We start from the raw sequence: 56,042 nt of genomic DNA, 5'->3' as shown, positions 1-56,042 counted from the left end.
GTGCCGGTGCACTCGACGGCATTCCGTCCCACCGACGCCGCTGCGCTGGCGGCCAACCCGTTCCGTGTGTTCACGTCGCTGCTGCGCCTGGAGCTGATCGAAGACGACGCGCTGCGCGCGCAGGCTGCCGCGATCCTGGCACGCCGCCGCATCTTCACCGACGACGCGCTCGCGCTGATCGAACAGGCCGAGCACGACGGTGGACTGTCGGCCGCCGATGCCGAACGCTTCGTCGCGCAGGCGCTGGAAACGTTCCGCTGGCACGGCGACGCCACCGTGGCGCTGGATACTTACCACGCCCTGCAGGAGGCACACCGCCTGATCGCCGACGTGGTCAGCTTCCGCGGCCCGCACATCAACCACCTCACGCCGCGTACGCTGGATATCGACGCTGCGCAGGCGGCGATGATCGAACGCGGCATGGCCGCCAAGGCGGTGATCGAAGGACCGCCGCCGCGCGCCTGCCCGATCCTGCTGCGGCAGACCAGCTTCAAGGCGCTGGAGGAACCGGTGCACTTCCCGGATGGCGAAGGCGGCCGCGCTGGCAGCCACACCGCGCGTTTCGGCGAGATCGAGCAGCGCGGGCTGGCCCTCACCCACAAGGGCCGCGCGCTGTATGACCAGCTGCTCGCGCAGGCCCGCGAAGCCGATGCGGCAGGCAGCACGGGCGCTGACTACGGCCAGCGCCTGCAGGCCGTGTTCGTCGGCTTCCCGGACGACCATGCCACGTTGCGTGCCGAGGGTCTGGGCTTCTATCGGTACCAGCTCACCGACGCTGGCCGCGCGGCGCCGGGACGTGTCGCCGACCTGCCGGCCGAGCAGCTGATCGCCGAAGGCCTGGCCACCGCCGATCCGATCATCTATGAGGACTTCCTGCCGGTCAGCGCAGCGGGCATCTTCCAGTCCAACCTGGGCGGCGGCGAACAACGCGCCTATGCCGCACACGCGAACCGCAGTGCGTTTGAAGAAGCGCTGGGCGCGCGCGTGCATGACGAATTCGCGTTGTACCAGCAGCTGCAGGACGACTCGCTCGCGTCATTGCGGGCGTGACCGTCTCAACGCGATGGGTGCCGGATCACAGGGCAGGCATGGCGTTCGTCAGCTGACAGGGAATGGCCCATTGCCCGCGCAGTGCACGGCACGCGCTTCCAGGTAACGCGCGTCAGGCGCTGCGGGGCACAAACGGCAGGGGCCATGTATGAAACTGGCGCAGCTCTTTCAGCACCGTTTTCGCATCGGGGGTCGGTTCGTCCAGGGCAAACGCAACGCCTACCGGCCCCAGCGGGTCTTTGCCGCAGACCGGCCACATCCGCGCGTCGGGGCCGCTGATCGCCTGACGTGCCCCCCGCTGCCAGTGCAGGCACTCATCCACCACGGTCGCGGCGACATAGTGCTTTTCCGCCGTGTGGATGCGTTCCAGGCAGTACTTGGAAAATGTAGTGAAGCCGTAGGTCCCGTCCATCACCATCCCGTTGTCGGCCATCGCGCGCCGCAGCCCTTTGAGTGAGTCCACATATTCCTGCAGCTGCGGTCTCAGCGGGTGGGCGGGTGCATCCGGAGCGCGCGCGCTGCCCTGTCCGCGCTCTGCTGCCAGCGCAGCGCCCAGCCGCGTGTCGTCGGCGAGTGCAAGGCTGGTCGCGCGCAGGAAGACCGCGGTTTCCTTCTGATCCAGGCCACGGATAAAGGTCAGGCCGGCGTCGATCAACTGCGGTGCACCGAACTCCGCGCAGCGCCGACGCAGGCTGGCGACCAGGTCATTGCCGGTCTCGCTCGGTGCCAGCCTCAGCAAGCGTGGCACCGAGGCAACGTGTGAGGTTGCATCTGCATTGGTCACTGTCGCCGGCACGGTGGCCAAGGGAAGTGCGTTGCCGGCTGCACGGGATGACACGGTAGCGAACGCGGAGTGCGCGGAGGGAATGCAGGGAAAGGGAATGTCCATGACTGCAGCACATCCCATCCTGCGCTGCTCTGCTTTCAGCGTGCGCTCACCGTGTCGGCGCGCAGGGCATCACGCCTTCATCGTGCCGGTATCCAGCCAGCGCTGGTGCCAGCTGAGTGCTTCCGGCAACAGATGCGGGGTGTGCTTGCCGTAGCTGTCCCGGTTGGCACGGTCGACGTAATCCTGCAGCTGCGCACGGAAATCCGGATGCGCACAGCGGTCGATCACCACCTGCGCGCGCTTGCGCGGCGGCAGGCCACGCAGGTCGGCCAGGCCCTGTTCGGTCACGATCACCGACACATCGTGCTCGGTGTGGTCGACATGGCTGACCATCGGCACGATGGCCGAAATGGTGCCGTTCTTCGCCGTGGACGGACTGAGGAACGCCGACAGGAAGCCATTGCGCGCGAAGTCACCGGAGCCGCCGATGCCGTTCATGATCCGCGAGCCCATCACGTGGGTGGAGTTGACGTTGCCGTACAGGTCGGCCTCGATCATGCCGTTCATGCCGATGCAGCCCAGCCGTCGTACCAGTTCGGGATGGTTGGATATTTCCTGCGTGCGCATGATGATGCGCTCGCGGTAGAAATCGATGTGCTCTTTGAACGTTTCGTTGGCCTGCGGGCTCAGCGCGAAACCGGTGCACGATGCATGGCTCAGCACGCCATCGCGCAGCAGGTCGAGCATGCCGTCCTGGATGACTTCGGTGAACGCGGTGAGGTCACGGAAACCACTCTTGGCCAGGCCCGCCAGCACCGCATTGGGAATGTTGCCCACGCCGCTCTGCAGCGGCAGCAGGTTGGGCGGCAGGCGGCCCTTGCTGATCTCGTGCTTCAGGAAGTCGATCAGGTATTCGGCGATCTGTTCGCTGGCCGCATCGATCGGGCTGAACGGACTGTTGCGGTCCGGTCCGTTGGTGCGCACCACGGCGACGATCTTGTCCGGGTCGCAGCGCAACGCGGTTTCGCCGATGCGGTCGTTGGCGTGCACCAGTGGAATCGGTTTGCGATGCGGCGGCAGCGCGGTGCCGTAGTAGATGTCATGCATGCCATCCACGCCCGCCGGCTGCCATTCGTTGACCTCGACGATCACCTTCTTCGCCAGGTCCAGCCAGGTCTTGTTGTTGCCGACCGACGTGGAGGGCACCAGCGATCCGTCCTCGCGGATGGCCGACACTTCGATCACGGCGGTATCGATGTCACCGTAGAAACCGAACCACACGTGCTGGGCGACATGGCTGAGATGGATGTCGATGTAATCCAGCTTGCCTTCATTGATCTGGTTGCGCGCGTACGGGTCACTCTGGAATGGCATGCGCATGGCGATGCCATCGGCCTTGGCCAGTGCGCCGTCCAGCTCCGGGGCGGTGGAGGCACCGGTCATCAGGCTGATCTGGAACGGCAGGCCCTGGGCATGTACCGCTTCGATGCGGCGGGCCAGCTCGACGGGGACGGCCTTGGGATAGCCGGAGCCGGTGAAGCCGCTCATGGCCACGGTTTCACCGGGTTGGATAAGCGCGGCTGCGGCCTCGGCGGAGACCACGCGGTCACGGAGACGCGCGTTGGCGATGCGATCTACAGACATGACGACGATGTTTCGTGGGGGAAAGTCCGATTATCGGCCAAACCCAACCGTATGGGGCCTGCGACCTTGGTGGGATGGCGCTGCGGCACCTGAACGCTTCTGTACCTGCCAGTATCGTTTTGCAGTGCAGCGTGCAAGTTGCTTTTGCAACCGGCACGATGGACCTGCATCCCGACGTGGGGGAGGGAGCAGAGCCCGCTGGCAGTTCGCTGCAAGCGGGCTTTTTTACGTCTGCAGGTTACACCTGAATAGGCGTCGGCGCTTCGGCTGCGGTATCCGACAGGCTGATGTCTGCGCCGACCGATGCGCGGGGTCGATGCACCCTGCCGATACGCCCGTCCGATGCCCGCCGGTCGATGCCACCGACCGCTGCGCGCTCGCCGGAACGTGCTGGTCGATGCGCCTGACCCATGCGCGCCGGTCGATGCTTACTGGTAGAGCCGACTTTAGTCGGCTGCCGTACGCGACCAGCCGACTGAAGTCGGCTCTACCCGTCGCCGTACGCGACCAGCCGACTGAAGTCGGCTCTACAATCATGCGATGACCCAGATCGTCGCGCCGCTCCCCGATGCCCTTCTGCCCCTGGTTGATCGCGCCATGGCGCGGCTGGTAACCGCACAGGGCGCCCCGATTCCCGCAGACCTGACCGCGTTCCTGCGCCAGCTCGCCGTCACCAGCGATTTCGCCATCGACACGCTGTGCCGTCAGCCCGCGCTGCTCGCCCACCTGGCGCAGCCCGATTGCCCGCCGCTGCCGCTGCCTGTCCTGGATCCGGCGCAGCCGGGCGAGTGGCCCGGCCTGCTGCGGCGCTACCGCGCGGCGATGTCCACGCGTCTGGTGTGGCGGGACCTCGCCGGGCTGGATACGGTCGAGCAGACGCTCGCGGGCGCCACGCTGTTGGCCGAGCACTGCCTGCAACGGGCGCTGGAGGCGCTGGAACAGGAGTTCGCCACCCGCCACGGTGTAGTGCGCGATGAAGACGGCCAGGCCCAACGCCTGGTGGTCTTCGGCTTGGGCAAACTCGGCGGCGGCGAGCTCAACTTCAGCTCCGACGTGGATCTGGTCTACGCCTTCACGCAGCGGGGCGAATCCGATGGTGCGCGTCCCCTCGCAGCAGAAGAGTATTTCGCGCGGCTCGGCCAACGCCTGGCCAAGCTGTTGGACGACACCACCGCCGATGGCTTCAGCCACCGCGTGGACCTGCGCCTGCGCCCGTTCGGCCGGGCCGGGCGGGTGGCGCTGTCCTTCCCTGCGATGGACCAGTACTTCCAACGCGAGGGCCGCGACTGGGAGCGGTACGCCTGGCTGAAGGCGCGCGCGGTGGCCGGTGACATCGCCGCCGGCGAAGACTGGCTGACGTCGCTGCGGCCGTTCGTCTACCGCCGTTACCTGGATTTCACCGCACTGGACGGCCTGCGTGACATGAAGGCCGCAATCACCGCCGAAGTGGCGCGCCGTGACATGCACGACGACATCAAGCGCGGCGCAGGCGGTATCCGCGAGATCGAGTTCCTGTGCCAGGCGCTGCAGTTGATCCGCGCCGGCCGCGAGCCGGTGCTGCGCGAGCGTCGGCTGCTGCATGCGCTCGCTGCCTTGATCGATGCCGGGCAGATCGCCGCCGATGATGGCGCGGCCCTGCGCGAGGCCTATCTGTTCCTGCGTCGCCTGGAGAACCGCCTGCAGATGCTGCGCGACGCGCAGACGCACGTGCTGCCGGCCGATCCGTTGGAGCGGCTGCGCATCGCCGTTGGACTGGGCTACCCGGACTTCGACAGCCTGCGCGATGCGCTGGCCGTGCAGCAGGCACGCGTCAGCACCGAATTCGCGGCGTTGCTGGCACCGCGCAAAGGCAAGGCGGCCCCGGACGCCGTCGCCAGCTACTGGCGGGGACTGCCCGAGCACGGCGACGCGCAACTGCTGGTCGATGCGGGCTTCATCGATGCCAACGGGGCAGACCAGATGCTGCGCGACTTCGCGCAATCATCCGGTGTGAAATCGCTGTCCGACGGCGCCCGTACGCGTTTGGATCGCGTGCTGCCCGCCTTGCTGCATTCCGCGACACGTTCACCGCAACCCGATGCGGCGTTGAAGCGCGTGCTTGGGCTGCTGCAGGCGATCCTGCGGCGTACCAGTTACCTGGCGCTGCTGGATGAGCAGCCCAGTTCGATGGCGCGGCTGGTGGATGTGCTGTCACGCAGCGCATTGTTGGCCGAGCGGCTGGAAGCGTACCCCCTGCTGCTGGATGAGCTGCTGGATGTACGCGTGTCCGGACCCTTGCCGACCTTTGAAGAGATACAGGCCGAGTGCGCGCAGGTGCGCAAGGTGGAAGATCCCGAATCGGCGCTGCGTTGGCTCAATGAGCTTCGCTTGGCGTTGAGTTTCCGCATGGCGATGGCCAGTCTGGATGGTCGCCAGGGTGCGGTGGATACCACGCGGCAACTGGCCGAACTGGCGCAGGTCGTGGTCGATACCGTGCTGCAGCTCGCGCAGGCGGACATGCGGGCGGCGCACGGCGATATTGCCGGTGGCCGCTTCGCGATCATTGGCTACGGCAGCTTGGGCGGTCTGGAACTCGGCTTCGGTTCGGATCTGGACCTGGTGTTCCTGCACGACCATCCGGCCGATGTGGAAACCAGCGACGGCGCCCGCCCGCTGGAACCCGGTCGCTGGTATGCACGGCTGGCGCAGAAAGTGATGGCGCTGCTGGGCGCAGTCACGGCCGCAGGACGCCTGTACGACATCGACGTGCGGCTGCGTCCGGACGGTGGAAAGGGCGCGCTGGTGTCATCGCTGGCGAGTTACCGTGAGTACCAGCGTGAGCGCGCGTGGACCTGGGAACATCAGGCCTTGGTGCGTGCACGCGGCGTGGCCGGCGATGCCGAGCTGCTGGCTGCGTTTGAAGCGGTGCGCGCTCAGACCGTGGGTCGCCCGCGTGATCGTGCGGCCTTGCACGCCGACATCGTCAAGATGCGCCAGCGCATGCGCGCCGAACTGGATCGTAGCGACGCCGCGCGCATGGACCTGAAGCAGGGTGCCGGTGGCGTGGTTGATCTGGAGTTCCTGTTGCAGGCGGGTGTGCTGGGTCAGGCAGCCGACCATCCCACGCTGCTGCAGCCACGCGATACCAGCGGACTGATCGATGCACTCGCCGCCGCCGGATGGTTGCCGGCAGACCGCGCCGCCGGCCTGCAGACCGCGCATGCCACGCTGCTGGAGCTGGGCCTGGCCTGCACCCTCGATCGCCGCCCCCGCACCGCACCGCCCAGCGACGCACTGGACGAAGCCCGCGCCCTCATCCGCCACGCCTGCGACGCAGCGGACCTGCCATTCGACGCGCCCACAGCGCGGTAACCCGTCAGGAATAACCGGTCAGGAATAACCCGTCATGAATAACCCGTCATGGTAGAGCCGACTTCAGTCGGCTTCGCTTCTGCCTTCGCTCGGGTAGAGCCGACTTCAGTCGGCTTCGCTTCGGGCTTTGCTCTGGTAGAGCCGACTTCAGTCGGCTTCGCTCACCGCAGCCGACTAAAGTCGGCTCTACCAGACACAGCAGCCGACTAAAGTCGGCTCTACCACACCCAACAGCCCGCCACATCTGGGCTACGGCACGCAGTTCACCGCGCCGGGGCCATCTTCCACAGCAGCGCGCGGAACGGGGCCAGCAGGCAGACGCCGATCGCCAGCTTCACCGCCAGATCGCCCAGCGCCCAGCTCACCCACGGCAGCGTGGACCCGGCGAAGGCGATGCTCCAGAAAATCGCGGTATCCACCGTCGCACTGCAGGTGGTGGCCACCATCGGGGCCCGCCACCAGCTGCCGCGGCGCAATCGGTCGAAGACGGTGATGTCCAGCAGCTGCGCCACGATGAAGGCGGAACACGAGGCCACGGCGATGCGCGGCGTCGCCACCCAGAACGACAGCACCACCGCCAGCGCGAAACCGGCCCACGCCACCCGGCGGGCAGGGCCCGGGCCGAAGCGGCGGTTGATCAGGTTGCTCACCAGGAACGCGACCGGATAGCTGAACGCACCCCAGGTCAGCCAGTCGTTGATCGGGTACTGCACCAGCACGTTCGAGCCCAGCACCACCGCGCCCATGGCCAACACCGCCAGCAGCAGGGCGCGGACGGTCATCGGAGCAAAAGCAGGGGCGGGACGCACGGACATGGCGAGCTAGGAGGCAGAAAGGAAGGCGCGCATTATCCGCCCCCGGGCAGCGCGCTGCCAGCAGCGCCTGAACAGCGTAGTCAGGGCGCCGGTAACGCGTCGCGGTCGGCGTCTTGGGGGTAGAGCCGACTTCAGTCGGCTGCGGTGGGAAGCCGGCTGAAGCCGGCTCTACCGCTGGTTTGGGAAGCCGACTGAAGTCGGCTCTACCATGACTCTGGCAAGCCGGCTGAAGCCGGCTCTACCGTTGCCCCGGGATGCCGGCTCTACCGCCCTTGCGTCACCACGTGCCGGTGAGGTTGTCCGCGGCGGCGTACTCGGTGGGGACGTACGCCAGCGTCTTCCCGCCGCCATCGGTCACGTTCCAGCCCGCTCCGGCGGGTGTCGGCACGAAGGCCACGGTCTCGCCGACGGCGAAGGCTGCACCGGGGTTGTCCTGCCGCGCCGGCCATTGCAGCGTGGCGGTCTGCTCTGCGTTGCCCGGCACCTGCAGCTGCACTTTGCAGCCCTGCGCGTCAGTGGTGACTTCTTTGACTTCCATCGGCGGCAGCGGCTTGGCCGGCACGCGTTTGCGGGCGCTGCGTTGCTCGCTGGCCTTGAACGGCGCCTTCGACAATTCCACCAACCCCACCGACGCAGCCAGCGGGATCGACAGCGTCAGCACCATCGACACCAGCACGCCGGCCTCGCTGCTGTTGAGGTCCCCGCCGCCGGCGTGGGCGCGTGGAGTGAATACGGTGGTGGCCGCAAGCAGCAAGGCCAGGGCGGGTGTGGCGAAGGTACGGGACATGCGTGTCTCCAGGTACGAAAAGGGTCAGGGCGCGACCGGGGCAGCGCCTGCCACGGCGACATGCGGTATCGAAAGGTCCTGTTGCAACTGCCGTCGCACGCGCAGGAAGTCGAACACGGATTCCACCGTCACCACCGAGTAATTTCCCGACACCCGCTCACCGGCGGGATGGTCGGTCGTGGTGGCATTGGCCACGAACAAGCGCGCGCCCAACCGCTTGCCCAAGCCGATGTGCAGCACGCTGGGCCGGTAGTCGTGGGTCTTCAGCCAGTCCTGCGCCTGCGTGCGATCCTGCAGCGGGGCGGTACCGTCGGCGCTCGCCATCGCTACCGCAAGTACCTCCAGCACCCAGCCGTTGGAGTTCTGGAACTCGGTACGGAACGGATAGGCTACCGCGTTGTAGCGCGGCTCGTGCAGCGCATGCGCGGTGCGGGCGGGCGGCTGCAGCAGCGCTTTCAACCGCGCGCGCAGGGGCGCATCGGGGATGCCGATGCGCAGGTCGGTGTGGCCGCCGGTTTCGCCGATGAAGTTGGCCAGCCCTTCGCGGTACAGCTGCGAACGGTCGGTCTTGCAGCGGTTGAGCAGATGCACCGCGCGCCAGCGTCCATCGGCTTCGCGCAGCAGGAAGGCCAGATGGCTGTGGCGCAGGCCGTAGCGGCTCAGGTCCTGGCCACCGCGTGCGGCGACCACGATGTCGACGTCCGGCAGCGCTTCCAGTTGCTCGGCCGTGGTCCATGCCATGTCGAACATCGCCGCTTCGGCGGCCGGGCTGGGGTAACGCTCGCGGCAGGTGCCGCTGTCGGCCCAGGCAGACGTCGGGGCAAGGAGCAGCAGCAGGGCGAGGTAAAAAGCGAGACGTTCCATGTGCCGCCGATGATAGACGGTCACCGGGACAGCGGGGCGGCCACGCCCAGTCGCCGTTTCACCTCGGCGGCCACGCGCGTGGTCTCGCGCAGCGGCGCGATAGGGCCGTGTGACCAGTCCAGCCAGCGCGGCTGCAGCCGGCCACGTTCCTGCAAGGCACGGTGGAAGCGGGCCAGGCGGCCCTGCACTACATCACCCAGCGCCACCATCACCGGCAGCCGCGTGGCGCAGGCTTCAGACAACAGGTTCACCGAATCCGGCGATGCCACCACCCGGTCGGCCCAGCCCAGCAGGCCAGCGTACGGGTTCACGCCATCGCCGCCATCGCCCCAGATCACGTGGGGCACATCGGCGAAGGTCGCGCGCAGCGCATCGGACAGTGCCGGCGGCGTGCGGCGCGACGTCGTGGCCAGCAGGCTGCCGCCCTCGCTGCGCAGCTGCGACACTACCTGCTCGAACACCGTGCGCATGGCGTCCTCGGTCCAGGCCGCATGCGCCGTCGGCCCCCCCACCAGCAAGGCCGTACGTGGCCCGGGCAGGCTGCCGAAATCAGCGAACGCTGCCCGCCCCAACGACAGCCAGTCGTCGTCGACCGGGTTGAGGCTGCCGAGCAGGGTCAGCACATTGCTGCCGCGCAGGGCGTCATGCTCGGGCACGACCACCAGGTCCCAATGGCGCGCAGTGATGCGCGGGTCCAGGATCTGCACGACCTGGCTGCCGCGTGCGCGCAGCACCCGCAGGGCACCGGCGGCCTGGCGCCCACAGCCGATCGCCAACGCGGGAGGTGTCTCAGTCAGCGCTGCGAAGGCCGTTCCATAGCCCTGCGCGTCACCGGGCAGGCGGCGTGGCGCCAGCCAGCGCCACGGTGCGCGTGGCGCGAGTGTCAGCGGCTGATGGGTGCCCAGACGCAAGGCACCGGCCAGTGCCACGGCCTGGCGGACATTGCCGGCGCGGCCATCGGTAATCGTCGAGGGCGCACTCGATCGTTGCACGATTGGCATTAATTCGTTTCAACCCTGCTGGGTGTTGCAACAGACGCGACACTCTACACTGCCTCGCATGGACCCGGCCGTTGCGGCATTGCCACCGCAGCCCGGCCCGCGATCCGCTGCGGCGGATCTCCCACCACTCCCAGGAGGATGCATGTCGCACGAACTCGACGCCGTCGCACTCGATCAGTTGTTCCGCACTGCCCGCACCGCCAACAGCTTCCACGACACGCCGGTGGACGAAGCCACGCTGCGTGCGCTGTACGACCTGGTGAAGTTCGGGCCGACCTCGGCCAACTCCAGCCCGGCGCGGTTCGTGTTCGTCACCTCCAAGGAAGGCAAGGCCAAGCTGGCGCCCGCGCTGTCCGAAGGCAACCTCGCCAAGACGATGGCCGCGCCGGTCACGGTGATCATCGCGCATGACCTCGACTTCCACGACAAGCTGCCTTATCTGTTCCCGCATGCCGATGCGAAGAGCTGGTTCGACGGCCCGCAGGAAAACCGCCAGAAGCCCGCACTGCTCAATGGCAGCCTGCAGGGCGCCTACCTGATCCTGGCCGCGCGCGCGCTGGGTCTGGATGCTGGCCCGATGACCGGCTTCGATCCGGCCAAGGTCGACGACGCATTCTTCGCGGGTACCTCGCTGCGCAGCAACTTCCTGGTCAACCTGGGCCATGGCGATGACGCGGCCCTGTTCCCGCGTTCGCCGCGCCTGTCCTTCGACGAAGCCGCTCGCATCGTCTGAACCGCTTTTATGTTTGAATCGACCCGTCCCGCGCGGTCGGGTCGATGTTTGCAGTCCATTCCCTTACCGAAATCGAGAGAGAGTCCGAACATGACCAAGACCCATAAGCTGCTGCTGCCGCTCGCCCTGACCCTGGCGATCGCGGCCTGCTCCAAGCCGGCTGAAGAAGCGGCTGCGCCGGCTGCTCCGGCCGCCGATGCCACCGCACCGGCCGCTGCTGCGCCGACCACCACCCCGGCCACCGACGCCGCTGCTGCTGCCCCGGCCGAAGCCGTGCAGATCGCATCGGGCACCTACAAGCTCGACCCGACCCACACCGACGTGCTGGCGCAGTGGAGCCACTTCGGTTTCTCCCACCCGACCGCCCACTTCGGCAATGCCGAAGGCACGCTGGTGTATGACGCGGCCGACGTGACCAAGTCCACCGTGGAAGTGAAGCTGCCGCTGACCGGCCTGAACAGCTTCACCGCGAAGTTCGACGAGCACCTGAAGAGCGCCGATTTCTTCGACGCCGGCAAGTTCCCGGCCGCCACCTTCAAGAGCACCAAGGTGGAAGCCGCAGGCACCAACAAGCTGACCGTCACCGGTGACCTGACCATCAAGGACCAGACCAAGCCGGTCACCCTGGACGTCACCATCAATGGCGGCGGCGAGCACCCGATGGCCAAGGTGCCGGCGGCTGGTTTCGATGCCACCACGACCATCAAGCGCAGCGATTTCGGCGTCGGCGCATATGCCCCGAACGTCAGCGACGAGGTCAAGATCCGCATCACGACCGAAGCCACCGGCGAAAAGCCGGCTGCCTGATCCACGGCAGGCTGCATGAAAAAACCCGCCGGTGACGGCGGGTTTTTTTTTGCGTCGTCGTCGATACGTACTTGAAGACGTTGCGCGCTGCTTGGCGTCGATGCGTACTTGGGAAAAATTGGCGCGCTGCTTGGTAGCGCCGAGCCATGCTCGGCGGAGACCTTGGCCGCGCGTGAACCGCGAACTGCGCCGCTGCGCTCGCCGAGCATGGCTCGGCGCTACCGCGATGGCGCGTCATCCGTCGCGATGGTGCGTCGTCCGTGGGGTCAGGTCAGGCGCGTCTGCAGCCAGCGGTCGGTCACCGCGATCGGCGTCAGGCGTGGGGTGATCTTCAGGTCGAGCGCGCGCACGAAATCCTGCGCGGCGCGGCCGTACGCCTGGCGGGCCACCAGTGCGGCCTGCTTGGTGCTGGCCTGCTGCGTGCGCAGCTTCACCAGATGCACCGAAGGGCGACCGGGCGGTGAGAACTTCTGGTCGCGGCGCAGGATGTCCGCCACCAGGTTCATATCCGTATCGGCTTTCAGCGCCGCGTGCTTGGTCTGCAGCAGGGACATCAACAGCGGGCGCAGGCTGGTGGACTCGCCGTGGGGGGCCAGCAGAGAATCGAAGGCAGCATCGTCGGCCTGCAGGCGCTCGAGCGCCGCGGCGAGGGTAGGAACAGAGAGGTCGGTCATGGCGCGATTATCGCGCCAATCGGGGTGGCGTGGCGGGGGAGCAGCGTGCGAGGTGCGGGACGCCGTGGTGCTGTTGGTGGCGCTGGCGCTTGCGATTGCGCTGGTGCTGTTGTTGCTGCTCCGGCTCCGGCTCCCGGCTCTGGCTCCCGGCTCTGGCTCTGGCTGTCGCCTCTGCTCTGCTCTCGCTCTCGCTCTCGCTCTTGCTCTCGCTCTCGCTCTTGCTNTCTACCTTTGGCTGGCACCGTCATCGTCCGCGATGGGCAGCCGACTGAAGTCGGCTCTACCTTCGGCTGGCACCGTCATCGTCCGCGATGGGGCGGCCGACTGAAGTCGGCTCTACCTTCGGCTGGCACCGTCATCGCCCGCGGTGGGGCAGCCGACTGAAGTCGGCTCTACCTTCGGCTGGCACTGTCATCGCCCGCGGTGGGCAGCCGACTGAAGTCGGCTCTACCTTCGGCTGGCACTGTCATCGCCCGCGGTGGGCAAGCCGACTGAAGTCGGCTCTACCTTCGGCTGGCACTGTCATCGCCCGCGGTGGGGCAGCCGACTGAAGTCGGCTCTACCTTCGGCTCTACCGTCGGCTCTACCCTCGGGAGGGTTCAATCGCCGTCGGTGTCATCCGGGTGGGCTTTCCAATAGCCGGTGGAGCGGATCCAATCGCGTGGCACGGCGTGGTGGCCTTCGAAGAACTTGCGCATCATGCGGGCGCGGCGGGATTCGGTGGCGATCCAATAGAACACGTCGCCTTCCGGGGCCTCGAAGTCCACCAGCGCATCTTCCAGCAATGAACTGCTGGCTGCCGGAAAGCCATTGCGCTCCAGCCACTGGATGCGCACGTTGTCACCCTGCGGCAGGTCCTGGCGCTCTTCTTCGTCGGCCACTTCGATCAGCACCTGTACCTCGGCCGTTTCAGGCAGCACCTCCAACCAGCGTGCAATCGCCGGCAGCGCCGTTTCGTCGCCGATCAGTACATAGCCGTCGTAGTCATCGGCCACCTGGAACGACCCGCGCGGACCGCCTACGGCCAGCGTGTCGCCCGGCTGTGCGCGGGCAGCCCACGGACCGGCGACACCGTGGTCGCCGTGCAGCACGAAGTCGATGGCCAGTTCGCCCGCCTCATGATCCCAGCCGCGTGGCGTGTAGTCGCGGGCCGGCGAATGCTCCTTGCCTTCCGGGTAACGCGGGCCCTCGGCGGTCATGGTCGGCAGCACCATCTCACCGCTGCTGTTGGGGAAGAACAGCTTGATGTGGTCGTCGGCGCCGGGCGAATCGAAGCCGGCCAGATCGGTACCGCCCAGGATCACGCGACGCATGTGGGGGGTGATGTCTTCGGTGCGCAGCACGGTCAGTTCGCGGAAGCGGACATCCAGGCGCAGGCGCTTGTTTTCGTGGTGGGACATGGGGGATTCCTGCAGAGAGTAGGGCGCAGACGCGCAGGTCGACCGGGCTGGCTCAGGCGGGCGGGGTCGAAGAATCAGGGGGTGCAGCAGGTTGGCCGTTCAACAGCGCGGTGGCACGCAACAGGTAATCGGCCACCTGCTCGGCTTCGCCGTCCACCCAGCGGCCGTGGTGACGGACCAGCGCGCCTTTGAACTGGCGCAGCGCATCGCGCAGTGCGGGCGGCATGTCGGCCTTGGCGATATCGCGTGCGCGGTGCCAAGCGCGGTGCTGGGCCGCTTTCACTTCATCGCGGCGCGCCAGCAGTTCGGCGCGGCCGGCATCGGTGATGTGGAAGCGCCGGCGGCCGGCATCGTCCTCGCCGAGTACCCAGCCGGCCTGTTCGAAGCTGGCCAGCAGCGGATACATGGTGCCAGCGCTGGGGGTGTAGACCCGGGCGAAGAGCTCGCTGACGTGCTGGATGAGCTCGTAACCGTGGCGCGGCTGCTCACCCAACAGGGCCAGCGCCAAGAGGCGCAAGTCGCCCCGGCTGAGCAGGCGGGTGGGGGAGGGAGCGGGACGCGGGGGAGTCATTTCGATATATCGGTATCGGGTGTCGAAACGATATATCGATAAGGAGTGGGAAGCAAGCACACGGTATTGACGGCCGCTGGCCGTCATTCACGGAAGAGCGGGGTTTCCCGGGACTGGGAGAGTTCGGTGCCGACTGAAGTCGGCACTACCGGGCCGGCGGGGCTACAGCTCGCCGCGGGCGACCTTGTCCTGGATTGCGGTCAGGTAGCCGTCCAGTTCGGCCTGCGAGGCGAAGATGTCTTCTACCGGCACGGCCTTCACCAGTTCGAATACCTTGCGCACGCCGGGCTGCGGTTGCATCACCAGTACGCGGCCGGCGTGGGCGTGCAGGGCCTTGCGGGCGCGGAAGATCGAACGCAGGCCGGCACTGGAGATGTATTCCAGCCCCGCCAGGTTGAACTCCAGGATGTGGGTGCCGTCGTGCAGCAGGGGCGCCATCGCCTCATCCAGCTGCGGATGCGTGCTGCCGTCCAGCCAGCCGGACAGGAAAATCCGCTGGTAGGGGCCATCACCGGGCTCGATTCGCAGGCTCAGACGGGGCATGGCTTACTCCTGACGCGGCGCTGCCAACGGCAGCAGCAGATGGACACGGTTGCTGCCATCGCGGCGGCAGTAGAAAAAACGGGTGCATAGAGAGCGAACCAGATGCAGGCCCCAGCCGCCGACTACGCGATCCTGCAAGGGTGCATCCAAGTCCGGCGCGGGCACGGCGGCAGGGTCAAAGGGCAGGCCGGTATCGCGCAGCTGCAGTGCCAATCCATCGTCATCCAGGGTTGCAGTGACGTCGAGAGTCACTTGCGACAGCTCGCGCTGATGCACCAGCACATTGCCGAACAACTCATCCACCACCAGCCGCGCGCGCTGGCGCGGTTCCTCCTGCAGGCCCATCGCCAGCAGCCCGCGCTCCAGCCGCGAAAGCAACGAGTACAGCCCATCGCGATCAGCGGGCGCGCGCAGATGCAGCGGCGGCCACGACAGCTGCCGGCCCACGCTGAGCAGGGCCAGGTCATCCAGATTGCCGGCCCCTACGCAGAACGCCTGCAGCGCCGCCACCACCGCATCACAGACGCGGCGATCGTCGGCGACATCGGCCACCACCGCCAGCACGCGCTCCATGCCGAACCAGCGGTGCTTCGGGCACTGCGCTTCGCTGATGCCATCGGTATACGCCAGCAGGTATTCGCCAGGGCCCAGCAGCCCGCGCGCGCAGGGAAACACCGATCGCGCATTGATACCCAGCGCCGGCCCGCTGCGCATCGGCACCACCGTCGCCTGCCCATCAGCGCGCCGCAGCAAGGGCGATTCGTGCCCCGCGCTGGCCAGCTCGAACTGGCCGGTGGCCACGTCCACCACCCCGCACAGCACGGTGGCGAACATGCATGCCTCGTTGCGCTGGGCCACGTGGCGTGCGGCCTCGGCAAGGATGTGCCCCGGCTGGCGGTGCAATTGCATGGCGGCCTCCAACAACGTCAGCACCCGCGCCATGAACAACGCCGCCGGTACGCCGCTGCCGGATACATCGCCGATCACGAAGCACAGCGTGGTGCTGTCCAATGGGGCGATGTGGTGGAAATCCCCGCCGACTTCGCGCGCCGGCACCAGCACCGTGGAGCTGCGCAGCACGAAGCCATCGGCCTGCAGCTGCGGCGGTGGCGCCAGCATGCCCTGCTGGATGCCACGGGCGATGCGCAGCTCGCTTTCACTGCGCTCGCGGGCGCTGGCCATGTGCTCGATGGTGTGCATCTGCTGCAGGATGGATTGTCGCGCCCGCTCGAACGCCCGGCTCATCTCGCCCACTTCGTCGTGCTGGCGCGGGTAGGGCAGCGGTTGGTTGAAGTGGCCCACACTGAAACGACGCGCGGCGGCGGTCAGCGTTTCCATCGGCAGCAGCAGCCGCTGCGCATGGCGTCGCACCAGCAGCAGCCAGACCAGCACGCCCAGCACCCCCAGGCCCACCGCCCACCAGGTTACCCGGCGCAGATCGCACAGCAGCAGATCGCGGTCGGCCGACAGCACCACCTGCCAGCCGGCCTGCTCCAGCGGGGCGATGCGGCTGAGGAAACGGGTGCCATCGCGGCCCTGGTGGTCGAAGCCTTCATCGTCGGGCAGCGGGGGCTGCTTGGGATCGAACAGCGGCGCCAGGTCCGGCCGGTGCTGCAGGTAGCGCCGTAGCGACATGCCGGGTTCTATCTCCGGCGCAGAGCTCAGCACCACGCGGTGGTCCGGCGCCAGCAACGTGGCGCGCAGGCGCGAGGTGTGCGGCAGTTGGCCCAGGTCATGGCGCAGGCGCGCCAGCGGTACGTCCACGCTGACCAGCCCGGCCGGCAGCAGTTCGCCAGGCAGCCGCAGCGGCACGCTGTAGGTAATGAACAACCGACCCTCTTCGCTGGGATTGGCATACGGTTCGGACCACCACGGGCCCGTGGCATGCAGGGCTTTGCGGTACCACCTGCGCTGCCGGCCGTTGAGGTCCAGGTCGGCGCCGCAGCGCTGCTGCACGGCCCCATCCAGCAACACGTCATGGCAGGCGTAGCCATCGGGCATGCCCGGCACGCGGTCGGGTTCGATGATCACCGTGGCGCCGTCCACGTTGGGGTCGGCCACCACCGCCGCATGCAGCAGCCCGTGCATCTGGTTGGTATCAAAGGCGTTGCCGGCCAGCGGGGCCAGCAGCATGTCGCCGGTGATCTGCGCCGAGCGCAGCGAGTTGCCCAGGCTGCGCGCGGTCTGCTCGGCCAGGTGGTTCAGCTGCGCAATGGCCTGCTGATGCACCAGCGCACGGCCCCCCAGATAGAACAGTGTCACCAGCAGCAGCAACAATGCTGCCTGGACCAGGCACGACCACAGCATCAGCTGGGTACGCAGACTGCGTCCGCGCGGGGGCGCAGGGGGTGCAGGCGGGGGACGGCTGCGCATGACCTCATCCTTGGTTTTCCGTCCCGGATCAATGGCATGGCGGGGGCCGGCGGGGCAAGGAACGGGTTCCGCTGCGCACGTAAGGTCTTGGAAACATTGGCCGGGACAGCTTCGGACAGTCCGCAGACAAACAAGCCATTTACGACCATACGCACGCGTAGCCAAGTGACGGAAGCCCCCGGTGCGCTACACTTTGCGGTCTAGAAATCAATAACAGTCGCGCGCGTGCGTGCGGTAATGGGAGCGCTAATGAACTGGTTGAACGAGCTGCTGAACAACGACCCGAACCCGGTGGAAAGCCAGGAGTGGATCGAGTCGTTGAAGGCCGTGATTGATGTCGAGGGCCCCGAGCGCGCGCATCAACTGTTGGAAGGCATGGTGGAGCTGACCCGTCGTTCGGGTGCGTACCTGCCGTTCTCTCCCACCACCGAATACGTGAACACCATCGCGCCGAACCTGGAGGCCAAGAGCCCGGGCGACGCCGATCTGGAATGGCGCATCCGTTCGATCATCCGCTGGAATGCGATGGCCACCGTGGTGCGTGCCAACCGCAAGCCGGGCGACCTGGGCGGCCACATCGCCAGCTTCGCCTCCGGCGCGACGCTGTATGACGTCGGCTTCAACCACTTCTGGCGCGCCCCGAGCGACAACCATCCGGGCGACCTGCTGTTCATCCAGGGCCACAGCGCCCCGGGTATCTATGCGCGTTCTTATCTGGAAGGCCGCATCGACGAAGCGCAGCTGGACAAGTTCCGCATGGAAGTGGACGGCGGTGGCCTTTCGAGCTATCCGCATCCGTGGCTGATGCCCGATTACTGGCAGACCCCGACCGTGTCGATGGGCCTGGGCCCGCTCGCCGCGATCTATCAGGCGCAGTTCCTGCGTTACCTGGAAAACCGTGGCCTGATCGAAAAGTCCGACCGCAAGGTGTGGTGCTTCATCGGCGATGGCGAGAGCGACGAGCCGGAAACCCTGGGCGCGATCGCGCTGGCCGGCCGCGAAGGCCTGGACAACCTGATCTTCGTGGTGAACTGCAACCTGCAGCGCCTGGACGGCCCGGTGCGCGGCAACGGCAAGATCATCCAGGAACTGGAAGGTGTCTTCCGTGGCGGTGGCTGGAATGTCATCAAGCTGCTGTGGGGCGGTTACTGGGATGCCCTGCTGGCCAAGGACACCGATGGCGTCCTGAAGAAGCTGATGATGGAAACCGTCGACGGCGAATACCAGAACTGCAAGGCCTTCGGTGGCGCGTATACCCGCGAGCATTTCTTCGGCAAGTACCCGGAAACCGCTGCGATGGTGTCCGGTCTGTCCGACGATGACATCTGGCGCTTGAACCGTGGTGGCCACGACCCGCACAAGGTGTTTGCCGCCTACCACCAGGCCGTGAACACCAAGGGCATGCCGACCGTGATCCTGGCCAAGACGGTCAAGGGCTACGGCATGGGCAGCGCCGGCGAGGCACTGAACCCGACCCACCAGACCAAGAAGCTGGACGACGAAGCGGTGCGCCACTTCCGCGACCGTTTCAACATTCCGGTGACCGACGAGCAGCTGAAGGACGGCCAGGTGCCGTTCTATCACCCCGGCCCGGATTCGCCGGAAGTGAAGTACCTGCAGGAACGCCGTTCCGCGCTGGGCGGCTACCTGCCGCAGCGTCGCCGCAAGGCCAGCAAGAGCTTCAACGCACCGAAGCTGGAAACCTACGAGCGCCTGCTGAAGAGCAGTGGCGAGCGTTCGTACTCCACCACGATGGCCTTCGTGCAGAGCTTGAACATCACCCTGCGTGACAAGGAACTGGGTCCGCACATCGTGCCGATCGTGGCCGATGAGGCCCGTACGTTCGGTATGGAAGGCCTGTTCCGCCAGATCGGCATCTACGCCCCGTTCGGCCAGAAGTACAAGCCGGTGGATGCGGACCAGCTGATGTTCTACCGCGAAGACCAGAGCGGCCAGGTGCTGCAGCAAGGCATCAGCGAGCCGGGTGCGATCGCCTCGTGGATGGCCGCCGGTACCAGCTATTCGGTCAGCAACGTGCCGATGCTGCCGTTCTACATCTATTACTCGATGTTCGGCTTCCAGCGCGTGGGCGACATCGCGTGGCAGGCAGCGGACATGCGGACGCGTGGCTTCCTGCTGGGCGGCACCGCCGGCCGCACCACGCTGAACGGTGAAGGCCTGCAGCACGAAGATGGCCACAGCCATCTGGCTGCCGGTGGCATCCCGAACGTGCGCAGCTATGACCCGACCTTCGGTTACGAAGTGACGGTGATCCTGCAGCACGGCACCAAGGCGATGATGGAAGATCAGATTGATGAGTACTACTACATCACCCTGATGAACGAAAACTACACCCACCCGGAAATGCCGGAAGGTGCGGCCGAAGGCATCGTCAAGGGCATGTACCTGCTGACCGACGCCGGCAAGCCGAAGAAGAACGAGCTGCGCGTGCAGCTGCTGGGTTCGGGCACGATCCTGCGCGAAGCGATTGCTGCGGCCGAGCTGCTGGACAAGGACTTCGGCGTTACCGCCGATATCTGGAGCTGCCCGAGCTTCAACGAACTGCGTCGCGATGGTTTCGATGCAGAGCGTTACAACCGCATGCACCCGGAAGGCGAACAGCGCAAGGCGTACGTGACCGAGCTGCTGGAAGGCCGCCAGGGTCCGGTGGTTGCGGCGACCGACTACGTGCGGGCGTATGCGGACCAGATCCGTGCGTTCATCCCGGGGCACTACACCGTGCTGGGTACGGATGGGTTTGGTCGTTCGGATACGCGTGCGAACCTGCGTCGTTTCTTCGAGGTTGACCGGTATTACATCGCGCATGCGGCGATTGCGGCGCTGGCTAAGGAAGGGAAGATGACGGGTAAGGATGTGGCCCGGGCGATCAAGCAGTACAAGATTGATGTGGAGAAGTCGAACCCTGTTGGGGTTTGATCGGCAAGAGGGGCGGCAATCGCCGCCCCTCTTTACATTGACGAGGGGGCTAGGATGCGCACTGAAGAGTTTCCCGCTCTATACAGGTCTGCAGATGACCTCGCGGCCTGCGAGCAGGGTCGGTTCTTCAATCTGTTGAAGGCCAATCTCGCGCTGCTGTTGCTCGGCGCCGCTCTGTCTATCGGCTCGATGGACCATTGGGCTGTTGCGCTGCTCCAGGCCATCGCGCTACTGATGGCGCTAGTCATTTCGGTAGCCCTCTATAGCACCCGAGCGGACCGTATCTGGTACGCCGCCCGTGCACTTGCAGAGTCCATCAAGACACTGACGTGGCGATTCGTTTCGCGCGCTGAGCCTTTCGATGACGCCGACGATGCTGCTGAAAAAATACTTCAAGCCAGACTAAGGGCAACCCTCAACCAGAACAGAGAACTGGCTGGCCGATTCTTGATGAATCTGGATGGGCGGCAGATTACCGATCAAATGCGGAAGCGTCGTGGCGATCAGCTTGAAGTTCGGATGGAAACTTATCGAATACACCGAATTTCCGATCAGAGAGCTTGGTATGCTGAAAAGGCCAGAGAAAATGCTCGGCGGAGCAAGCGCTTCTTTATGGTAGTTGTGCTTGCAAATGGTCTGGCGGTTGTATCGGCACTCTTGAAGATTAAGTATCCATTATTTCACTACTGGCCAACCGAGCTGCTTGTGACGCTAGCCTCGGGGGTTCTGGCCTATACCCAATCTAAGAGATTTTCCGAGCTCGCCGCTTCTTATGCGCTCACAGCGCATGAAATTGGCATGGTTGAGGAGCAGTTAGTGAAGGTAAGTGGCGAGCACGAGTTCTCGCTGTTCGTCGGTGACGCTGAGAATGCATTCTCTAGAGAGCACACTCAGTGGGAGGCAAGAAAGGACGTCTAATTACTCAGGGGATGGATATGAAATCAAGGAACGTTTTCGTTAGCCATATTCAAGAAGATGAGTCTCACATTGAAAGGCTCTATGATCTTCTCAAGCGATCTGGGCTTGAGTGCCGAGACTCTTCAATCACTTCCGCGACACCAAACAATGCGGAAGACGAGCGCTACATAAAGTATGACGTCATCGCTCCTCAGATTTCCTGGGCCGGCATCGTGGTAGTGCTTATAACGCCTCAGACGCTGAGTAGTGAATGGGTCAATTGGGAAATCGAGCACGCAAACTCGCTCGGAAAGCGCATCGTCGGGATTTGGGTTCATGGAAATGAAGGTTGTGATCTCCCAGACGCATTGACCAAGTATGCCGACTCAGTAGTTGGCTGGAACTCAGAAAGGATCGTTGCTGCAATTAATGGTGAGGACTCATGGGAATGTCCGGATAGCTCTTCCATGGAGCCGCGTGACATCAAGAGGATCAAGTGCCAATGAGCCGCCTCTACAGTTACGTTGTTGTGCGCGACTATGGGTTCGCCCCGAATCCGTTCTCAGGAACCTGTACCCTAGCCGCGTGCAAGCCAAAGATTCGCGCAAAGGCTCAGAGTGGAGACTGGGTCATCGGGGTTGGGGCAATGTCAACCGGTCGAGCGGGAAATCTCATCTATGCGATGAAAGTGGGGGAAGGTCTAACGTTTGACCAGTACTGGCGCGATTCGAGATTCATTGTGAAGCGGCCAGCTATCAACGGAAGCCTCAAGCGTGCTTATGGCGACAACATCTATCACAAGGAGGCCGGTGTCTGGCTACAGGCCGACTCCCATCACAGCTTTGTTGGTGGGAGGCCAAACGGTGAAAATCTAAGGAGGGATGTCAGCGCGGACCGTGTGCTGGTCGCGGAAGAGTTCTATTACTTTGGCGATCAAGCAGTGCAGGTGCCCATGCGTGCCCGAAAACTTGGGAGGCATGATCTTTGTCGGCCAGGGCGCGGTCACATCGTGAACATTCCGGAAGCATTAAGAGACGAGTTTCTTCATTGGCTTACGCGGAGCTATTCCCCAGGTATCCATGGCCAGCCGGCTAACTGGAAGGGGGAGATATGAGTAGCGTCCGTCTGAGTAGTCCGCTCAAAATAGAGGACTACCTTGAGTCCGTCACCACGTCTAATCAGTTCGCTGGATCAGCAGAACAGCTCTTCACGCTTAAGCTTGGGCTCTTTGGCGAGGTGGGTGAGCTGTATGCGGGAATCAAGAAAGCGCGTCGTGATGCGCTGACCGACGCAGAAGCGAGAGTTGCAGCTGAGGAAGTCGGCGATGCCCTTTGGTACCTGCTAGCCATCGCGCTCCACCAAAACGTCGACGCGAAGGCACTGGTTGCGTCAGCGCTGAAAGAGATCGCCAAGATCCTAAATGTGAGCGCTCCCCGGCGTAGTACGGCCCAAGCAAGTTTCAGGCAGATTGTCGGTTTTGTTAATGCACATGCTTCACCAGGAGCTATAAAGGAGGTTGAGGCCTTTCAACGACTTGCCGCTCGAGTCGGTCTGTTGGTGTCTTCTCCGCGCTCTCAGGCAGGTCAATTGGCTGAAGTCTTGGCAGATCTTGCGCTACTGGCACATGCTCTCAGTCTAGATCTCGAGGAGATTGCTGCCGAGAACATTGCCAAGACCAACGCAAGATGGCCGAAAGGCGCTGGTGCCGTAACTCCGTTGTTCGACTCCTCTTGCAAACCTGGTGAGCAGCTGCCGAGGAAGCTCTGGGTCAGATTCGAAGAGAAGAGGGTGAAGGATGTTGCCTACGTTTACATCTCGGTCAATGGAATAAATGTTGGTGACCGACTTACAGACAACAGCCATGAGCCCGATGACTATAGGTTTCACGACGTATTTCATCTGGCATACGCTGCCTATCTGGGATGGTCTCCCGTCCTTCGCGCATTGCTGAAGAAGAAGCGAAAATCCAGTGATGTTTTGGATGAAAACGAAGATGGGGCTCGTGCAATAATAACCGAGGAGGGAATCTCGACATGGATGTTCAATGTGGCACGTGAACATCTATTCTTGAACGTAACGCAGGATAAGTTCCCCTATGCCCTGCTCAAGCAAATTCGAGCATTGGTCAAAGGTTACGAGGTGGATAAATGCCAACCTTGGGAGTGGGCTCGCGCAATCCTGAAAGGATTTGAGGTGTTCAGGCAGCTTAAGAAAGCTCGGGGCGGCTATGTCGTCGCCGACTTGGATGCGAGAGAAATAACGTATAAAGGTCTCAAGGAAATAAATGAGCGCATCGAGTATAAAGAAATTCGTCGAAAGCCTCGCAAGAGTAAAGCTACCAAACGTGTTCAACCCATACGCGGACGTGTGCCCCTCATATGATCAATCGGCTGCAAGCCCGCTGATCAGGAGGGCGCTCCTGCAACGCTACTTGGAGTCGGTCCGAATGATCGATTCTCGCGTCATGTGGATGGGCAGGGACCTGGGGTATCGCGGAGGGCGACGCACCGGCGTCGCCCTCACCGACGAGGCCCACCTTGGAGAGCTAGGTGAGGTGTATGGGATCGGCACGCCTGCGCGCTCAACCTGCGGCCCTATTGTCGCCGAGCGAACGGCTACAGAGGTTTGGTCGGTGCTTCGTTGCATCGACACACCGCCCATGCTTTGGAACGTATTTCCGTTTCATCCATTTGAACAGGGTGATCAACTGACCAACAGAAAGTTCAGTCCACATGAATTCAGCGTTGCGCAGGATTTGAACGCAGAACTGATCCGGGTTCTAAGGGTTCAAAAGATTGTCGCGATTGGGCAGGATGCGGGAGCGTACGCCGCACGTCTGGGTATTGAGATCGATCAAGTGCGGCACCCTAGTTACGGTGGTGTCGCTGACTTCCGTGCAGGTATGTCACGGATCTATGGTCTTGGTTCACTCTCGCGGCAGGGGCTTCTTGAGATCTAGCAGAGAAGTTGCGATAGCACTAAGGGTAGCGAAAACTAAGAGGTTTTTAGTCAAACCGGCATTTTGACAGGCGAGCGCAATTCTTGTGTCCGTCATCCGACGTCCACCGGCTTGAGCAGTGGGCGGGTTTAGAGTCCGGTGCCGATGCTTCTCCACGCCCAATCTCCTTGTCATTGAGGAGTGGAGTCCCAACCGCTTGGCTACTCAATCTCGGGGGACGTCGATTGTACAGTCAATCTATCCAGCGTTGCGATGAAGAAAGATAGCTGGGGCACCTGCTTCTAAGCCCGCCAATTCTCAGGCCCGGGGGCGTCACATCGGTGAACGCCGACGAGGCTTCGTGGCTAACACGCCAGATGGCTTTATCGCGGGAGCCGCTCGAATACAAAGGTGCGGTGAAACCTTAGAAAGTCAAGTTGTCTTTCGGAGAAGGTGCCACGTCCAATAGATGTATCCAAGTTCAGACCGAGCCGACCATCTACATCGGAGGGTAGAACCTTCGAAACGAGTAGGCGACCGCTCGACGAAAAGCTAATCCAGCCGCGATCAAACAGCAGGTCCGCATGCGGAGCCAGCAAGAGACCGTTCTCCCCGTCAACGCGCTCGCTATGAGTACTATCTGCCCACGGTTTGATATGGCTCGCGCGAAGGAACCTTAGGTCCTCGATGCCGGTCAGTCGGCAGCCTTTCTCATAGCCAATCAGGCGCTCGCGGAAAAGGCGCTGCTTCGTCCGCAATTCGGTTTCACGCCTTGCGGTGGTCGCGCCGACTACATCGAATGCAGTATCGATTTCAGCTTGTTTCGTCTCACTTGCCGCGAGGCCCAGTGAAGTTTCCAGCGATCTCAAGCGGAACACGATGGCAGATCTTGGCTGCCCTTCTCGATCTGGCGTGTCAGGTTGAACGTAAGAGGACTGGCAGATGAACCTGCCAAGGAACCGGCAGGGCCGCCCCTTCCCCATCATCTGAAACAGCACGAGCGCCTTCCTTTCCTTGACGTGCTCGCCAATCGCTCGATTGCCCGCCACATACTTCATGTCTCCGACTTGACCCTCTCCGAAGTAATGAAAGACTTCGTCGTCGTCCCAGAAATCATGATAGCCATGAGATGCACCGGCCTCGCCAGTGAACGCGATGACTAGCGGATGCTCCTTAGGTGTCGAAATTCCACCTTGCTGTTGCCCGCCAAACACCCCATGGATCTGCTTTTGACGGTTGTAGAGCGCGCCCACCTCGAATGGGAGTTCCATCCTAGATCCCTGTCCCAGAAGCTAAGTACCTAGGATTCTAGCCAGAACCAGGTTTGTTGTGTCATCAGATGACGCGAGTGGCTGCCGAGACAGGGTGCAGCCGCGCGGGTCGAGGGCAGCTATTCCCAGGTAGGCTTAAATTACTACTGCGTCTCTCTGGTGAGCCCCTTCCGTCTTTCCAGCGTTGTAGCTCTGTTGCATCGTTGCAACCGCAGATGTCGTGACGACCAGCAGAGTTGGCCTAGAGTTGTCCAGGAATAGGGCAGGATCCCCTCGCACGCTCAAATCAAAGAAACGTGTTCTGGAATCATGCTTTTCAATGGCGACGCCCGCCGCCAGGGCCATGGCACGTCTAGCGTCCGGCAGAATCAGAACGCGGTTCAGTGCCAGGGCGGTGTTCAAAGGGGCATGCATGGTTTCCATTCCGATGCGCTACCAGCATAGCGGCCATCCCTTGGTATCGATTGCCTTGAATGCCGGCGTACCGGGCTGCTGCGCGGTTCACACAGGCGCGCCCGGGCGCGGCCAGAGCGCATTGTCGCGCTCCAGGTCGTAGTCGCTGCCGAAGGCAAGCGCCGCCTCGCGCGGTGGCAGATCTGCGTAGCAGGCCAACTGATGCTCATCCATGCCGGCATCGCTATGGTCGTTGGCGAACAGGTGGAGAAGCTCTTTGTCGAAGGCCTCCATCCATGCGACGTTGATCTTGGTCATGGTCATCCTCCAGTGGGAGAGGGGAGGATGGGGCGGAGCTGCCTCAACGCGTGGGACCAGTCCCGCATGCACCCTGTCGGATAGCGCCCTTCGCTGGATATGCTCCACGCGCAGATATCAGGAGTCATCGTCATGGAAGACCTGCTCAACCGATCCGCGCTGCTCAGCCAGGCGCTCCTCTCCACCGTGGATCATCCTGCCGCGAATCATTCCACGAGGCTGCTGGCCTCAGTGAATGCAGCGTTGCTGAGCCTCGAACACGCAGAAGCCCTTCGTACGCTGATGGCGGCGGGCATGGCGTCTTCGGCGGTAGCGTTGTTCCGCTGCCAGTACGAGGCGTTCACGAGGTCGGTATGGATTCTGCACTGTGCAATCGATGAGCAGGTTGAGTTGCTCTCCCGGCCGCCGGAGGCCGGAATGAGCGAGAAGGGACTGCCGATGCTGTCGAAGATGTTGGAGGCATTCGCACAGGTCCCTTTTCTGGACAACCTGCTGCCGCACCTCATCGAACTGAAAGCGTATGGCTGGTCATCATTGAACTCATTCGTGCACGCAGGGGCGCACGCATTGTGCCGGAGCCGCGATGGTTTCCCAACGCCCCTGGCGATCAACGTCGTCCGCCTTAGCAACAATATGTCGATGCTGGCGGGGCAGCACCTCGCCATCCTCACTGGTATTCCGGATCTGCAGAAGGAAGTCCTCCGGCTCAATGAGACGTATGCCGGGTGTCTTCTGTTCGAAGAAGAGAAACGCCGGGCCATCGAGGCGGCTTCACTGTCAGGGCAGTCGAGCTAGTTGATGGTTGTCTACATCGACGGCAAGGAAGCACGCTGCTGTTGCTCCTGCGTACGCTGCGTTTCTGCCGCCTGCTCGTGCGCTTGGCGCTGCCCGATTGCCTCCACCTGGCTCAGACTCTCCTGCACCGGCCGCTGGGCGGCATCCGCCGTTGGCATGTGCGTACGTAGTGCGGCAGGGTCGGACATGTCACCCTGAACCACGAAGATGTTCTGTGCTGCAGGTGAAACTGCAGTTTGCTTGCTCAGCAACACATGGTCTGCGCGGGTGATGCCCGCATCCTTGGCGCTGGCCAGCAGGCTGGCCGACATGCGCTCGCTGGTTTCGTCGAAGGTGCGGCCATTGGCCTTGTCGAGTATTTCGACCTTGCTGCGGATCTCGTTAAGTAATGTTTGATCGCTTGGGCCCAGTCCTGATGCCGTGGGGGGCGCGTCGCCCACGGCACGGTCTGACTTGTCCCGCGGCTTCTGCGTGAGATCGGCAGTGTTGTTCAGCTCGATTCGACCGTACCCTTCCTTGCCGAGATCGATGATGGGAAACACCCTGGCGTTGCCGAGGTCCAATCCATTGCGTTCAAGCTGGCGAGGGTCCAAGCCCAGCTCGTGCAGGTCCACCCGGATCTCCGCAGGGGGCCTGCCGCGCCAGAGCCCTTCGTAGCCTTGTGCGATAGAGGAAATTGGTGAGGTACCGTAGTAGTTCCGGTAATCCGAATCGCCGTTGCGGCCCAGCGTCCCCGAGCCATCGTAGAAGCATCTTTCTACTGCGGGCGTCAGTCTTGGGCCATCTTGGTAGGGTCCCGTCGTCAGATCTTCGTAACCAATTCCCGCTGCCAGTTGAGGGGCGTGACCAGATCGGTCGATGCATCGCGAGGTGGAATCCTGGGCAAGCAGCCGTTCGAGTTCGGCCTCTGATGCATCAGGCGATAGGTTCCTGTTGCGACTGTTGAGAGCTCGCAGGCCGCTGATCTCAGCCAAAGCCTCTTCTCTGCGTCCGCCATCGAGGTACTTGCGTACCGGCTCGGTCAAGTCAACACGCTCGTCATAGTCCCGGTAGGCCTGCGTCATTGCCTTGCCGTAGGCAAGGTTGAAGTCAGCCAGCGCATCCTGCCGGAAAGAGGTCAGCACACCATGCATGCCTTCGTGGCCCAGCACTTCCGTAATCAGGCCAAGGCGCGCGTTCCCGCTCCACTCGGTGAAGTTGGTGGCGCTGACGTACACAGTGCCTGGCTGGCCGTTCTGACCGGCTTCGAAGTGCCCGCCGTTATGTTCGCCATAGGAGACTCCGATCGCACCAATCTGCTTTTCAGAGGCAGCGTTGCCCAGAAGTGCATGCAGATACGGAGATTCCGCTATGGCCTGCCGAATAACGTGCTCAGCGCCCTTGGGAAGTCGAGGGTCTTGGGGCAGTTGAGAAAGCAGCGCCTCTACACGCGCATCCATGTCCTTCATGGTACATCTCCTGAAAATCGCACCTCGTAAACGCAGACTTTCGGCGACGGGGCGCCCGTGGAGTAGGTCAGCAGGTCGGCGTAAAACACTGTGCTGCCATCGGAAGAGGTGCGGCGGTACTGCTGCAGGCGGCCTCTCTGGTAAGCACGCTCGCCGCCTCGCTCATATCCGCTCGCTGCCAAGGCCTCTCCTGCAGTCGATGCAGCCCAGAAGCAGGGAGCTTGCGGGTCCTCCGTGAGCGCCTTCTTGCCGGGCCTGTAAATGGAAACGCCATGGTAGGGCGCCTTCATGCTTCGCGTAGGGCTCCCGTAGCTGGCATAGAACGCGTAGCCATCCGCCATGGGCTGATCCTTTGCTTCCCCGCCAGCCCTTCCTTCTTCGACCGGTGTCAGAGTGATCTCCATGGCTCGGCAAAACTTTTCTTCCGAGGCATCAGAGGGCTCATGCAAGGAGGCCGCGTAGGCGACAAGACGTTGCTGCAGTTCGCTTGCACTGAGCGTGCGCACAGCTGCCGGGCCGTTTGATGGCGCGCCCGCCTCTGGCTGAGACGGTGCGCTGATGGCAGTCACGTCGGACGCTGGAGCACATGCGGGCAGTACCGCGAGCAGGGCCGACAATCCTACGGCCATGAGGGCGTGAGCTGATCGTGCCGCTGTGCGGTGGGGCATCGACGTGAGCCGCGCGAAGAGCAGGGTAGGCAGGCCATTAGCCCAAGAACGTCCAACGTACATAAGCGCGTCCATTTCGATGGCCACTCCTTCATCAATGTCCATTGGGGCCAGTCTGCTCATCGTTCATCTTTGAAGTTCGATTGCGGCTTGAACGCATAACAGCGCACCAGCTCATAGCTGTGTTAACGAACCTTGTGACGGGAAAGTACGTCCCGCGCCGCATCTTCGATGGATCTCCAGTCCTTCAGCAGGACGCTGGGATAGAAAAGGGTCACCGATAGGCTGTCAGTTTGGTCCACAAGATAGTGGGAACAACTGGCAACCATCTCTGCACCATCGGATACCAGCGCTGCGCCTTTGATCTCCAGACCTTGGCGACCGTTCTGGGGCTGATCACACTTGATGAAAGTTGACAGTGTGTCGCCGCTGGAGCGGGCGACGTACCAGTCATCCTCGGTCCTGACGTTACGGACAGGTGGATTGCCTCGCTGTGCCAAGTAAGCCTTGGAATAGGCCGTCATCCGGTCCTCATCGATGACGTACGGGGTAAGCCCGAACTGCTCAGGCGCAGGCCTGCGCATGTCCAATCGATTACGAGGGTCTTGCCGCTCGATTGAACCATCTTCGGTCTTGGATTCCGTACTGGTTCTCCGTTGCAGCAAATCGTCGATGGGCACTGCACCTACGTGATCAATGGACATGCTGATCGCACGGTGATGATCGGACATTGAGCGCGTAGAGCGTGTCCCTGGAGGCGCGGCATCAAGCTCCGGCCACATCAACGTCAACCCGACCCCTCCGCCGATAGCAGGGCCGATCTGGTCATCGTAGTAGTTGGCGGGGAACGCGAACCGATGTGGTCCGATCTTGGCCTCAACGGGCTTGGTCGTATAGGTGTACCCATCAACGGTGCGGCTCTCGGCCGGATTCTCAGTCATGGCAGCTTCCTTTTCAGCCTTCTCAGACGATGGTCCCTTGGCGCATGCCGTTGTGTTGAGCCCCACGGCCAGTGCCAAGGCAAAGCGTCGACTGGGTGACAAGACACTCATGGGACCAATCCTTTGTGGGTCATCGCTCGGATTGTAGGGGCCGCAGCGTCAAGGACTCGGTAAGCGATCACGGTTCCTATCGTAAAGGCTGTTGGCAACCAAGCCGCGTCAACTCACCTTGTAGCGTGCCAACGCGGCGCGCAGGTCGCTCTCCATCCGCTTCCAATCCGCCAGCACGGCCCTGCTATAGTTCATCCGGATGGCAAGGCTGTCCGGCACATCCACGAAATAATGAGTGCATGCGGCGACTCTGCCGGTCTGCTGGGAGACCAACCGATTACCCTCAATAGTGAGTCCATCGGCCATGCGCTTTCTGCTGTCGCATTTGATGAACGTTTCAATGGGGCCGCCTGCCGCTTGTGAGATGTACCAGTCGTCAGAGTTCAGCGAATCGCCTTTGTAAGGCAGCCCCGTCTCCTGCTCGAAAGCCGCGGCGAAGGCCGGGATCTTTGCTTCATCAATCAGGTAGGGCGTAAGGCCCATGGTCGGCTCACCTGCCACTCGTTGATCCAATCGACGCAGCGGATCCCGTGTCGAAAGGGAGCCCTCAGCGGTCGTGGGGTCCGTGGTCGTCAACCGCTCAAGCAACTCTCCGATGGGAGTCTTATCGACATGATCGATCGATACGACGACGCTGCGATACTGGTCCTCCATAGAGCGATCAGTCCGCGATCCCGGCTGCGCGGCTTCCATTGATGGCCACAGGAAGGTCAGTCCTACGCCGCCCCCAACCGCGGGGCCGATCTGGTCATCGTAGTAGTTCGCAGGAAAAGCGAATCGGTGCGGGCCAATGCGCGCTTCTACGGGATGTGTCGTGTAGGTATACCCGTCCACGGTACGGCTCTCAGCGGAATTTTCGGTCATGGCAGCTTCCTTTTCAGCCTTGTCAGACGATGGTCCCTGGGCGCACGCCGTATTGAGGGCCGCGGCCAATGCCAGGGCAATGCACCGAATGGGTGACAGGACACTCATGGGACCAATCCTTTGTGGGTCATCGGCCGGATTGTAGAGCCCGCTCCGTCAACGATTCGGTAAGCAGTCACGCTTCGTACCTCACGCTCGAGGGCAGCTCACGTCAGCGCTTGGCAACTTCAGAAATTCTTGTATTCGTGATCGGTATCGTCGCCAAGCGCATTAAGGGCTGACTGAATCAGCGGATTCGGTACCTAGCCAACACTACCCGCGCTGCATCCTCAATGGACTTCCAATCCTTGAGCAGCACGCGCGGATAGCGGATCGTCATCGAGAGACTGTCTGGAATATCGACCAAGTCGTGCGTACAGCTGGCAACCTCGGGTGCGGCGTCGGGAACCAACAGCTCACCCTCAATGACCAGCCCGCTAAGACCGTCCAGTGGACGGTCGCACCGGATGAGCGTGGTGAGCTCATCATTCCCGGAGCGGGCGACATACCACTCCTTCTCCGTTCGCGGATTCCTCACTGGCGCCTCGCCACGTTGCTTCGAGTACGCTTGGGCGTAGGCTTTCATTCTCGTTTCATCAATGGCGTACGGGACGAGGCCGAACTGCGGCGTGCCGGGAGCCCGTAGGTCCAGCCGCCGTCGGGGGTCTGTACGCTCGATCGCCCTCTCTTCGGTTGTCGCCTCGGTACTGGCCATGCGCTGCAGCAGCCCCGATACCGGGACCTTGTCCACGTAGTTGATCGAGACGCTGATAGCGCGGTAGTGATCCGCCATGGAGCGGGTAGGGCGCGTGCCCGGTGGGGCCGCCTGCAGGCTTGGCCACATGAGGGTAAGTCCAAGGCCGCCGCCGATGGCAGGGCCAATCTGGTCATCGTAGTAGTTGGCAGGGAACGCGAACCGGTGCGGTCCGATGCGTGCCTCAACGGGCAGTGTCGTGTATGTGTACCCATCCAAGGTGAGGCTCTCGGCTGTGTTCTCTGACATGGCAGCTTCCCTTTCACCCTTCTCAGTGGTGGGGGCCTTGGCGCAGGCCGTAGTGATCAGGGCAGCGGCCATTGCCAGGGCGAGGCATCGGCTTGGTGCACTGACACTCATGAAGCCATTCCCTCGCTCTTGATCGGTCGAACTATAAAAGCAGCTCCGTCAACATTCCGGTAGCCAGTCACGCGTCCACGCCATGCCGGCGACCACGGGGTGCCTCGAGACCTGCGCGCCGCCGCATTGATAGGATGTCTCTTATGGTACCCATCATCAAGAATCAGCCGAAGGCCGGCGAGTTCTTCAAGCTCCGCCCCGATGCAGCTAGAGGTGGGAAGGGCCACGGCGTTGTCTTTACGAACGAAGACGCCTTGCTGACGCCGCCACGGATCATCCTTCAGCCGGAGGGCGGCGGGTTTCCATTGCTTCGTGAAACCCCGCTGCTCATCTACCGCCCTCAAGAGGGTGTACCACCGCAAGATTTGGAGGGCGGACTCAGCGGCTACTGGCTCGTCTCGGAACGGCTGCGCAGAGTGATAGAAACGGTCGATTCGGGTGCTTTCGCCTTCGCTGCCGTTGACTATCGGCTGGAGGATGGATCAAAAGGGCCCACCTACTTCCTCTGCGACGTTGCGCGGACGCTCGATGCTCTGGATGAGGAGAGCTCGCAACTAAAAATCATCATCAGCGACGACTACGAGGCCGGCAAGTATTACCGACTTACCGGTGATGTCAGGCTTGCGTTCAAGCGCGAGGTCCTCGGTTCCGCGCATGTGTTCAAGCTTCCGTTCCACGGTGGCGTCTTCTGCGATCGCTTCTTCAAGGAGGCCGTCGAGGCCGCAGGTATCGTCACAGCTAGAGCCTCAAACGGCGTTTGGTTCGAAGACGTCGTCAACTGCCGTCGGCAAGGTTGAATCCAGCCAGCGTGACATGCCCTCGTGGCGCATTACTACCGCAATCGGGCCAAAACACGCGTTCCCGCTCCACTCGATGAAGTCGGTATCCCTGACGCACACAGCGCTGGCTGGGAGTTCTGACTTGCTTCGAAGTGCCCGCCGTCTTCATGGCCCATCTCCTGAGAATCGCACTTCATGAACGCAGACGTCTGGCGACGCGGCGCCCATGGAGTAGGTCGGCAGGTCGGCGTAGAACACCATTCTGAATGCTGGAAATGGCTCCGCCGATCAGGTTAGCCTGCAATGGCTCAACACCCTCGCCGCTAAAAGGATTGGACGAATATCATGGCAATCATCGCCAAGAATCAGCCGAAGGCCGGGGAATTCTTTCAGCTACGGCCGGATGACCTTCGTGGCGGGAAAGGACACGGGGTCGTCTTTGAGAACGAGCAGGCCCTATTGACGCCGCCACGTATCATCCTGCAGCCCAAGACGGGTGGTTTTCCGCCGCTGCGCGAGACCCCGCGCTTGGTCTATCACACTCGCGAGGGAGTGCCGCCCGAGGATCTGGAAGGCGGGATGAGCGGCTACTGGCTGGTCTCAGAGCGCTTACGTCAGGTGATGGAGGCGGTTGATCTTGATGCGTTTGTCTTCGCGGAAACCGATTATCGCTTGGCTGACGGCTCGAAGGGACCCACCTACTTCCTCTGCGATGTGATGCGCACCGTAGATGCCCTCGACGAGGACGCCTCCACTCTCGACCTCGTGATCAGTGACGATTTTGAAGAAGGTAAGTACTACGGTCTTACCGGTGAGGTTCGTTTGGCCTTCAAACGGGATGTGCTGGGTTCGGCGCACGTGTTCAGATTGCCGTTCCATGGCGGGGTCTTCTGCGACCGGACATTCAAGGACGCCGTAGAGGATGCAGGCATTCTCACCGCGAAGAAATCGAACGGTCTTTGGTTCTACGACATGGTCAACCGTTAAGCCGGGAACACAGGTTTCAGGAAGGAACCTGAATAGTGAGCTTCTTACGGACTGGCAAGGCAGGTGACAGCGAGGCGCCGTCTGACATCGGAGAAGACTGACCCCCTGCAACACGCGAGTCTGCCAGCGCCCGATGCTTGCCCACCTGGTATCCGCCCCACACAGTTGCCATGCCAAGGCACGCGAGGATGATGCCCACTTGCCAGCGCGTATCACGCAGGCCGGATGCGCCCAAAAGAATCATTGCGAAGCCAATGAAACTCACGTGGTAGGCGATGGCCAGCATCAGGAAAAGCAGGCCGAGAAGTAGCAGGACAAGGCTTAGTTTGCTACGACGGTCTGGCGTATCCAGCATGGTGTTCCTCCTTGAAATCACTGACGCTGTAGAACCGGTGCGATCGGTTGGCAGCAGACGCAGCGGCAACAGTGCGACATTACGTTGGCCTGCCTCTGTCTCTTGTCCAACATTACCGCGTGCCGGCCCGGTGTGCACCCTTCTGCCAGCTCCGCCCCCTGACCCTGCGGTGTCACGCACGTCCCACGAGGATTGCTTATAGTCAGCCACAATCTCGCAATGGGTAGGCCAACAATGCGCCTGATGTCTTCCTGCCGCTTGCTGGGATGTGCTCTCGTCGTCGCGCTGAGCGTGGGTGCCTGCGCTAGACCGCCGTCCGCCGAAGACAGTGGGAATGCCGCCAAGTCGGACGTCCCCCATACCGGTCGCACCATCGACAGCCACACCTACACTGATGCACCGGTGGGCGCGAAGCTGGGCCCGAATACCTTCCGTGTTCCGGCCAACTACCTCGACAGCCAGATCGCGCCTCGGCCGGGCGGTGGCGTGTCGCTGGTGATCGAGTGACCGGATATGACGCCGACGGACACTGGTGCCGGGCGAATCCGCGAACCAATGATTTCCGGAAGGAGATCTCGGTGGTCATCAACTATGTAGATCGGGCGCCCATTGAGCGCATGCTGGAAAGATATTCCTCCAACGATTCCATCACCGAGGACGGCTCCGTAGAAGAACAGGATCCGTGGGATCGCCTCGATCTGCGCAGGGCGGAACCTGAGGTGATGGGACTTACCCCGTATGCTATCGACGAATCAAGGATGGCCGCCTACGCCAGAACGTACGAGGGCGCCTACGGTAAGGCGCCGGTTCGCAACGCTGCCTTTGAGGGCGACTGGTACGTGTCTCGGCGCACTGATGGAGAATAGACAGTGAACCAGGCTCAGCCGCAACTCGGGGAATTCTTCCTGTTGCAACCTGACACGACCCGCGGTGGTCGCGGTCACGGAGTAGTCTTCGAGAACGTCAAGACGCTGCGGACACTACCGCGAATGATCCTACGCCCGGCCAGCGGCGGCTTCCCGTCATTGAGCGAAGCACCGCGACTCGTGCACTCGCCAGAAGAGGGTGGCCCGCCGCAAGACCTTGAGGGTGGGATCAGCGGCTACTGGATGGTTTCGGAAAGACTCCAGCGGGTCCTCTCGCAGGTAGATCCAGCTGGCTTCGCGTTCGTTGCGGCTGACTATCGCCTCAGTGACGGTAAGAAGGGTCCGTCCTATTACTTGTGTGACGTCATCCGCGAGCTTGATGCGCTGGATGAAGCGTCTTCGAAGCTGACTATCGAACGGAGCGACGAGTTCCCTGCTGGTAAGTTCTATGACCTGACCGGCGGCAGCAGTCTGGTATTTCGAAAAGATGCCGTGGGCGCGGCACATGTGTTCAGGACCCCGTACTCGGGTCGCCTCGTCTTCTGTGATCGCCATCTGCGCGATGCCATCATGGGCGCAGGCATGGGGACAGAAAAGGAAACATATGGCGTATGGTTTACCGATGCGGCAGATATTTGAAGTCGCAGAGTCCACGCTGTAGCAAGGTCCATACGCCAGTAGAGGAGACCGACCGCATGAAGCGAAAAGGCACGCACCCGTCTGCTGAAGGCGTGTTCTTCATGTTCGGGCCAGAATCAGAAAGCAACAGACGTTTTCGCGGTGCGCGCCTTGAGAACATCCAGCAACTTCAGACAGCCCCACGACTGATCCTACGGCCAGATGCGGGGGGATTTCCGCCACTCAGCGAAGTGCCGCGTGTGGTATTCGATCCGTCTGAAGGACCTGTGCCTCGAGACATGGAAGGCGGCTTCAGTGGTTACTGGCTGGTGTCTGAGCGGCTCCAGCGGGCGATGTCAGCAATAGATTCTGAAGCGTTTGCCTTCGTTGAATGCGAAGTTCGCCTGGCCGACGGATCAGCCGGACCGCGCCGTTTTTTGTGCGATGTCGTGCGGGAGGTGGACGCGCTGGACGAAGAGGCATCCCAGCTCAGGATCAAGGTCGATGATGACTACGTCCGGGGCAAGTTCTACTCCTTGGGAGGTGGGGCGAGGCTCGTGTTCAAGCGCGACGCGCTGGCGGGTGTGCATGTGTTCTTGACGCCGTTCAACCCTTCCCCGTTCTGCGACAGAAACTTCCGAAGTGCTGTCCAAGCCGCTGGTATCTCGATGGACGCAGGAGTGAGTGGCATCTCCTTCGTGGATGTGACTGATATCTGATTCACCAACGCGGTCGGAAGCAGGCCGCCACTTGGCCACCTGCGCCAAGGCGCAAGACAGAGCAAATTGTTCGAGTAGCTACAGGAGAACAGTCCCGGCTGACGCTCTTCGTCGCCAGCGTGTCCATACCATCCATAAGTCATTGGGTACATGGCCGAATCTGGAAAAGTGACAATGCATGGCTCTACTTAGGCTACGCAAGGGTGATCCCGGCTCATGGGCGGCCGAGGCTCACCGCAAAGGCTTATTGCGAACGTAGCGGCAGACCGACGCGACACCCGGCCTCACATTATTTTTGCAACTCATCCCCCAGCCGTTGCTAAGTTCGCCCCATAGCCACCCAAGGAACCTGCGATGACACGGATGCCCCCATTGCCCTGCTCGCCCTCTGCCTCAGCCCCGCCTCGGCCTTAGCCCAGTCTGATCGCGAAGTCGCCGAGAACATGGTCACCCGCGCCGCCAACGTCTGCCCCGGCCACAGCGCCGAGCGCACCAATCCGACCGTGAAGATGGTGCCGGTTGGCGCACTGCGCGTCATGATCGACCGCGGCCTGGTGATGTGCCCGGACCGCCGCCTGGATGCCTCCGCCCCGGCCGTGTTCTACGGCCGCGTAGGCGTGTTCGCTTGGAATCCGGACGCCGCTGACGCGCCGGCGGTGATCGTCAGCAAGATCGGTGAGATGACGGGTAAGGACGACTACCCGGTCGAGACGTTGGTCTGGGACGCCAAGGGAAAGGCGTTGACCCAGCAGACCGTGCCGGCGTTTGAGGCGCGCCCCGGCGCGGCGGTGCTTTACAAGCTGCGTTGAGGTGGGGAAGGTTGGGGCGCCGCGATGGGCGGCATAGCTCAACGCGTTTAACTCTATTCAAGGAGGAAGCATGCCACTCGATTTCCAGTCACGCGTGGGCGCTGCCTACGATGCAGCCAGTGGCATCACCATTCCGGAACCGCGCACTCTTCCCATGACGATGCCGGATGGTAGCCCGGGAACGGAGTACCAGTACGCGTTCTATCAGAACGGTCGACGGATTGGCGGCTTGGGAGTGTGGGGTCACAACACGACGATCAACCTTGGAGGGCGGGACGTGAGCCTGCTCGGTCCAACTTGGCCCCTGTAGAGTTTGAACGGCGCTACGCGCAAAGCGGCTCATGAATGTCTACGGAAGTCTGGCCGGTCCAGATCCCGTAATTTCTAGGCTGGGCATAGCCCTGAGCTCATGACGCCTGACGCCTGACGCCTGACGCCTGACGCGAGTGGCCATCCTCAGGAAATGGTCGCCATGCAATACTGAGATATGCACAAACATCGATGATAAGGAGACGCATCATGTCCGTCCTGCCCCCGCCAGTTCCCTCACGTCTCGTTGAGATGCTCAGCGGATATCCGGAGCACGTCGAGCGGCTCCGAGAAGTGCTTAGTGGAGTGCTTAAGTATCCGCCATCAGTTACGCCGCGGGCTGAGCGTGCGGTTCTCGCGCTGGAAGGGCGGTTGGAAGCATTTTCCTCGGAGGCGAGAAGAGAGCTTGAGGCCGCCACTGCCAGTGGAGACGCAAGCGCGGTAGTTCAGGCCGAGGCGAAGTACAAGGTGATGTCTCGGTTGTTGTGGAGGGAGGCGTGGGCCTACGATGACGATCTCTGGAGCTACTTCGAAATGCGCGCGGATGCACCCGAATGAGCAGCGCGTCAGACTTGCTGAGTAAGGAAGATCATGAGCGAGTCTTCCGTGAGCGGATCATGCCAGAGGAGCGGCTTGCCGCGGCCACCTCTCTCGATAGCCCGAAGGCAATCATCCTTGGTGGGCAGCCCGGTGCTGGCAAGGGAGGCCTAGCGAGAGCGGCAAGTAGCGAGCTGCGCGGCGATGTCATTGCTATCGATCCTGACGCGTTGCGTGAGTTCCACCTAGATGTCGATAGGTTCCGTGAGCAGAACCCGTATCAGTGGTCCGGTCGAACTCATATGGATGCCAGTGGATGGGCTGATGAGGCCCTTGGTGCGGCATCTGATGCAAAGAAAAATCTCATCTTCGATACAACTCTCAGCAACGGAGAATGGGCTTCGGACTCCCTGATCAAGGGTCTGCAAGAGAAGGGCTATCAGGTCGAGGTAAGAGTAGTTGCTTCGCCTAAGCTGGAGAGCGAGCTTGGGGTTGACCAGCGATTCACGGACAGCTTGGATAGGGATGGCTTCGGCCGACACGTCCCGCAAGCAGCGCGTGATGCCATCTACGAGAAGACACCCGCTAGCCTGGATTTCATCCACACTCGTACGAACGTACCTATTCGCATATTCAACCGCGAGGGAGAGCAACTATACGACAGCCGCACAGACTCGGAACTACGTCGAAAAGGACGGGCAGCGGGAGTGGGTCTTCACGTTCCATCTTGGTACAGAGAAGCTTCTCAGGGCCATGTTCGAGTTCAAGGCCGTTTTTCATGCGGATGGTGAAGATTTCGAGTTTCTTTGCAAGCTGGCTCAAGGCTTGGTATTAGCTTATGCCGGCCGTACGGACAACGAGGATGCCCTTCGTTACACTGCTGCTACGACGTTCGAAGCCCTCTCCGCAGCGAGCGTTTTCATCTCTGGCGAGACTCAAGTTCTGGATGACGGAATAGTCATCCTTGCTGAGGCTCTCGTTCCCAAGCATGCGGGTTGAGGTGGAGAACGACACATGGCACTTAATTTTCAAGCGCGTGAAGGGTCTTCATATGACCCTGCCAGCGGGATAAGCATCCCTGAGCCTCGGATTCTGCCGGTCGAGCTGCCAGACGGTACGCAAGGAACTGAGTACCAGTTCGGGCTCTATCAAAATGGCGAGCGCATAGGCGAGCTGGGCTTTTCAGGTCCTGATGAAATCATAGAGTCAGATGGGTGGCGTGAGCATGTCTTCTTTTTCGACCTAGGCCATGATTGGCTGATCGAAGATCTGCTGGCATTAAAACGGAAGATTGCTAATTCGGAAGGCGACTATTCGTACCTCCAGCAGTTCTCTCGAGGGCTGGTGCTCGCGTACGCCGGGCAGACAAACAACAAAGAGAACGTATGCTATGTCGTCACCACTACATCAGAGGCGCTGGCGAGCTGCGGAGTGGTGATTTCAGGCGAGAATCCAATTTTGGCCGATGGTGCCGTAGTCCTCGCTGAGGTCTCCATCCCAGCGCGCCTTGCCAGGTGACACATGTATGCGGATCAGCTTTGACACAGGGAAGGCTTGCGCTACATAGCAACCAGCTCGCTAGAGGCGCTCATGAGGTCCCGTGCCCTCACGTGGGACGAAGGCACCGTTTCGCGAGAGGGTAAGATAGTGCTTGCTTGGGTGCACTTTGCAGAAAATAATCTGAGGAAAAGGCATGGCGGTTAATTTTATCCCTAGAGAACGTTCCGCCTTCGACGTGGAGAGTGGGATATCTATCTTGCTTCCGCGCGTGCTTCCTTCTGATCAGTCGGAGCCGGGCGGGTCCATCGAATATCAATACACGTTCAGACGCAACGGAGAGCCAGTGGGCGGGCTTGGTATGTTTGGCGATCAGCGAGTAGACGGCACGTCGAATCGCCCGGTGTGGACGTACACCGTGAACCTTAGTCCGCCTTGGGTATTGCGCGACATTCTTCGAATGAAGTCCCTCTTCGGAAGCATCGAGCCGGACTTCACTTTTCTGCAGAGCATCGCGCGCGGGCTTGTGGCTGCATTCGCGGGGCAGACGACCAATACGGTAGACCTGCGGTATGTAGCTTTAGCAAGCTCTGAATCCCTGATCGGCGAAGGGTTATCTGATATCCAAATCTCAGGTGTGCCGAACGAGTGTGAGGTCATCCTGGCAGAAGTTTTTGTGCCGGCGCACATTCTCTGAGGATCCAGAGATGGCCAAATTTGAATTTTCCGACTTTGCCAAGACGACGCTAAGTGCCGCAAAGAATAAGGCTGACCGCAGCCTCATTTCGGAGCAGAACTTGAAGGTGGTTGTTGACTACCTCCAATCGCCGGGGTCCGGGCCAGATGCTACGTCGAGCTACGCAGATTATCTGGAAGAAAAATTGCGGAGCCATCCTCCTGAGCTTCCCCGGGGAGTCGACTATGTCGGGTTCTCCGGCAGAGATGGTTCGAATGTTTCGAATTACCGAAATGCTTTGGATTACAAGAGTGATGTCGGTGGAACTGCCGGGATCATTGGTGACACGCATTGGGGGAAATTAATACAGGATATTGACGACTCGCCTTCGCAGCATCCTGATTTCAAGGTGATGGAACGCAAGCTCGCGAAATTCATGACGGCGTTGGATGTAGAGCCCCTGGGGACCCACGCCGCCGCCCTCCAAGACATCATGTGGAACGCAGGCAGCCCCGAATACTTCAAGAACGCCATCGCTACCGGCAAGCCACTGCTCGCCTTTGTCGAAAACGCACCACCCAACCGCGGCTTCAGCAACTTCGAACTCACCACCGCGCTCGAGCACCCGGACGTTCGCATCAACGGCTACCCGGTCAGCGCCTTTGGGCCTGATCCGCGTGCCTTCGTGGGCAAGTCTGCTGCGGAATACCAGGCCTTGGAGCGCACCATCTCGCAGCAGGCCACCATCAACAGCGGCCATGCGGTCGACGTCGCCCACGTGCGCCGGCATCTCACGCCTATCGAAGGATGGGACGCAGTCAACAAGACGCTCTTCAGCCGGCCCGTGGATGCGTTCCATTCATTGAACCTGGCCGACATGACGCGCGCCCGCGCTGACTGGGTTGCTGCGCGTCCACAGATGGCAACGGGCCCCCGCCTGTACGCTGACGTAGCCGAGTTGACACCGCACGCACCGGGGCAACCGGGCGCGCCGCGCGGGCCGCCGGGCGCCGCTGCAGCTGCCGAGATCGCAGGCGACGCCTCGCAGACTGCGCGCGTCAGCCCGGGCATGAAGGTGGCCGGCGTCGCCGGTGTTGCGCTGCTGGCGCACGACTTCGCTACATCCGGTCACAAGTGGGTGGAGTTGAACGCGCAGGGCAATGCGGCAGGGGCCGATTCCACGGCCGCGCACTTCATCGGACGCAACGTCGGCGGCGCGGTAGGCGGCTTCGTTGCCGGCGCGGGCGTTGGCCTCGCCACAGGGTCCTGGACCGGACCCGGCGCGTTGGCGACGGGCATCGGCGGGGGCGCGGTGGGTGCGATCCTTGGCGAGCGCTGGGCCGACCAGAAGGACATCGACCGCATCTACACCCAGATCGATCCCATGGGCCGCGCGTGGACCCGCGATCCGGCCGATGCAGAGGGCCGGTGGCTTCGCGCCGCGCATCAGCAACAGGTGCAGAGCAGCGACACGGGAACGGGCGTGGAAGTGCGTCCCGTGCAGACGGCACAGGGCGATGACGTTACCTTCCGCGCCAGTTATGTGGCCTCCGGCACGCTGGAGCGCCAGTTGAACTGGCAGGCGGCCCGAGCATCCTACGAACTGGGGCTCGCCACGCCGCCCACCCCGCAGGATCCGTACCGGCTCAGTGCCAGCGCTGCGGATCAGCCGCCGCGCGGCCCGTTCGAGAGTGGACGGACGTTTGTTCGCGACCCGCAGTCGAGCGACTGGACGCTGGAGATCAAGGAGACGCTTGACGGCCGCATCGCTGTTACCCGGAACGAGCCAGTCTCGCCCGAGCGTGCGCTAGCGCTGGATGAGCAAGCGCGGACCGTGATCGCACAGAATGCAGCCAATACACCGGCCGCCATGGCCGCGCGCTAAATGGTGGCGCATGCGCAGCAGCGCTGGAGCGACTTCGGCGACTCCGACAATCCGTCAATACCCAATGCGATCCAGAGAGCACGCGCTAGTGCCGATACGCTGAAGGCAAGTGACGGTGCCGACTACACCCGTCAGGTAGATGGACGGTGGGTCAACGAGGGTCGGCTGTACGATACTGCGGCGAACCGAAACCTCACCGAAGAACTGGATGTGACCTGGCACAGCCAGAACGCCGGCGTCGACGATATGACGACGATGGCGGAAGGCATCCGGTCCAAGCTGGAACTCGCCCCTGAAGGCATACGCGGGCAGGTGGCTGCTCTTTACGAGAAGCATGGCATTGAGTGCAGCGAAGCGCAGTTGGCTGTCACGTCGGCAGCGGTGGAACAGAACCTAGCCAGCAACGGTCGCCAACCGTACGTCGTGCTGGAACTGATGCCCGATCCGCGTACGCACGCGCCAAGTGCGGAAAGCGCGATTGCCGCCTTCAGTGACGCCGGTGGAAACCGGATGGTGCTCACGGCCACCACGACGTTTGAGGACATTGCAAAATTCCAAGCGTCTCAGCAGCAGGCTTCTGCGCCTGTGCGGGCGACTGGGCCCGTTCCTACGTTGGACACGGTAAGCGTGCGCCCTGACCAGCAGGCGCCCATCCACGACGCGCCGGAGCTGCGGATCGAAGCCCTGTCACCCCAGGAGCAGGATGCCCACCGCCAGGCGCTTCACGAAGCAAACCGCCAAGGTGCCTCCACCACTGAGGCTCAACAGGCTGCAGTCGTTGCGGCGCATATGGCGAATGGCTCGCCCACCGACACAGTGCGCGCGCAAACCACGGAACAGGACGGCATACGCGAGCGTGATACGGGCCGCAACCCGGGGCCGGCCGTGCAACCGGCTTCCATGCCCACCGGGTATGCCGCAGGCACGGCTACAGCGGGCTCAGTGGCCGCCGCGACGGCGCCTGCTCCCGTCGTGGCACCAGCACCCAGGCCGACGTCAGCAGAAGTGCCGACGCAGACGGAGACACAGCGTGCCGCGCCGTCGACACCTGCAGCAGACCCCTCGGAGCGCCAGCGTCAGGAAGCCACCTCTGCCCAGCGACGCGAGGAGGCCGCTCGGGAGCACACTTCGGCGCGTCCTGCGGCGATTCCCACAGCGATGCATGATCCGTTGACGCAGGCGCGTCGTGAAGAGATGCAGCAAGAAGGCGACGCGGGTAGGTCAGAGATGCCAGGTCCAGTTCAGGCCAAGGCTCTGGCGGACGCTGAAGCCATTCGACAGACCGTTCGGGACCGCGCGCCACCGCTTTCTGCGCACGCCGCGCTGGACGGCGAACGCACGCTGCCAGCCGACGGGAGCATCCGCGTTGCATCCACTCGGCCACAGGACCCCACTGGCATGGCTGCCGCAACGGCGATGCAGGCAAGGGAACGTGCGGGGCGGTCTGAGTACGTACCGATGCCGCCCGAGCCCATTGCCCATGACGCGATGCCTAAGCCTGAGGTTGCTCACGTTGAGCGCAAAGGCCCTGAACAGTTGGATCGTAGAGATTTCGAGCTCTATCAGCAGGTTCGACAGGGCGTGGCAGCCCTGGACACGAAGCACGGCCGTAGCTTTGATGAGACCAGTGAGCGCATGAGTGCCAGCCTGTTGGTTCTGGCCAAGGACAACGATTTGTCGCGGGTGGACCATGTGCTGCTGAGCAACGCAACTGAGCGCAATCCTGCTGGCCACACCCTGTACGTGGTGCAAGGCGAGCCGAGCGACCCGGCGCACCTGCGCGCCAGCATGCCGACCGCGCAAGCCGCCATGGCCCCGGTAGCCGAATCCATGCAGCAGTTTGCTGTGGTGAGCCAGCATGCGGAGCAGCGTGCGATATCACAGCAACTGGACCAGCAGGCGGAGACCGAGCGGATGCAGCAGGGGATACAGGCGCGAACTCAGGGGATGGGGTGACGGTGTGTGCTGGATATGTTCACGACCCGTGACTCAGACAGCCGGAGCCTAGTGTGATGAATCACAAGCAGACAAGGTCAACACTGAAGCGTCCGTTCCACGAGGTAGCCAAGCTCACTGAGGCCGTTTTATGGATGTGCCATGGCACGTCTCCCTTCGGTCACTGTGCGTTTGAACGCTGGACGGTCTGCAACGTTGCAAAAGACGAAGGCGCTCCGCTAGCCAGCGAGGTACTTCCACGCAATAGCCCCAATCACCATGATCGCGCCCAGAATGGCCAACCCCTTTCTCGCGCTCCAGGTTCCCCAGGCGGAAAATAAGAACCCGATACAAGCGACAAGGTTGTGCAGGCTCATGCCATAAAATACGAAATCAATTGCATTCACGATGGCAAGCACGATCAGCAGGCCAAGCAGCACCTTGTTGGGTTTGGGAGAAGCTGAGTTCATCGGGTAGATCCCTTATCAATCATGTCGTTCCGTCTACTTGGATATTATGGATTTGAGGCTGATGTAACAACGGATGCTTCGTCGCTTCGCCAGTGGCCACGCAACTCTCAGCGCCCCCAGCCCAACCAGTCCATTCGTTCCACGCCCGCATCCTCACGCCCAATACCGAAGTAGCGGCGAAGCGCTTCACGAACGTCGCCAGCAATGCATCATCCACATCGCTACACATCAGCGCGCACCTCACGGCGCCGCAACCTCGAGCCGGATCTGCAATCCTGGTACCCGCGTCACCCTCAGCAGTGTGCGCATATTCGCCCCGCGTGCGGACTGGAACTGCCGGGGCAGGGGCTGCGTTGTCATCCGCCGCATGCACGCGATATGCGCCGCACTACCCAATAGACGCCTGGGTATCCACTGTCCAGCGGAGACGCTTGAGGAACCGGAAAATGGTCCACGGCCGCTTCTGAAGAGTGGAGCGTGATCCGACGCTGTGCCGAATCGGAGCGTGCCCCGATTGCCTATTGGAAAAGACTTGGGTTAAAACAAGCGCAGACTCGTTGTGAGTGGCCATAGGAAAGGACATCCATGAATGACATCGATGAAGGCGAAGCGCTGTTCGATTCCCAGCTGATCATCGGTCCGACCATACTTGCTGGGAGTCCGCTGCTTCGCCATCTGCATGCGGTGGGTGAGTTTGACATCGACGCTCAAGAAAATTGGCTCTACCTGCCCATTGACCAGGCCTTTGCAGACAAACTGGGCTGCTCACGCTATGCAAAAGAACCGATTGATCCTTACACGCAGGGCATGCTCCAGCAATTGTCCGCACTGGAGGCCTCGCCAGACGGGCGAGGAGCGCTTGAAGGGGACCTGGGTTCTACCGTTCGGACCGTGCATGCCATAAGGCGGCTGCAGGATACGGTGAAAGTGGCGTTGATCAATGGAGATCTGGTCGTGGCCTACAGCCACTGAGGCCGAATGGCGTCCACTTGACGATAGCCAGCCATATCGTAAATGGCGCCCTGTTGATCCCTCCGCGGATCATCCTGCAAGGGTTCCCCTGATCAACAGCTCGGGCAGTATCGGTTTGTCACCGCTGGGCTACATGGCTTGTTCGCAGAACTCCTTCAGATAGTCTTGGAAGTACGTGGCCGTCTTCTTTTCATCAACGATATAGACGTTTATTACGAACTGAGGAGGCTTCGGAATACCTTGACGGAACATTGAGCGCGCGCTCTGCAGAAGCCGATGTTATGGGTTTGTCGCGCACGCAACAATGGACGGAATGACCAAGGCGGTGGCCGAACGGCCACGTCCGGGTTCCAATTCGCAGCTGATATCCGATCACCGCCCGCCCCCTCAGCGCATGACGCGCCCGATACTCCACCAGTCCAGCGGACCCAGATCGTAGTCCTCCGCGAATGCCATCGCGGCCTCACCCGCCGGCAGATCAGCGTATCGCTGCAGCACAGTGCCGTCGGCCCCCGCATCTTCGCAGGTGATCGCGTAGTAGCGTTGAAGCGTCTGGTCAAATTCGGCCAGCCATGCATTGCCGGTCAGGCGGCTCATCGGATCGTTGCCTCTGATCATGGGGGGAGGGAGCTCCGGCAAGTAGTGGCTGGCTACAGCGGACTGCATACCGGCTGATGGGTCAGCGTGCTTTAGTCCCTTAGAACGGTAGCGGGTCTGTCATAGGTTTGCGCTCAGCGGGCATCTAGCTGTCGTCCTGCGGATGCCTTGATCAGCTCCCGTCCGGCCACCAGCAGTCCATCCACCAGGTGCTCACCCAGCAGCGTTGCGGTATCGCCATCGCGTCGTGCGATGTGCTCGGCGTGCAGGATCTCCAGCGCCGCATCCAACGCCTGCATCACCCGGATCGGCACGGCTACTTTGCCCACGCGCTCCAGCTCTGCGGCTGGGTCTGCATCCGGTGCGGGTAGGGACGGAACCGGGGTCAGGTGGGTCAGTCGCGCACTGGCGGGATGCTCGGTGGCGTACTGCTGCAGACGACGTTCCAGCGTCTCGATGAACTTCTGCGGCACGTCGTGAATATGCTCGCCCAGCAGGGAGGCAAGACGCGCGGAGCTGAGTGGATGATCGGTAGTCAACGGCGGGACCTCGCAGTGAGGCCACCTGCGCCAAGGCGGCAGGTGGCGGGCGATGCGGGTTGCCATACCGGGTGGAACTATCATTAACCGGCGGATCAGGGATCCCCCGCATCGCCTGCCATGAAACCGGTAGGCGATGCAGTGCATTCTCCGCCGTGCCCCGCAGGGCAGAACAGAGTCAACGATAGATCCACTAGCAGGATGGCAATCCCGGCTGCAGCCCGGTGGCTCCAGCGTCATCATCGTGCGCAGCCGTAAGTGCCCGCGTCCATGAGGAAAACTGCGAAGTGCAGTGTCAGTCATGCGGTCGCCGCCAGTTCACGAGCGACACGCCAACGCCGCCCAATGCATCGCCAAGCAGCACACCTGCCCGCGATGCTCGCGACAGCATGACGGGCAAGGTGCGACGCACAGCCGTCTACCGCATGGGTAGGGCCGACTTCAGTCGGCTAAAACCAACCGCCACCCCCATACCCCGCACCCACCTTTCCTCACCCGACGCTGAGCCCGATCCCCTATGCTCGCATTGGTAACCAAACCGACGGTGTCGCCTACAGGCGGCAGCCCGCCTTCTGACAGGGATTCAGTGCGATGAACCGGACAAGAAGAATGCTGCAATTCAGTGCGCTGACTATCGCGTTTGCAGCGCTGCAGGGTTGCGGAGACCGCGCGTCGGCGCCGGATGTCGCGCCCGTGCCCGAGCTGACAGAGGCGGAAGCCAACGCGCGCACCACGGTGCCGCTGACGCGGTCCGTTTCGCTGGAGAAACCTGGCGTCATTGCGGACTTCGAGTTCGAGCTGCCGCCGCCTGGCCGCACAGCAGTGTCGGAGCTGGTGATCGGTCTGCGAATCGAGGATGCAGACTCGAAGGTGTTGATGAAGCGCACGGACCTCATCCTCAGCGAGCGGCTGCCAGCCGAGGTTCGGCTTGTCAGGCTGGACGGTCCGGCGCCGGCCGAGGTGCCTCTCCGCAGGATCAGCAGCAACCTGCGCGAACGCCTCCCGATCGAGGCCGACGGCCGCGTCCCGGGCGTCACTACGACGAGCGTGGATAACGGAATGCTTCGCGACGTTGGGCTGGTAGATGATCGGGTTCACTACCAGGAGCTGGAGCTTGCCAATGCTGACGCGCCGGGACCGGGGCGGTACAGAATCATTGTTCGGCTTGCTGAAAGCAGACCCACTCTCACTGACCGCCCAGCCGAATTGCTGGTTGCATACTCCTATCTGGCAAAGTAGTCATGACTCAGAACGAACGTTACACAGCAACCATTTATGTGGCAGCGCCGGGCACGCCTACCGGTGGTGGTAAAACTTCATTCACTGGGCACATGTACGTTGTGCTGGGTCATGGTGAAGTTGAGAAAAGTTACGGATTCGCGCCTCGCGAGGACTACAACATGACAGGGTTAGGGAGGGTCTTTGACAGAGATAGTGTCAATTACCAGGATCCCCTGTATGCACGCACCATGGAAATCACCGCAGACCAGTACAACAGCATTCGTGAGTTCGGCGAAGATCCTGCTGCTCACGGCTTCGAAATGAAGTACGACACTCGTTACAACAGCTGCGTAGACTTCACATGGGGTGCGCTCAACCAGGCAGGCTTGCACGCAAAGTCATTGGGCATGGAGTTCAAGAGCTTTGAAGGTATCGCACAGCCAACTAAAAATGTGCCGGCAATTGAGAGCATTGAAGATCCCGTGCCGGGAAGCCCACTCAACAAGGTCGAGCGTAACGCCATGCCGGAGCGTGACTGGAAGCAGTTTCTGCTATCCGACAACGACCGCGCCATGATGGACCAGGTAAATCGCGGCGTTGCCACACTGGACGCGAAACACGGCCGCACACCCGATGAAGCCAGCGAACGTATGTGCGGCAGCCTGTTCTGCCTGGCCAAGGAAAACGGCCTGTCCCGCGTCGACCACGTGCTGCTGAGCGGCCCGAACGCGGAAGGCCACACGGGTACCAATGTCTTCGTGGTGCAGGGTGAACCATCGGACCCGGCCCACCTACGCGCCAGCATGCCGACTGCCACGGCAGCACAGACACCCGTGCACGAATCCATGGCGCAGGCCGAGCGGCTGACGCAGACACAGCAGCAAGTCGCCCAGCAGCAGGATCACGCGCAGGTGCAGGAACAGCAGGCCGCCGCGGTGCGCATGGGCTGACCTGCCGGAGGAGGGTAGAGCCGACTTCAGTCGGCTCCGGTGGCAGAGGCAGCCGACTGAAGTCGGCTCTATCAGTAGGGCATCTGGCCTGAGTCGAATGCCATCAGTCCTCTGGGCTGCTCGGCTGGAAGTACATGCGGCCGTAGTTCATGGAGCCACTGGAAAACTGGAATCCCTGTCTGATATCGATCGGCACCCTCTCGGTCGCGTCGAACTGCATCAAGTCGATCAAGTGCTGCAGGGCGAGGTCCATTGATGTGACCAGACGCATGCGTGCTTTCAGCGCCTCCAGCTCGTTGTCTTTGTTGCGTAGCATCCAGACAAATTGCCCCTCATTCGCGAGCGCTGTCCCAACGGCCGACAGGTATTTCTGCATCCGGTCGTAGTCTGTAATGGAGCGCTCATGCAGGGCATGTTCGCTGCTCCATGGACCCTCTGCTGCCGATTCGTTGTCCATCCTCGCGATGACTGTCTGCAGGTGAAATGCCAGCCCGACCAGCACGGCCTTCGCATCCTCCTTGCAGTCTGCCGCGTCTATGTCCCGAGCTGCCTCGGCGAGGCGTCCGGTGATTCTCTGCAGTGCGTCGTTTTCCATCGAGGTCATCCCCGTATTCGCGATCATGCAGCCCCTCCGTTGGCCGAATACTACGAGTGATGGCGCCCTGTTACCATGTGTCTACCCAGCCAGCCTGACCACGCTACTGATGTGTGGGCGGTCGCTCCAGTGCCATTGCACTGCATACGCGGCCGTGCGAGCCAAGGATTTCTTCTCTTGACTCCCACAAGGACGCTTTCGTGAACTCCATTATCTCCCAGCCGCCGCGTACGACGTCGCTCTGCAAGAGCGCCGCCTTGGCCATGGCCATTGCCATGGGCATCGCCGCCCCATCTGCGTACGCCGCCGGCCAGGCCACGCCCGCGTCCACTGCAACGCAGTCTGCCGTGCAGCGCAGCGCCGTCGCCCAGGGTCTGTACGAGCTGGCTTACAGCGCCAAGCAGAACGCCGTTTATGTCGCGTCGTCCGGCGGGTTCGGCGATGACGCAGGCCCGGCCCAGGTGCTGAAGCTGGACCCGACCACACTGGCCGTGCAGGCCACCATCCCGCTGGAGCGCAAGGGCTTCGGCGTGGTGCTGGACGATGCCAATGACCGGCTGTACGTCGGCAACACGGTGGACACCTCGGTGACCGTGGTCGACACCGCGCAGGGCAAGGCGATCGGCATCGTGCAGTTGATGGAGAAGAAGGTGGGCAAGGACGGCAAGGCCAGCTACACCCACGACCTGCGCGAGCTGGTGGTGGACGGTGCCAACAGCCGCCTGTACGTAACCGGTCACTCAGGCGAGGGCAGCGTGCTGTTCGTCGTGGATACGCAGTCCCTGAAGCTGATCAACACCATTCCAGGCCTGGGCAACGCGAAGGCGCCCGGCCTGGCATTGGATGCGGCCAACAAGCGCGTGTACACCAGCAACCTGCTGGGCGAAGTGGTCGTGGTCGGTACCGATACCGGCAAGGTGGAGCAGCGCTACAAGGTCACCGCCGAGCAGCCGATGAACATCGCGCTGGACCCGGCCAGCCCGCGGCTGTTCATCACCGATCAGGGATCCGAGATGATCCGCAAGTATCAGGGCAGCAGCATTGAAGGCTTCGCATCGAAGCACCCGGGCAAGCGCGTGCTGGTGCTGGACCGTAATACGGGCAAGGAACTGGCGAGCATCCCGGCCGACGCGGGCACGCTAGGCATCCTGCTGGACGCCTCGCGCAAGCGCCTCTACGTGACCAACCGCGAGGCGGGATCGGTGACGGGCTACGACAGCGACACCTACCAGCAGATCGGCACGTGGTCGGTGCCGACGCACCCGAACAGCCTGGCGCTGGATGCGAAGAACAACGTGCTGTATGTGACCATCAAGAACGGCGACGACGAAGCGAAGGGCGCGAAGGAAAGCGTGGCGCGCATCGCGCTGTAAGGCCGGGGATTTGCAAGGAAAGGCGTGACGGGCACTTGCCGTCACGTCTTTCCCGTGGTGTTTTGCGTCACCTTAAGTGCCTATTGAAGCAGGTTAATTTGACTACTTGCTGCTACTGCTTTGATCTCTTTTGTCATTGCGCAACCTTGCTATTGAAACAACGGAGACGGCAAGGCAAAAAAAAGCGAAATAAACAAGCATGTAGTGGCGAAGGAATAATTCCTCTCCGCTCACGATCTTTGAAAGTACTACTGCGGAGCACCCCAGGAATAGTAAGAAGGTGCCGCCCGCATTGACTATTCTGATGACGTTGTTTTTCATAATTCTCGCTTGCAGGTGGAGCCGTCGTCGATATATTGCTTCCCGCCCTTAATTGCTCCTATTCTCATCGGGTTCGATGAGCTTGGCTGCTGGGAAGCCCGTAGATGCCCGGCACCGGCTTCAAGCGCCGCACTGGTCAATCAGATATCCCTCAGAGCGGGGCGTGCACTAGGAATTCCCCTCTGGCGATTTGAAGGGGCCGAAAAGACGGGGCATATCCTTCACCTTCTATTATCTGTGCCATGCTCGACCGATCTGGTTCAAGGAAGCCTAAGTCTAGTGAGGCCAAGGCTACGCCGACTACAAGTTTGCAGATCAACGAGTACTGCACTGTGGGGACTTCAGTGCGCCGTGTTCTTCTGGCACATCGCGGACTTGCCATCTTAGATTGAGCGATCTAACGAAGCCGTCAAACATGTCCTGAAATTCTTCTGGATCGGATCCTCGACTGAAGCCGACCATTGCCTCGTGAGCGCTTAGTCCAGAATTTGTCACCGAAATTCCAAGTCCATCCGATCTGCTGGCCGAATAGCCGAGTAATTTATATCCTGGATGGCGGCCTTGCGATCTTGCGGCCTCGTCGTTATATGGGCCGTTTTCGTAAAACTTCATTCCGGATAATGATGCTGTCTCTTTAATCATATATCCAATATTCTCCATGTCTTCCTCGCCATTTATGCAGAGCTGCACCATCTTGGATCTCACGCCCACCTTGCATGCAAACGTGGCCAGGGTGAGAAATCCGAGCATAAGGATCATGGGAACTTTTATCATGAGCGATTTCATGTCTGCTGAAGTCCCCGCTAGGAGTATGGATAGAAGCGTCATACAGCGTGTCCTGCTGCAAGCATAGAGCCGGACGTGCGTGCGTGGGCCTTGCTTGACCCGCGTCCATCGTTGCGGATCCTTCGCAACGAGATCACGCAGATGAGCAGGCAGAAGAATCCAAAGTAGATGAGCATGTAGTGGCGGAGGAAGAGCTGCTCACCCCTCATGAGCTTGGATATGCTGATCCAAGTGCATGAGGGTTTCCAGTGCTGCGTCATGCGTGCTCCGGAGGATCCTAAATCTCTCGCAGCGCTATCAAGCACTTGAATCTTGTCATGGAACTAGATCTCTGAGGGCGAGGCCGTTTCATTGATCTTTCGGCCGAGCATGCCCATGTCGCCAAACAATAACAGGCGCTGCTGCAGGATGTTCTTGCCGCCGCTGCCCGACGAATCAATAATAAATCTCCACAGATAGATCGAGCGATAGGTTGGCCAGGGTGCGCATATGGTCCATGCTCACTATAAATCCAGTGGAACTTTCCGTAAATACTCCAACAAAAATCTCCGAACGGCCTCCCTCGGTGACTATTTGCTTAAAGTTATCTTCGTTGGGTTTGAGGTTTCCAAGTAGAATTTCTAGGGCGTCAGTGAATGAGCCTGGCGAACTCTCTATCATTGAAAAGCTGCAATATGTATGTTTATAAAAACCATCGAGAGATTTGCCGAGCGGGGTTGTCCGGGGTAATCCTACGCTGTGAACTATTGAGGGGTTCAGGTCCAGCATTCTTGTTAGAGTATCTGCTGCGCTCGTTGGGTGCCAGATACGTAGCGATACTGAAAATTTTTCGGTATTCATCGTCCACCAGGTAAATAGTCGTCGTAATGGCCATGGTTTTCACCCTCTCCACCAACCCCGCCTGTCCAAACATTCCCGCGGGGATCGATGCCGGTCCATCTTGTAGGGCCGGCTTCAACGCCTTTCTTGATTTTATGTACATCATCTTTATCAATGCCGAATCGTTTCTTGGCTTTGTCTATTGGCAGCGTTCCCGTTGGACAGTTATCAGGTCTTGACTCAGATCCATCTTTCGCTATCTCAGCAATGGATATCCCGACAACTGGAAAAATAGTGCTGCTCATGAAGCTGAGCGATCCCAGTGCTGCTGTTTTAGGATCCACGCGTGGGCCACCGTATGAACTTCCGCTGGTGTCCATAAAACCTCCAGCCGGCCCCGGGCGAACTAAAGCCCGCGACTGAAGTCCCAGGACGTCTGTGCCCGAAAAGGGATTCCCATCAGCGTAGGTATAGGTATTAAGCCCTCCGGCCAGTCCGATAGGATCACTTTGCACGTACCTCGCAATCCCTGCGTCGTAGTCACGGAACCCGTTGTACCAAAGCCCAGTCTCAGCATCGTAATACTGGCCCGGAAAACCGAGGTTCAAGCCTCCCGTGTTATCGACTGAGACGCTTCGTCCATAAGCATAATTGTATGCCTTCCAAACGGTTTGTTGGCTGCCATTGGTCGCAAACTCAGGCCTCCCAAGGTGATCAGTGTGAATGTAGTTGACTTGTCCGTTGCGTAGCATGCCAACAAGCTCGCCGCCGAACCAAAGATAGTTCGTCCATGTATCGCCAGTTAGCTCGGAGAGCAGCTGGTTCTGCCCCGCGTAGAAGTATCGGCTCGTGCCCGCATCGTTGGACTTCGCCACGCGTTGGCCTTGAGCATTCACCAGATACTGCGTAGTACGCCCGTCCACATTGCTTGATGCCATGCGGTTGAAGGGGCTATACCCGTATGTGGTGGTCAGTGTTCCTGCAGTCTCGCTTATGCGATTGCCGAGTGCGTCGTACTGATAAGTCCGATTTCCATCCTGGCTCGTGTAGTTCAGTACGCGATTGCTGGTTGGTTCAATGCTGTATTGAGTAAGCTTGGTGCCCGCCTGATAACGATTGTGATTGCCACCCGCATCGTAGGAAAGCACATTGCTGACACCATAGCGATCCAGGCGCGTCAGGCGACTCAGTGCGTCATAGCCAATATTCTGCGTCAAGCTCGGCGTTACTGTGTCGACGATCTGAGTGATCTCGTTGTCGGCACTGTGTGCGTAGTCCCAATAGCTGAGCCGGGTGCTATTGGGTCCCCAGACCGACATTGCCGTCAGACGCCCGTCCAGATCATGGTTGTAGCCGCGTCCCAGTCCGTTGCCGTACGAAAGCCAAGCTCGTGCGCCGGTAGCCTTGAGCTGCACCCCATTGATCACGCCATGGGTCTGTCCGTTGACGGTCACCGAAAGGGAGTTCAGATAGCCGCCAGCGGCGTATCCGTAGCTGGCGACACTGCCATTGGGGTAGGTCACCGTTGAGGCGCGGCCGATACTGTCATAGCCATACAGTGTCGAATGCTCGGTCTGGACGCCATTCGCGGTGATCCATTCGCGGCGTACCAAAGGCTGCCCAAGCTTGGTGTAGCCAAAATTGGACGCACTACCGTTGCTGGAGTTGATTCCGCAGATGCGACCTTTGCCGTCATTACACAAGTCATAACTGACGCCCTGCCACTGGCCATCCGAAGTGACCGTGGTTACACGCCCCAAGCCGTCGTAGGCGTATCCGGCCGTGGAACCATCATTTCTTACGGTGGAAGTCAGTAGACCAGCAGAATCGTAGACGTGAGTGGTGTTTCCGGTGTCCGGGCTGCTCTGCGCCCACAACTGCCCGAACCCGTCGTAGGTATAAGCCGTGGCCAAACCTCGCGGGTCTACCACGCGTGTGACGCGATCTCCGAGATCGTACGCAAAACTGGTGGTCCCGCCGGCGGCATCGATCTGCTTAAGAAGTCTGCCTCTGGGGTCGTACTCCATACGGGTAACCCGGTTCTGCGAGTCAGTGACTTGCGTCAGTCGATCCTCAGCATCGTATGCGTATCGAACGTTCTGTCCGCTGTTGCCGGTCTCGGCAATAAGGCGACCCATCTCGTCATATTGGTAGTTCACGCTGAACACAATGCTGTTCAGCCCCATAAGCGCTAGCGTCATCGCGGCCATCAGCGTGCTCCTTCCTTGGCATCCATTCCTACGCCCGGCCCTGTGCGGATCGGCTCTTCACAGCGCGGTCTATTGGGAGGACACGATCCGCGAGGGTTTTCTACCGTAATGGAGACGCTGCCTTGCGGTCCCCAAGCCACACCGCCAGATGCCATCTGCGAGATGTACGTGAACTCTTGCATGCCGGTCGCTTGTCGCACCGGTGCGACACTGAACTGGAACGTCACGGTCTGGCCCGGCGCGACGGCGTGCGGCAGTGGGCTGTTCAGATTAAGTGCCTGATTGCCCCAGGCGAGGTAATTGTCGCCGTGCCAGATGATGTTGCCGGTGTTCCTGAATTGCGCGGTGATCTGACTTCGCTGACCGTTGACCATATAGGTTGGTGAGGCGGACATCGCGACCAGATCAGCAGTGCGGACTACGGAGGGAACCGTATAACCACCCGACCCGTTGATGACAAGATTTGCTCCGCCGACCGGTGACATGCCATGGACGTAGATAGCCTTGCCGCCGTGCGCATTTCGCTGAGTAACGTCGAGTGGAAGCCTGAAACGGTAAGCGTTTCCTTGTGCTTGGCAGGCATTGGCCACATTCGCATCGGTCGCCAGGGATGCAGTTCCGGCCACCATGTAAGTACCGGTAAAGGCAGGGCCCCCTGCGAACGCTTGAACTTCGATTGAAGCGTTCACGCCCAGGGAGCAGGCCCAGCCTTCGACGAAGTAGTTCCAGCTCTCGTCGCGTGTAACCCCTCCGACGTCACCGATGACATGGGCAGTCGGTATGCGATGGCTGCCTGAGCCCGTCAACGCACGGTTCTGCGCGCTGCCCGCTGGCGATATCCCATACAGGGTAAGTGCGCGGTCTCCCAACTGCTGCCGCTGCGCGAGCGTTATTGGTATCTGGAAGCTGTAGGCACTTCTTCCTGCCTGACATGTGTTGGCGAGCGCTGCATCTGCGGGGAGGTTTGCTACAGCACCTCCGAGATACGTCCCTCCTTCTGCGTATGCATCCACTTGTATGGAGGAACCGTAGCCAACCGCG

Annotated in this window: 53 protein-coding genes and 2 pseudogenes (1 of these 55 running past the window's edge); 28 read left to right on the top strand and 27 right to left on the bottom strand. The window is 61.6% G+C overall.

The window, feature by feature from the left end:
• Positions 1-1,050: the 3' portion of a VOC family protein gene (locus IFT65_RS17655; protein ID WP_192082731.1), read on the top strand. The gene continues 315 nt to the left of window position 1, outside the view; only the last 1,050 of its 1,365 coding nucleotides appear in the window; its start codon lies off the left edge, out of view; the stop codon is at positions 1,048-1,050.
• A gap of 112 nt (positions 1,051-1,162) precedes the next feature.
• On the opposite strand, the gene IFT65_RS17650 is transcribed toward IFT65_RS17655, so the two are convergent.
• Complete coding sequence (locus IFT65_RS17650) at positions 1,163-1,939, bottom strand: hypothetical protein (RefSeq protein WP_192082730.1); 777 nt, start codon at positions 1,937-1,939, stop codon at positions 1,163-1,165.
• Between the two features lie 69 nt (positions 1,940-2,008).
• Positions 2,009-3,523, bottom strand: coding sequence for an acetyl-CoA hydrolase/transferase family protein (locus IFT65_RS17645; protein WP_192082729.1), 1,515 nt, complete (start codon positions 3,521-3,523; stop codon positions 2,009-2,011).
• Between the two features lie 540 nt (positions 3,524-4,063).
• Between IFT65_RS17645 and glnE the strand changes: the two genes are divergently transcribed.
• Entirely contained in the window at positions 4,064-6,874 is a 2,811-nt protein-coding gene (gene glnE / locus IFT65_RS17640; RefSeq protein WP_192082728.1) for a bifunctional [glutamate--ammonia ligase]-adenylyl-L-tyrosine phosphorylase/[glutamate--ammonia-ligase] adenylyltransferase, read from the top strand.
• Positions 6,875-7,137: 263 nt separating this feature from the next.
• On the opposite strand, the gene IFT65_RS17635 is transcribed toward glnE, so the two are convergent.
• From IFT65_RS17635 to IFT65_RS17620, 4 genes are all read right to left on the bottom strand, one after another.
• Positions 7,138-7,689: a queuosine precursor transporter gene (locus IFT65_RS17635; protein ID WP_192082727.1), complete on the bottom strand. Its 552-nt coding sequence runs from the start codon at positions 7,687-7,689 to the stop codon at positions 7,138-7,140.
• Between the two features lie 277 nt (positions 7,690-7,966).
• The gene (locus IFT65_RS17630) at positions 7,967-8,476 is read right to left on the bottom strand and encodes a hypothetical protein (protein ID WP_192082726.1); all 510 of its coding nucleotides are present in this window, start codon (positions 8,474-8,476) and stop codon (positions 7,967-7,969) included.
• A 24-nt stretch (positions 8,477-8,500) separates the two neighbouring features.
• Positions 8,501-9,340 carry a DUF2145 domain-containing protein gene (locus tag IFT65_RS17625; RefSeq protein ID WP_192082725.1) on the bottom strand — a complete coding sequence of 280 codons (840 nt, stop codon included), beginning with the start codon at positions 9,338-9,340 and terminating at the stop codon, positions 8,501-8,503.
• Between the two features lie 20 nt (positions 9,341-9,360).
• Positions 9,361-10,341 (bottom strand): mitochondrial fission ELM1 family protein, encoded by a 981-nt coding sequence (locus IFT65_RS17620; protein WP_192082724.1) that lies wholly within the window; start codon positions 10,339-10,341, stop codon positions 9,361-9,363.
• 142 nt (positions 10,342-10,483) lie between these two features.
• On the opposite strand from IFT65_RS17620, the gene IFT65_RS17615 reads away from it, so the two are divergent.
• Together IFT65_RS17615 and IFT65_RS17610 are read left to right on the top strand one after the other, a co-directional pair.
• Positions 10,484-11,074 carry a malonic semialdehyde reductase gene (locus tag IFT65_RS17615; protein WP_192082723.1) on the top strand — a complete coding sequence of 197 codons (591 nt, stop codon included), beginning with the start codon at positions 10,484-10,486 and terminating at the stop codon, positions 11,072-11,074.
• A gap of 90 nt (positions 11,075-11,164) precedes the next feature.
• Positions 11,165-11,881: a YceI family protein gene (locus tag IFT65_RS17610; RefSeq protein WP_188325884.1), complete on the top strand. Its 717-nt coding sequence runs from the start codon at positions 11,165-11,167 to the stop codon at positions 11,879-11,881.
• Between the two features lie 266 nt (positions 11,882-12,147).
• Here IFT65_RS17610 and IFT65_RS17605 read toward each other — a convergent pair whose 3' ends face one another.
• The 5 genes from IFT65_RS17605 to IFT65_RS17585 form a co-directional block, all read right to left on the bottom strand.
• Positions 12,148-12,555, bottom strand: coding sequence for a hypothetical protein (locus tag IFT65_RS17605; protein ID WP_192082722.1), 408 nt, complete (start codon positions 12,553-12,555; stop codon positions 12,148-12,150).
• A gap of 599 nt (positions 12,556-13,154) precedes the next feature.
• On the bottom strand, positions 13,155-13,955 hold the full coding sequence (locus tag IFT65_RS17600) for a siderophore-interacting protein (RefSeq protein WP_192082720.1): 801 nt from the start codon (positions 13,953-13,955) through the stop codon (positions 13,155-13,157).
• Between the two features lie 52 nt (positions 13,956-14,007).
• Positions 14,008-14,526: a PadR family transcriptional regulator gene (locus IFT65_RS17595; protein WP_192082719.1), complete on the bottom strand. Its 519-nt coding sequence runs from the start codon at positions 14,524-14,526 to the stop codon at positions 14,008-14,010.
• Positions 14,527-14,688: 162 nt separating this feature from the next.
• A complete protein-coding gene (locus IFT65_RS17590; RefSeq protein ID WP_192082717.1) occupies positions 14,689-15,069 on the bottom strand; it encodes an STAS domain-containing protein in 381 nt (126 codons plus the stop codon).
• Between the two features lie 3 nt (positions 15,070-15,072).
• Positions 15,073-17,442 carry a SpoIIE family protein phosphatase gene (locus IFT65_RS17585; RefSeq protein ID WP_192082716.1) on the bottom strand — a complete coding sequence of 790 codons (2,370 nt, stop codon included), beginning with the start codon at positions 17,440-17,442 and terminating at the stop codon, positions 15,073-15,075.
• A gap of 249 nt (positions 17,443-17,691) precedes the next feature.
• On the opposite strand from IFT65_RS17585, the gene aceE reads away from it, so the two are divergent.
• The 6 genes from aceE to IFT65_RS17555 all read left to right on the top strand — a co-directional run bounded on the left by aceE (position 17,692) and on the right by IFT65_RS17555 (position 24,235).
• Positions 17,692-20,379, top strand: coding sequence for a pyruvate dehydrogenase (acetyl-transferring), homodimeric type (gene aceE / locus IFT65_RS17580; RefSeq protein WP_188325890.1), 2,688 nt, complete (start codon positions 17,692-17,694; stop codon positions 20,377-20,379).
• 54 nt (positions 20,380-20,433) lie between these two features.
• Entirely contained in the window at positions 20,434-21,297 is an 864-nt protein-coding gene (locus tag IFT65_RS17575; RefSeq protein WP_192082714.1) for a DUF4231 domain-containing protein, read from the top strand.
• A 17-nt stretch (positions 21,298-21,314) separates the two neighbouring features.
• Positions 21,315-21,782 carry a TIR domain-containing protein gene (locus tag IFT65_RS17570; protein ID WP_192082713.1) on the top strand — a complete coding sequence of 156 codons (468 nt, stop codon included), beginning with the start codon at positions 21,315-21,317 and terminating at the stop codon, positions 21,780-21,782.
• Complete coding sequence (locus IFT65_RS17565) at positions 21,779-22,390, top strand: hypothetical protein (protein WP_192082712.1); 612 nt, start codon at positions 21,779-21,781, stop codon at positions 22,388-22,390. Before IFT65_RS17570 ends, IFT65_RS17565 begins: the two co-directional genes overlap by 4 nt.
• Positions 22,387-23,658 (top strand): MazG nucleotide pyrophosphohydrolase domain-containing protein, encoded by a 1,272-nt coding sequence (locus IFT65_RS17560; protein ID WP_192082711.1) that lies wholly within the window; start codon positions 22,387-22,389, stop codon positions 23,656-23,658. Before IFT65_RS17565 ends, IFT65_RS17560 begins: the two co-directional genes overlap by 4 nt.
• Positions 23,659-23,722: 64 nt before the next feature.
• Positions 23,723-24,235 carry a uracil-DNA glycosylase gene (locus tag IFT65_RS17555; RefSeq protein WP_197974186.1) on the top strand — a complete coding sequence of 171 codons (513 nt, stop codon included), beginning with the start codon at positions 23,723-23,725 and terminating at the stop codon, positions 24,233-24,235.
• A 362-nt stretch (positions 24,236-24,597) separates the two neighbouring features.
• On the opposite strand, the gene IFT65_RS18505 is transcribed toward IFT65_RS17555, so the two are convergent.
• Together IFT65_RS18505 and IFT65_RS17545 are read right to left on the bottom strand one after the other, a co-directional pair.
• Positions 24,598-25,485 carry an HNH endonuclease signature motif containing protein gene (locus IFT65_RS18505; RefSeq protein WP_197974185.1) on the bottom strand — a complete coding sequence of 296 codons (888 nt, stop codon included), beginning with the start codon at positions 25,483-25,485 and terminating at the stop codon, positions 24,598-24,600.
• 501 nt (positions 25,486-25,986) lie between these two features.
• Complete coding sequence (locus IFT65_RS17545) at positions 25,987-26,196, bottom strand: hypothetical protein (protein WP_192082709.1); 210 nt, start codon at positions 26,194-26,196, stop codon at positions 25,987-25,989.
• Positions 26,197-26,328: 132 nt separating this feature from the next.
• Between IFT65_RS17545 and IFT65_RS17540 the strand changes: the two genes are divergently transcribed.
• Positions 26,329-26,991: a hypothetical protein gene (locus tag IFT65_RS17540; protein WP_192082708.1), complete on the top strand. Its 663-nt coding sequence runs from the start codon at positions 26,329-26,331 to the stop codon at positions 26,989-26,991.
• A gap of 11 nt (positions 26,992-27,002) precedes the next feature.
• On the opposite strand, the gene IFT65_RS17535 is transcribed toward IFT65_RS17540, so the two are convergent.
• From IFT65_RS17535 to IFT65_RS17515, 5 genes are all read right to left on the bottom strand, one after another.
• On the bottom strand, positions 27,003-28,439 hold the full coding sequence (locus IFT65_RS17535; RefSeq protein ID WP_192082707.1) for an XVIPCD domain-containing protein: 1,437 nt from the start codon (positions 28,437-28,439) through the stop codon (positions 27,003-27,005).
• Entirely contained in the window at positions 28,436-29,230 is a 795-nt protein-coding gene (locus IFT65_RS17530) for a hypothetical protein (protein ID WP_192082706.1), read from the bottom strand. Before IFT65_RS17530 ends, IFT65_RS17535 begins: the two co-directional genes overlap by 4 nt.
• A gap of 62 nt (positions 29,231-29,292) precedes the next feature.
• Positions 29,293-30,159, bottom strand: coding sequence for a hypothetical protein (locus IFT65_RS17525; RefSeq protein WP_192082705.1), 867 nt, complete (start codon positions 30,157-30,159; stop codon positions 29,293-29,295).
• Between the two features lie 108 nt (positions 30,160-30,267).
• On the bottom strand, positions 30,268-31,131 hold the full coding sequence (locus IFT65_RS17520) for a hypothetical protein (protein WP_192082702.1): 864 nt from the start codon (positions 31,129-31,131) through the stop codon (positions 30,268-30,270).
• Between the two features lie 178 nt (positions 31,132-31,309).
• The gene (locus IFT65_RS17515; RefSeq protein WP_249405210.1) at positions 31,310-32,065 is read right to left on the bottom strand and encodes a hypothetical protein; all 756 of its coding nucleotides are present in this window, start codon (positions 32,063-32,065) and stop codon (positions 31,310-31,312) included.
• A 254-nt stretch (positions 32,066-32,319) separates the two neighbouring features.
• Between IFT65_RS17515 and IFT65_RS17510 the strand changes: the two genes are divergently transcribed.
• Together IFT65_RS17510 and IFT65_RS17505 are read left to right on the top strand one after the other, a co-directional pair.
• Positions 32,320-32,973: a DUF1629 domain-containing protein gene (locus tag IFT65_RS17510; RefSeq protein WP_192082698.1), complete on the top strand. Its 654-nt coding sequence runs from the start codon at positions 32,320-32,322 to the stop codon at positions 32,971-32,973.
• Between the two features lie 327 nt (positions 32,974-33,300).
• On the top strand, positions 33,301-33,942 hold the full coding sequence (locus tag IFT65_RS17505) for a DUF1629 domain-containing protein (RefSeq protein ID WP_192082696.1): 642 nt from the start codon (positions 33,301-33,303) through the stop codon (positions 33,940-33,942).
• A gap of 16 nt (positions 33,943-33,958) precedes the next feature.
• Here the strand turns inward: IFT65_RS17505 and IFT65_RS17500 are convergent, their stop codons facing one another.
• Positions 33,959-34,297 carry a hypothetical protein gene (locus tag IFT65_RS17500; RefSeq protein ID WP_192082694.1) on the bottom strand — a complete coding sequence of 113 codons (339 nt, stop codon included), beginning with the start codon at positions 34,295-34,297 and terminating at the stop codon, positions 33,959-33,961.
• A gap of 234 nt (positions 34,298-34,531) precedes the next feature.
• Between IFT65_RS17500 and IFT65_RS17495 the strand changes: the two are divergent.
• The 11 genes and pseudogenes from IFT65_RS17495 to IFT65_RS18935 all read left to right on the top strand — a co-directional run.
• Positions 34,532-35,157: pseudogene (locus IFT65_RS17495) on the top strand (hypothetical protein); the annotation flags it as partial.
• A 9-nt stretch (positions 35,158-35,166) separates the two neighbouring features.
• Positions 35,167-35,802, top strand: a complete 636-nt coding sequence (locus IFT65_RS17490; RefSeq protein WP_192082692.1) for a DUF1629 domain-containing protein — start codon at positions 35,167-35,169, stop codon at positions 35,800-35,802.
• A 101-nt stretch (positions 35,803-35,903) separates the two neighbouring features.
• Positions 35,904-36,500: a DUF1629 domain-containing protein gene (locus tag IFT65_RS17485; RefSeq protein ID WP_192082746.1), complete on the top strand. Its 597-nt coding sequence runs from the start codon at positions 35,904-35,906 to the stop codon at positions 36,498-36,500.
• Positions 36,501-36,877: 377 nt separating this feature from the next.
• Positions 36,878-37,309 carry a hypothetical protein gene (locus IFT65_RS17480; protein WP_192082745.1) on the top strand — a complete coding sequence of 144 codons (432 nt, stop codon included), beginning with the start codon at positions 36,878-36,880 and terminating at the stop codon, positions 37,307-37,309.
• Positions 37,310-37,828: 519 nt separating this feature from the next.
• Positions 37,829-38,176, top strand: a complete 348-nt coding sequence (locus IFT65_RS17475) for a hypothetical protein (RefSeq protein WP_192082690.1) — start codon at positions 37,829-37,831, stop codon at positions 38,174-38,176.
• The gene (locus tag IFT65_RS17470) at positions 38,173-38,946 is read left to right on the top strand and encodes a zeta toxin family protein (protein ID WP_192082689.1); all 774 of its coding nucleotides are present in this window, start codon (positions 38,173-38,175) and stop codon (positions 38,944-38,946) included. The genes IFT65_RS17475 and IFT65_RS17470 overlap by 4 nt, the downstream gene beginning before the upstream one ends.
• Positions 38,909-39,154, top strand: a complete 246-nt coding sequence (locus IFT65_RS17465) for a hypothetical protein (RefSeq protein WP_192082685.1) — start codon at positions 38,909-38,911, stop codon at positions 39,152-39,154. The genes IFT65_RS17470 and IFT65_RS17465 overlap by 38 nt, the downstream gene beginning before the upstream one ends.
• 15 nt (positions 39,155-39,169) lie before the next feature.
• Positions 39,170-39,673: a hypothetical protein gene (locus IFT65_RS17460; RefSeq protein WP_192082683.1), complete on the top strand. Its 504-nt coding sequence runs from the start codon at positions 39,170-39,172 to the stop codon at positions 39,671-39,673.
• A 175-nt stretch (positions 39,674-39,848) separates the two neighbouring features.
• Positions 39,849-40,349, top strand: coding sequence for a hypothetical protein (locus IFT65_RS17455; protein ID WP_192082681.1), 501 nt, complete (start codon positions 39,849-39,851; stop codon positions 40,347-40,349).
• A 10-nt stretch (positions 40,350-40,359) separates the two neighbouring features.
• Positions 40,360-42,213: a hypothetical protein gene (locus tag IFT65_RS17450; RefSeq protein WP_192082679.1), complete on the top strand. Its 1,854-nt coding sequence runs from the start codon at positions 40,360-40,362 to the stop codon at positions 42,211-42,213.
• Positions 42,214-44,169, top strand: coding sequence for an XVIPCD domain-containing protein (locus tag IFT65_RS18935; RefSeq protein ID WP_192082677.1), 1,956 nt, complete (start codon positions 42,214-42,216; stop codon positions 44,167-44,169).
• 218 nt (positions 44,170-44,387) lie between these two features.
• Here IFT65_RS18935 and IFT65_RS17440 read toward each other — a convergent pair whose 3' ends face one another.
• Positions 44,388-44,618, bottom strand: coding sequence for a hypothetical protein (locus tag IFT65_RS17440; protein WP_192082675.1), 231 nt, complete (start codon positions 44,616-44,618; stop codon positions 44,388-44,390).
• A 585-nt stretch (positions 44,619-45,203) separates the two neighbouring features.
• Here IFT65_RS17440 and IFT65_RS17435 point away from each other — a divergent pair.
• Positions 45,204-45,590, top strand: a complete 387-nt coding sequence (locus IFT65_RS17435; RefSeq protein ID WP_192082674.1) for a hypothetical protein — start codon at positions 45,204-45,206, stop codon at positions 45,588-45,590.
• 387 nt (positions 45,591-45,977) lie between these two features.
• On the opposite strand, the gene IFT65_RS17430 is transcribed toward IFT65_RS17435, so the two are convergent.
• Together IFT65_RS17430 and IFT65_RS17425 are read right to left on the bottom strand one after the other, a co-directional pair.
• Positions 45,978-46,187: a hypothetical protein gene (locus IFT65_RS17430; RefSeq protein ID WP_192082673.1), complete on the bottom strand. Its 210-nt coding sequence runs from the start codon at positions 46,185-46,187 to the stop codon at positions 45,978-45,980.
• A gap of 134 nt (positions 46,188-46,321) precedes the next feature.
• A complete protein-coding gene (locus IFT65_RS17425) occupies positions 46,322-46,726 on the bottom strand; it encodes a hypothetical protein (RefSeq protein WP_192082671.1) in 405 nt (134 codons plus the stop codon).
• Positions 46,727-47,335: 609 nt separating this feature from the next.
• On the opposite strand from IFT65_RS17425, the gene IFT65_RS17420 reads away from it, so the two are divergent.
• Both IFT65_RS17420 and IFT65_RS17415 read left to right on the top strand, forming a co-directional pair.
• Entirely contained in the window at positions 47,336-47,965 is a 630-nt protein-coding gene (locus tag IFT65_RS17420; protein ID WP_192082669.1) for a hypothetical protein, read from the top strand.
• 2 nt (positions 47,966-47,967) lie between these two features.
• Complete coding sequence (locus tag IFT65_RS17415; protein WP_192082667.1) at positions 47,968-48,897, top strand: XVIPCD domain-containing protein; 930 nt, start codon at positions 47,968-47,970, stop codon at positions 48,895-48,897.
• Between the two features lie 103 nt (positions 48,898-49,000).
• Here the strand turns inward: IFT65_RS17415 and IFT65_RS17410 are convergent, their stop codons facing one another.
• A complete protein-coding gene (locus tag IFT65_RS17410; protein ID WP_192082665.1) occupies positions 49,001-49,519 on the bottom strand; it encodes a hypothetical protein in 519 nt (172 codons plus the stop codon).
• A 236-nt stretch (positions 49,520-49,755) separates the two neighbouring features.
• Here IFT65_RS17410 and IFT65_RS17405 point away from each other — a divergent pair, with 236 nt between their 5' ends.
• Complete coding sequence (locus tag IFT65_RS17405) at positions 49,756-50,865, top strand: YncE family protein (RefSeq protein WP_192082744.1); 1,110 nt, start codon at positions 49,756-49,758, stop codon at positions 50,863-50,865.
• 636 nt (positions 50,866-51,501) lie between these two features.
• Here the strand turns inward: IFT65_RS17405 and IFT65_RS17400 are convergent.
• The 4 genes and pseudogenes from IFT65_RS17400 to IFT65_RS17385 all read right to left on the bottom strand — a co-directional run.
• Positions 51,502-51,945, bottom strand: coding sequence for a hypothetical protein (locus IFT65_RS17400; protein WP_192082663.1), 444 nt, complete (start codon positions 51,943-51,945; stop codon positions 51,502-51,504).
• A 462-nt stretch (positions 51,946-52,407) separates the two neighbouring features.
• The gene (locus IFT65_RS17395; RefSeq protein ID WP_192082661.1) at positions 52,408-52,812 is read right to left on the bottom strand and encodes a DUF4279 domain-containing protein; all 405 of its coding nucleotides are present in this window, start codon (positions 52,810-52,812) and stop codon (positions 52,408-52,410) included.
• Positions 52,809-55,001: an RHS repeat protein gene (locus IFT65_RS17390; RefSeq protein ID WP_192082659.1), complete on the bottom strand. Its 2,193-nt coding sequence runs from the start codon at positions 54,999-55,001 to the stop codon at positions 52,809-52,811. The genes IFT65_RS17395 and IFT65_RS17390 overlap by 4 nt, the downstream gene beginning before the upstream one ends.
• Positions 55,001-56,042, bottom strand: a pseudogene (locus IFT65_RS17385) (type IV secretion protein Rhs); the annotation flags it as partial. The gene IFT65_RS17390 and the pseudogene IFT65_RS17385, both read right to left, overlap by 1 nt.

This window comes from Stenotrophomonas sp. CFBP 13725, from assembly GCF_014841935.1.
Classification (GTDB): Bacteria; Pseudomonadota; Gammaproteobacteria; order Xanthomonadales; family Xanthomonadaceae; genus Stenotrophomonas.
Note: the sequence above shows the minus strand (reverse complement) of the source record. Positions and strands in the feature narration are given on the sequence as shown.

What these genes read in the sequence shown, in the direction of transcription:
- IFT65_RS17465 (WP_192082685.1), top strand. Translation starts at nt 38,909, where the DNA reads ATGTTCGAGTTCAAGGCCGTTTTTCATGCGGATGGTGAAGATTTCGAG.
- IFT65_RS17460 (WP_192082683.1), top strand. Translation starts at nt 39,170, where the DNA reads ATGGCACTTAATTTTCAAGCGCGTGAAGGGTCTTCATATGACCCTGCC.
- IFT65_RS17605 (WP_192082722.1), bottom strand. Translation starts at nt 12,555, where the DNA reads ATGACCGACCTCTCTGTTCCTACCCTCGCCGCGGCGCTCGAGCGCCTG.
- IFT65_RS17615 (WP_192082723.1), top strand. Translation starts at nt 10,484, where the DNA reads ATGTCGCACGAACTCGACGCCGTCGCACTCGATCAGTTGTTCCGCACT.
- IFT65_RS17645 (WP_192082729.1), bottom strand. Translation starts at nt 3,523, where the DNA reads ATGTCTGTAGATCGCATCGCCAACGCGCGTCTCCGTGACCGCGTGGTC.
- IFT65_RS17435 (WP_192082674.1), top strand. Translation starts at nt 45,204, where the DNA reads ATGAATGACATCGATGAAGGCGAAGCGCTGTTCGATTCCCAGCTGATC.
- IFT65_RS17450 (WP_192082679.1), top strand. Translation starts at nt 40,360, where the DNA reads ATGGCCAAATTTGAATTTTCCGACTTTGCCAAGACGACGCTAAGTGCC.
- IFT65_RS17540 (WP_192082708.1), top strand. Translation starts at nt 26,329, where the DNA reads ATGGAAGACCTGCTCAACCGATCCGCGCTGCTCAGCCAGGCGCTCCTC.
- IFT65_RS17585 (WP_192082716.1), bottom strand. Translation starts at nt 17,442, where the DNA reads ATGCGCAGCCGTCCCCCGCCTGCACCCCCTGCGCCCCCGCGCGGACGC.
- IFT65_RS17620 (WP_192082724.1), bottom strand. Translation starts at nt 10,341, where the DNA reads ATGCCAATCGTGCAACGATCGAGTGCGCCCTCGACGATTACCGATGGC.
- IFT65_RS17405 (WP_192082744.1), top strand. Translation starts at nt 49,756, where the DNA reads ATGGCCATTGCCATGGGCATCGCCGCCCCATCTGCGTACGCCGCCGGC.
- IFT65_RS17530 (WP_192082706.1), bottom strand. Translation starts at nt 29,230, where the DNA reads ATGAGCAGACTGGCCCCAATGGACATTGATGAAGGAGTGGCCATCGAA.
- IFT65_RS17520 (WP_192082702.1), bottom strand. Translation starts at nt 31,131, where the DNA reads ATGAGTGTCCTGTCACCCATTCGGTGCATTGCCCTGGCATTGGCCGCG.
- IFT65_RS17505 (WP_192082696.1), top strand. Translation starts at nt 33,301, where the DNA reads ATGGCAATCATCGCCAAGAATCAGCCGAAGGCCGGGGAATTCTTTCAG.
- IFT65_RS17630 (WP_192082726.1), bottom strand. Translation starts at nt 8,476, where the DNA reads ATGTCCCGTACCTTCGCCACACCCGCCCTGGCCTTGCTGCTTGCGGCC.
- IFT65_RS17560 (WP_192082711.1), top strand. Translation starts at nt 22,387, where the DNA reads ATGAGTAGCGTCCGTCTGAGTAGTCCGCTCAAAATAGAGGACTACCTT.
- IFT65_RS17565 (WP_192082712.1), top strand. Translation starts at nt 21,779, where the DNA reads ATGAGCCGCCTCTACAGTTACGTTGTTGTGCGCGACTATGGGTTCGCC.
- IFT65_RS18935 (WP_192082677.1), top strand. Translation starts at nt 42,214, where the DNA reads ATGGTGGCGCATGCGCAGCAGCGCTGGAGCGACTTCGGCGACTCCGAC.
- IFT65_RS17600 (WP_192082720.1), bottom strand. Translation starts at nt 13,955, where the DNA reads ATGTCCCACCACGAAAACAAGCGCCTGCGCCTGGATGTCCGCTTCCGC.
- IFT65_RS17535 (WP_192082707.1), bottom strand. Translation starts at nt 28,439, where the DNA reads ATGAAGGACATGGATGCGCGTGTAGAGGCGCTGCTTTCTCAACTGCCC.
- IFT65_RS17590 (WP_192082717.1), bottom strand. Translation starts at nt 15,069, where the DNA reads ATGCCCCGTCTGAGCCTGCGAATCGAGCCCGGTGATGGCCCCTACCAG.
- IFT65_RS17555 (WP_197974186.1), top strand. Translation starts at nt 23,723, where the DNA reads ATGATCGATTCTCGCGTCATGTGGATGGGCAGGGACCTGGGGTATCGC.
- IFT65_RS17485 (WP_192082746.1), top strand. Translation starts at nt 35,904, where the DNA reads ATGTTCGGGCCAGAATCAGAAAGCAACAGACGTTTTCGCGGTGCGCGC.
- IFT65_RS17410 (WP_192082665.1), bottom strand. Translation starts at nt 49,519, where the DNA reads ATGATCGCGAATACGGGGATGACCTCGATGGAAAACGACGCACTGCAG.
- IFT65_RS17610 (WP_188325884.1), top strand. Translation starts at nt 11,165, where the DNA reads ATGACCAAGACCCATAAGCTGCTGCTGCCGCTCGCCCTGACCCTGGCG.
- IFT65_RS17440 (WP_192082675.1), bottom strand. Translation starts at nt 44,618, where the DNA reads ATGAACTCAGCTTCTCCCAAACCCAACAAGGTGCTGCTTGGCCTGCTG.
- IFT65_RS17395 (WP_192082661.1), bottom strand. Translation starts at nt 52,812, where the DNA reads ATGAATACCGAAAAATTTTCAGTATCGCTACGTATCTGGCACCCAACG.
- aceE (WP_188325890.1), top strand. Translation starts at nt 17,692, where the DNA reads ATGAACTGGTTGAACGAGCTGCTGAACAACGACCCGAACCCGGTGGAA.
- IFT65_RS17500 (WP_192082694.1), bottom strand. Translation starts at nt 34,297, where the DNA reads ATGCTGGATACGCCAGACCGTCGTAGCAAACTAAGCCTTGTCCTGCTA.
- IFT65_RS17515 (WP_249405210.1), bottom strand. Translation starts at nt 32,065, where the DNA reads ATGTCAGAGAACACAGCCGAGAGCCTCACCTTGGATGGGTACACATAC.
- IFT65_RS17430 (WP_192082673.1), bottom strand. Translation starts at nt 46,187, where the DNA reads ATGAGCCGCCTGACCGGCAATGCATGGCTGGCCGAATTTGACCAGACG.
- IFT65_RS17525 (WP_192082705.1), bottom strand. Translation starts at nt 30,159, where the DNA reads ATGAGTGTCTTGTCACCCAGTCGACGCTTTGCCTTGGCACTGGCCGTG.
- IFT65_RS17575 (WP_192082714.1), top strand. Translation starts at nt 20,434, where the DNA reads ATGCGCACTGAAGAGTTTCCCGCTCTATACAGGTCTGCAGATGACCTC.
- IFT65_RS17650 (WP_192082730.1), bottom strand. Translation starts at nt 1,939, where the DNA reads ATGGACATTCCCTTTCCCTGCATTCCCTCCGCGCACTCCGCGTTCGCT.
- IFT65_RS17455 (WP_192082681.1), top strand. Translation starts at nt 39,849, where the DNA reads ATGGCGGTTAATTTTATCCCTAGAGAACGTTCCGCCTTCGACGTGGAG.
- IFT65_RS17415 (WP_192082667.1), top strand. Translation starts at nt 47,968, where the DNA reads ATGACTCAGAACGAACGTTACACAGCAACCATTTATGTGGCAGCGCCG.
- IFT65_RS17625 (WP_192082725.1), bottom strand. Translation starts at nt 9,340, where the DNA reads ATGGAACGTCTCGCTTTTTACCTCGCCCTGCTGCTGCTCCTTGCCCCG.
- IFT65_RS17510 (WP_192082698.1), top strand. Translation starts at nt 32,320, where the DNA reads ATGGTACCCATCATCAAGAATCAGCCGAAGGCCGGCGAGTTCTTCAAG.
- glnE (WP_192082728.1), top strand. Translation starts at nt 4,064, where the DNA reads ATGACCCAGATCGTCGCGCCGCTCCCCGATGCCCTTCTGCCCCTGGTT.
- IFT65_RS17595 (WP_192082719.1), bottom strand. Translation starts at nt 14,526, where the DNA reads ATGACTCCCCCGCGTCCCGCTCCCTCCCCCACCCGCCTGCTCAGCCGG.
- IFT65_RS17420 (WP_192082669.1), top strand. Translation starts at nt 47,336, where the DNA reads ATGCTGCAATTCAGTGCGCTGACTATCGCGTTTGCAGCGCTGCAGGGT.
- IFT65_RS17635 (WP_192082727.1), bottom strand. Translation starts at nt 7,689, where the DNA reads ATGTCCGTGCGTCCCGCCCCTGCTTTTGCTCCGATGACCGTCCGCGCC.
- IFT65_RS17390 (WP_192082659.1), bottom strand. Translation starts at nt 55,001, where the DNA reads ATGGCCGCGATGACGCTAGCGCTTATGGGGCTGAACAGCATTGTGTTC.
- IFT65_RS17570 (WP_192082713.1), top strand. Translation starts at nt 21,315, where the DNA reads ATGAAATCAAGGAACGTTTTCGTTAGCCATATTCAAGAAGATGAGTCT.
- IFT65_RS17545 (WP_192082709.1), bottom strand. Translation starts at nt 26,196, where the DNA reads ATGACCAAGATCAACGTCGCATGGATGGAGGCCTTCGACAAAGAGCTT.
- IFT65_RS17400 (WP_192082663.1), bottom strand. Translation starts at nt 51,945, where the DNA reads ATGATCCTTATGCTCGGATTTCTCACCCTGGCCACGTTTGCATGCAAG.
- IFT65_RS17475 (WP_192082690.1), top strand. Translation starts at nt 37,829, where the DNA reads ATGTCCGTCCTGCCCCCGCCAGTTCCCTCACGTCTCGTTGAGATGCTC.
- IFT65_RS18505 (WP_197974185.1), bottom strand. Translation starts at nt 25,485, where the DNA reads ATGGAACTCCCATTCGAGGTGGGCGCGCTCTACAACCGTCAAAAGCAG.
- IFT65_RS17470 (WP_192082689.1), top strand. Translation starts at nt 38,173, where the DNA reads ATGAGCAGCGCGTCAGACTTGCTGAGTAAGGAAGATCATGAGCGAGTC.